Source organism: Brevundimonas sp. DC300-4 (genome assembly GCF_049897365.1).
Taxonomy (GTDB): domain Bacteria; phylum Pseudomonadota; class Alphaproteobacteria; order Caulobacterales; family Caulobacteraceae; genus Brevundimonas.
The window spans coordinates 1-54,957 of sequence record NZ_JAFCWC010000009.1; the positions used below are offsets into that span (position 1 = coordinate 1).

Annotated in this window: 59 protein-coding genes and 2 tRNA genes (1 of these 61 only partly in view); 49 read left to right on the forward strand and 12 right to left on the reverse strand. The window is 66.2% G+C overall.

The window, feature by feature from the left end:
* A partial coding sequence (locus ACP7AZ_RS13320) for a penicillin-binding transpeptidase domain-containing protein (protein WP_426039124.1) occupies positions 1-1,305 on the forward strand: 1,305 nt, incomplete at its 5' end.
* Positions 1,306-1,479: 174 nt separating this feature from the next.
* Positions 1,480-3,639 carry an ergothioneine biosynthesis protein EgtB gene (gene egtB / locus ACP7AZ_RS13325; protein ID WP_426039125.1) on the forward strand — a complete coding sequence of 720 codons (2,160 nt, stop codon included), beginning with the start codon at positions 1,480-1,482 and terminating at the stop codon, positions 3,637-3,639.
* A 356-nt stretch (positions 3,640-3,995) separates the two neighbouring features.
* On the opposite strand, the gene ACP7AZ_RS13330 is transcribed toward egtB, so the two are convergent.
* A complete protein-coding gene (locus tag ACP7AZ_RS13330; RefSeq protein ID WP_426039126.1) occupies positions 3,996-4,232 on the reverse strand; it encodes a general stress protein in 237 nt (78 codons plus the stop codon).
* A 97-nt stretch (positions 4,233-4,329) separates the two neighbouring features.
* The gene (locus ACP7AZ_RS13335) at positions 4,330-4,476 is read right to left on the reverse strand and encodes a hypothetical protein (protein WP_426039127.1); all 147 of its coding nucleotides are present in this window, start codon (positions 4,474-4,476) and stop codon (positions 4,330-4,332) included.
* Between the two features lie 98 nt (positions 4,477-4,574).
* Here ACP7AZ_RS13335 and ACP7AZ_RS13340 point away from each other — a divergent pair, with 98 nt between their 5' ends.
* On the forward strand, positions 4,575-4,868 hold the full coding sequence (locus ACP7AZ_RS13340; RefSeq protein WP_426039128.1) for a hypothetical protein: 294 nt from the start codon (positions 4,575-4,577) through the stop codon (positions 4,866-4,868).
* 4 nt (positions 4,869-4,872) lie between these two features.
* Here ACP7AZ_RS13340 and ACP7AZ_RS13345 read toward each other — a convergent pair whose 3' ends face one another.
* Positions 4,873-5,586: an MBL fold metallo-hydrolase gene (locus ACP7AZ_RS13345; protein ID WP_426039248.1), complete on the reverse strand. Its 714-nt coding sequence runs from the start codon at positions 5,584-5,586 to the stop codon at positions 4,873-4,875.
* Positions 5,587-5,765: 179 nt separating this feature from the next.
* Between ACP7AZ_RS13345 and tig the strand changes: the two genes are divergently transcribed.
* From tig to ACP7AZ_RS13365, 4 genes are all read left to right on the forward strand, one after another.
* Complete coding sequence (gene tig / locus ACP7AZ_RS13350) at positions 5,766-7,109, forward strand: trigger factor (RefSeq protein ID WP_426039129.1); 1,344 nt, start codon at positions 5,766-5,768, stop codon at positions 7,107-7,109.
* Positions 7,110-7,201: 92 nt separating this feature from the next.
* A complete protein-coding gene (locus ACP7AZ_RS13355; protein ID WP_426039130.1) occupies positions 7,202-8,098 on the forward strand; it encodes a hypothetical protein in 897 nt (298 codons plus the stop codon).
* 148 nt (positions 8,099-8,246) lie between these two features.
* A complete protein-coding gene (locus ACP7AZ_RS13360) occupies positions 8,247-8,888 on the forward strand; it encodes an ATP-dependent Clp protease proteolytic subunit (protein ID WP_303694957.1) in 642 nt (213 codons plus the stop codon).
* 74 nt (positions 8,889-8,962) lie between these two features.
* Positions 8,963-9,283: a hypothetical protein gene (locus ACP7AZ_RS13365; protein WP_426039131.1), complete on the forward strand. Its 321-nt coding sequence runs from the start codon at positions 8,963-8,965 to the stop codon at positions 9,281-9,283.
* On the opposite strand, the gene ACP7AZ_RS13370 is transcribed toward ACP7AZ_RS13365, so the two are convergent.
* The gene (locus ACP7AZ_RS13370) at positions 9,280-9,936 is read right to left on the reverse strand and encodes an HAD-IB family hydrolase (RefSeq protein WP_426039132.1); all 657 of its coding nucleotides are present in this window, start codon (positions 9,934-9,936) and stop codon (positions 9,280-9,282) included. The genes ACP7AZ_RS13365 and ACP7AZ_RS13370 overlap by 4 nt on opposite strands.
* Positions 9,937-10,122: 186 nt before the next feature.
* On the opposite strand from ACP7AZ_RS13370, the gene clpX reads away from it, so the two are divergent.
* The gene (clpX, locus tag ACP7AZ_RS13375; protein ID WP_425989739.1) at positions 10,123-11,388 is read left to right on the forward strand and encodes an ATP-dependent Clp protease ATP-binding subunit ClpX; all 1,266 of its coding nucleotides are present in this window, start codon (positions 10,123-10,125) and stop codon (positions 11,386-11,388) included.
* A 68-nt stretch (positions 11,389-11,456) separates the two neighbouring features.
* Here the strand turns inward: clpX and ACP7AZ_RS13380 are convergent, their stop codons facing one another.
* Positions 11,457-11,795 carry a hypothetical protein gene (locus tag ACP7AZ_RS13380; RefSeq protein ID WP_426039133.1) on the reverse strand — a complete coding sequence of 113 codons (339 nt, stop codon included), beginning with the start codon at positions 11,793-11,795 and terminating at the stop codon, positions 11,457-11,459.
* 361 nt (positions 11,796-12,156) lie between these two features.
* On the opposite strand from ACP7AZ_RS13380, the gene lon reads away from it, so the two are divergent.
* Both lon and ACP7AZ_RS13390 read left to right on the forward strand, forming a co-directional pair.
* Positions 12,157-14,559 (forward strand): endopeptidase La, encoded by a 2,403-nt coding sequence (gene lon, locus ACP7AZ_RS13385; RefSeq protein WP_426039134.1) that lies wholly within the window; start codon positions 12,157-12,159, stop codon positions 14,557-14,559.
* Between the two features lie 94 nt (positions 14,560-14,653).
* Positions 14,654-14,730, forward strand: a tRNA-Val gene (locus ACP7AZ_RS13390).
* A 63-nt stretch (positions 14,731-14,793) separates the two neighbouring features.
* Here ACP7AZ_RS13390 and ACP7AZ_RS13395 read toward each other — a convergent pair.
* Entirely contained in the window at positions 14,794-17,997 is a 3,204-nt protein-coding gene (locus ACP7AZ_RS13395; RefSeq protein ID WP_426039135.1) for an autotransporter outer membrane beta-barrel domain-containing protein, read from the reverse strand.
* A 196-nt stretch (positions 17,998-18,193) separates the two neighbouring features.
* On the opposite strand from ACP7AZ_RS13395, the gene ACP7AZ_RS13400 reads away from it, so the two are divergent.
* The 4 genes from ACP7AZ_RS13400 (at position 18,194) to ACP7AZ_RS13415 (ending at position 21,679) form a co-directional block, all read left to right on the forward strand.
* Complete coding sequence (locus ACP7AZ_RS13400) at positions 18,194-19,090, forward strand: SPFH domain-containing protein (RefSeq protein WP_426039136.1); 897 nt, start codon at positions 18,194-18,196, stop codon at positions 19,088-19,090.
* Positions 19,091-19,120: 30 nt separating this feature from the next.
* Positions 19,121-19,276, forward strand: a complete 156-nt coding sequence (locus ACP7AZ_RS13405) for a hypothetical protein (protein ID WP_426039137.1) — start codon at positions 19,121-19,123, stop codon at positions 19,274-19,276.
* A gap of 112 nt (positions 19,277-19,388) precedes the next feature.
* The gene (locus tag ACP7AZ_RS13410; RefSeq protein ID WP_426039138.1) at positions 19,389-20,639 is read left to right on the forward strand and encodes a glycosyltransferase; all 1,251 of its coding nucleotides are present in this window, start codon (positions 19,389-19,391) and stop codon (positions 20,637-20,639) included.
* Between the two features lie 77 nt (positions 20,640-20,716).
* Positions 20,717-21,679: a hypothetical protein gene (locus tag ACP7AZ_RS13415; protein WP_426039139.1), complete on the forward strand. Its 963-nt coding sequence runs from the start codon at positions 20,717-20,719 to the stop codon at positions 21,677-21,679.
* A gap of 169 nt (positions 21,680-21,848) precedes the next feature.
* Here the strand turns inward: ACP7AZ_RS13415 and ACP7AZ_RS13420 are convergent.
* Positions 21,849-21,925, reverse strand: a tRNA-Asp gene (locus tag ACP7AZ_RS13420).
* 257 nt (positions 21,926-22,182) lie between these two features.
* On the opposite strand from ACP7AZ_RS13420, the gene ACP7AZ_RS13425 reads away from it, so the two are divergent.
* From ACP7AZ_RS13425 to ACP7AZ_RS13595, 35 genes are all read left to right on the forward strand, one after another.
* Positions 22,183-22,560, forward strand: coding sequence for an NADH-quinone oxidoreductase subunit A (locus ACP7AZ_RS13425; RefSeq protein WP_426039140.1), 378 nt, complete (start codon positions 22,183-22,185; stop codon positions 22,558-22,560).
* On the forward strand, positions 22,530-23,165 hold the full coding sequence (locus ACP7AZ_RS13430) for a NuoB/complex I 20 kDa subunit family protein (protein ID WP_426039141.1): 636 nt from the start codon (positions 22,530-22,532) through the stop codon (positions 23,163-23,165). The genes ACP7AZ_RS13425 and ACP7AZ_RS13430 overlap by 31 nt, the downstream gene beginning before the upstream one ends.
* 11 nt (positions 23,166-23,176) lie before the next feature.
* Complete coding sequence (locus ACP7AZ_RS13435) at positions 23,177-23,845, forward strand: NADH-quinone oxidoreductase subunit C (protein WP_426039249.1); 669 nt, start codon at positions 23,177-23,179, stop codon at positions 23,843-23,845.
* Positions 23,846-23,961: 116 nt separating this feature from the next.
* A complete protein-coding gene (locus ACP7AZ_RS13440) occupies positions 23,962-25,140 on the forward strand; it encodes an NADH-quinone oxidoreductase subunit D (protein ID WP_303694485.1) in 1,179 nt (392 codons plus the stop codon).
* The gene (locus tag ACP7AZ_RS13445) at positions 25,137-25,481 is read left to right on the forward strand and encodes a hypothetical protein (RefSeq protein WP_426039142.1); all 345 of its coding nucleotides are present in this window, start codon (positions 25,137-25,139) and stop codon (positions 25,479-25,481) included. The genes ACP7AZ_RS13440 and ACP7AZ_RS13445 overlap by 4 nt, the downstream gene beginning before the upstream one ends.
* Positions 25,478-25,876: a hypothetical protein gene (locus ACP7AZ_RS13450; RefSeq protein WP_426039143.1), complete on the forward strand. Its 399-nt coding sequence runs from the start codon at positions 25,478-25,480 to the stop codon at positions 25,874-25,876. The genes ACP7AZ_RS13445 and ACP7AZ_RS13450 overlap by 4 nt, the downstream gene beginning before the upstream one ends.
* Positions 25,873-26,541, forward strand: a complete 669-nt coding sequence (gene nuoE, locus ACP7AZ_RS13455; RefSeq protein WP_426039144.1) for an NADH-quinone oxidoreductase subunit NuoE — start codon at positions 25,873-25,875, stop codon at positions 26,539-26,541. Before ACP7AZ_RS13450 ends, nuoE begins: the two co-directional genes overlap by 4 nt.
* A complete protein-coding gene (locus tag ACP7AZ_RS13460) occupies positions 26,538-26,816 on the forward strand; it encodes a hypothetical protein (RefSeq protein WP_426039145.1) in 279 nt (92 codons plus the stop codon). Before nuoE ends, ACP7AZ_RS13460 begins: the two co-directional genes overlap by 4 nt.
* A gap of 387 nt (positions 26,817-27,203) precedes the next feature.
* On the forward strand, positions 27,204-28,517 hold the full coding sequence (gene nuoF, locus ACP7AZ_RS13465; protein ID WP_426039250.1) for an NADH-quinone oxidoreductase subunit NuoF: 1,314 nt from the start codon (positions 27,204-27,206) through the stop codon (positions 28,515-28,517).
* 3 nt (positions 28,518-28,520) lie between these two features.
* Entirely contained in the window at positions 28,521-29,018 is a 498-nt protein-coding gene (locus ACP7AZ_RS13470; RefSeq protein ID WP_426039146.1) for a hypothetical protein, read from the forward strand.
* The gene (nuoG, locus tag ACP7AZ_RS13475) at positions 29,018-31,063 is read left to right on the forward strand and encodes an NADH-quinone oxidoreductase subunit NuoG (protein ID WP_426039147.1); all 2,046 of its coding nucleotides are present in this window, start codon (positions 29,018-29,020) and stop codon (positions 31,061-31,063) included. The genes ACP7AZ_RS13470 and nuoG overlap by 1 nt, the downstream gene beginning before the upstream one ends.
* Before the next feature lie 4 nt (positions 31,064-31,067).
* Entirely contained in the window at positions 31,068-32,141 is a 1,074-nt protein-coding gene (gene nuoH, locus ACP7AZ_RS13480) for an NADH-quinone oxidoreductase subunit NuoH (RefSeq protein ID WP_426039148.1), read from the forward strand.
* Positions 32,138-32,356 carry a hypothetical protein gene (locus ACP7AZ_RS13485; RefSeq protein WP_426039149.1) on the forward strand — a complete coding sequence of 73 codons (219 nt, stop codon included), beginning with the start codon at positions 32,138-32,140 and terminating at the stop codon, positions 32,354-32,356. The genes nuoH and ACP7AZ_RS13485 overlap by 4 nt, the downstream gene beginning before the upstream one ends.
* Entirely contained in the window at positions 32,353-32,844 is a 492-nt protein-coding gene (gene nuoI / locus ACP7AZ_RS13490; protein ID WP_426039150.1) for an NADH-quinone oxidoreductase subunit NuoI, read from the forward strand. The genes ACP7AZ_RS13485 and nuoI overlap by 4 nt, the downstream gene beginning before the upstream one ends.
* A 63-nt stretch (positions 32,845-32,907) precedes the next feature.
* A complete protein-coding gene (locus ACP7AZ_RS13495; RefSeq protein WP_426039151.1) occupies positions 32,908-33,534 on the forward strand; it encodes an NADH-quinone oxidoreductase subunit J in 627 nt (208 codons plus the stop codon).
* Positions 33,534-33,842, forward strand: coding sequence for an NADH-quinone oxidoreductase subunit NuoK (nuoK, locus tag ACP7AZ_RS13500; RefSeq protein WP_303694284.1), 309 nt, complete (start codon positions 33,534-33,536; stop codon positions 33,840-33,842). The genes ACP7AZ_RS13495 and nuoK overlap by 1 nt, the downstream gene beginning before the upstream one ends.
* A gap of 4 nt (positions 33,843-33,846) precedes the next feature.
* Positions 33,847-35,955 (forward strand): NADH-quinone oxidoreductase subunit L, encoded by a 2,109-nt coding sequence (gene nuoL / locus ACP7AZ_RS13505; protein WP_426039152.1) that lies wholly within the window; start codon positions 33,847-33,849, stop codon positions 35,953-35,955.
* Between the two features lies 1 nt (position 35,956).
* Complete coding sequence (locus tag ACP7AZ_RS13510; RefSeq protein WP_426039153.1) at positions 35,957-37,444, forward strand: NADH-quinone oxidoreductase subunit M; 1,488 nt, start codon at positions 35,957-35,959, stop codon at positions 37,442-37,444.
* A 7-nt stretch (positions 37,445-37,451) separates the two neighbouring features.
* The gene (nuoN, locus tag ACP7AZ_RS13515; protein ID WP_426039154.1) at positions 37,452-38,897 is read left to right on the forward strand and encodes an NADH-quinone oxidoreductase subunit NuoN; all 1,446 of its coding nucleotides are present in this window, start codon (positions 37,452-37,454) and stop codon (positions 38,895-38,897) included.
* Positions 38,898-38,901: 4 nt separating this feature from the next.
* Positions 38,902-39,663 carry a biotin--[acetyl-CoA-carboxylase] ligase gene (locus tag ACP7AZ_RS13520; RefSeq protein WP_426039155.1) on the forward strand — a complete coding sequence of 254 codons (762 nt, stop codon included), beginning with the start codon at positions 38,902-38,904 and terminating at the stop codon, positions 39,661-39,663.
* Positions 39,660-40,442, forward strand: coding sequence for a type III pantothenate kinase (locus ACP7AZ_RS13525; protein ID WP_426039251.1), 783 nt, complete (start codon positions 39,660-39,662; stop codon positions 40,440-40,442). The genes ACP7AZ_RS13520 and ACP7AZ_RS13525 overlap by 4 nt, the downstream gene beginning before the upstream one ends.
* A complete protein-coding gene (locus ACP7AZ_RS13530; RefSeq protein WP_426039156.1) occupies positions 40,439-42,124 on the forward strand; it encodes a ribonuclease J in 1,686 nt (561 codons plus the stop codon). The genes ACP7AZ_RS13525 and ACP7AZ_RS13530 overlap by 4 nt, the downstream gene beginning before the upstream one ends.
* Positions 42,124-42,546, forward strand: a complete 423-nt coding sequence (gene mce, locus ACP7AZ_RS13535; RefSeq protein WP_426039157.1) for a methylmalonyl-CoA epimerase — start codon at positions 42,124-42,126, stop codon at positions 42,544-42,546. The genes ACP7AZ_RS13530 and mce overlap by 1 nt, the downstream gene beginning before the upstream one ends.
* Before the next feature lies 1 nt (position 42,547).
* Positions 42,548-42,811: a DUF1467 family protein gene (locus ACP7AZ_RS13540; protein ID WP_426039158.1), complete on the forward strand. Its 264-nt coding sequence runs from the start codon at positions 42,548-42,550 to the stop codon at positions 42,809-42,811.
* A 227-nt stretch (positions 42,812-43,038) separates the two neighbouring features.
* On the forward strand, positions 43,039-44,352 hold the full coding sequence (gene proS / locus ACP7AZ_RS13545) for a proline--tRNA ligase (RefSeq protein WP_426039159.1): 1,314 nt from the start codon (positions 43,039-43,041) through the stop codon (positions 44,350-44,352).
* Positions 44,349-45,650: a lipoprotein-releasing ABC transporter permease subunit gene (locus ACP7AZ_RS13550; protein ID WP_426039160.1), complete on the forward strand. Its 1,302-nt coding sequence runs from the start codon at positions 44,349-44,351 to the stop codon at positions 45,648-45,650. The genes proS and ACP7AZ_RS13550 overlap by 4 nt, the downstream gene beginning before the upstream one ends.
* Positions 45,643-46,344 (forward strand): ABC transporter ATP-binding protein, encoded by a 702-nt coding sequence (locus tag ACP7AZ_RS13555; protein ID WP_426039161.1) that lies wholly within the window; start codon positions 45,643-45,645, stop codon positions 46,342-46,344. Before ACP7AZ_RS13550 ends, ACP7AZ_RS13555 begins: the two co-directional genes overlap by 8 nt.
* A 20-nt stretch (positions 46,345-46,364) precedes the next feature.
* Entirely contained in the window at positions 46,365-46,655 is a 291-nt protein-coding gene (locus ACP7AZ_RS13560; RefSeq protein ID WP_426039162.1) for a hypothetical protein, read from the forward strand.
* Between the two features lie 38 nt (positions 46,656-46,693).
* The gene (gene pyrE / locus ACP7AZ_RS13565; RefSeq protein WP_426039163.1) at positions 46,694-47,278 is read left to right on the forward strand and encodes an orotate phosphoribosyltransferase; all 585 of its coding nucleotides are present in this window, start codon (positions 46,694-46,696) and stop codon (positions 47,276-47,278) included.
* Positions 47,278-48,030 carry a pyridoxine 5'-phosphate synthase gene (locus tag ACP7AZ_RS13570; protein ID WP_426039164.1) on the forward strand — a complete coding sequence of 251 codons (753 nt, stop codon included), beginning with the start codon at positions 47,278-47,280 and terminating at the stop codon, positions 48,028-48,030. Before pyrE ends, ACP7AZ_RS13570 begins: the two co-directional genes overlap by 1 nt.
* Positions 48,027-48,428: a holo-ACP synthase gene (gene acpS, locus ACP7AZ_RS13575; RefSeq protein ID WP_426039165.1), complete on the forward strand. Its 402-nt coding sequence runs from the start codon at positions 48,027-48,029 to the stop codon at positions 48,426-48,428. Before ACP7AZ_RS13570 ends, acpS begins: the two co-directional genes overlap by 4 nt.
* A 402-nt stretch (positions 48,429-48,830) precedes the next feature.
* Positions 48,831-49,553 carry a signal peptidase I gene (gene lepB / locus ACP7AZ_RS13580; protein ID WP_426039252.1) on the forward strand — a complete coding sequence of 241 codons (723 nt, stop codon included), beginning with the start codon at positions 48,831-48,833 and terminating at the stop codon, positions 49,551-49,553.
* Positions 49,553-50,266: a ribonuclease III gene (gene rnc, locus ACP7AZ_RS13585; protein WP_426039166.1), complete on the forward strand. Its 714-nt coding sequence runs from the start codon at positions 49,553-49,555 to the stop codon at positions 50,264-50,266. Before lepB ends, rnc begins: the two co-directional genes overlap by 1 nt.
* Positions 50,263-51,213 carry a GTPase Era gene (gene era / locus ACP7AZ_RS13590; RefSeq protein WP_303694299.1) on the forward strand — a complete coding sequence of 317 codons (951 nt, stop codon included), beginning with the start codon at positions 50,263-50,265 and terminating at the stop codon, positions 51,211-51,213. Before rnc ends, era begins: the two co-directional genes overlap by 4 nt.
* Before the next feature lie 230 nt (positions 51,214-51,443).
* On the forward strand, positions 51,444-52,682 hold the full coding sequence (locus ACP7AZ_RS13595) for a serine hydrolase (protein WP_426039168.1): 1,239 nt from the start codon (positions 51,444-51,446) through the stop codon (positions 52,680-52,682).
* Here ACP7AZ_RS13595 and ACP7AZ_RS13600 read toward each other — a convergent pair.
* The 5 genes in view from ACP7AZ_RS13600 to ACP7AZ_RS13620 are tightly spaced (at most 11 nt apart) and all read right to left on the reverse strand, a layout consistent with a single transcriptional unit that may run on beyond the window.
* The gene (locus ACP7AZ_RS13600) at positions 52,679-53,338 is read right to left on the reverse strand and encodes a dihydrofolate reductase family protein (RefSeq protein ID WP_426039169.1); all 660 of its coding nucleotides are present in this window, start codon (positions 53,336-53,338) and stop codon (positions 52,679-52,681) included. The genes ACP7AZ_RS13595 and ACP7AZ_RS13600 overlap by 4 nt on opposite strands.
* 4 nt (positions 53,339-53,342) lie before the next feature.
* Positions 53,343-53,732, reverse strand: coding sequence for a DoxX family protein (locus tag ACP7AZ_RS13605; RefSeq protein WP_426039170.1), 390 nt, complete (start codon positions 53,730-53,732; stop codon positions 53,343-53,345).
* Positions 53,729-54,157 carry a VOC family protein gene (locus ACP7AZ_RS13610; RefSeq protein ID WP_426039171.1) on the reverse strand — a complete coding sequence of 143 codons (429 nt, stop codon included), beginning with the start codon at positions 54,155-54,157 and terminating at the stop codon, positions 53,729-53,731. The genes ACP7AZ_RS13605 and ACP7AZ_RS13610 overlap by 4 nt, the downstream gene beginning before the upstream one ends.
* Before the next feature lie 11 nt (positions 54,158-54,168).
* Positions 54,169-54,648 (reverse strand): SRPBCC family protein, encoded by a 480-nt coding sequence (locus ACP7AZ_RS13615; RefSeq protein WP_426039172.1) that lies wholly within the window; start codon positions 54,646-54,648, stop codon positions 54,169-54,171.
* Positions 54,649-54,652: 4 nt separating this feature from the next.
* A protein-coding gene (locus ACP7AZ_RS13620) for an SRPBCC family protein (protein ID WP_426039173.1) crosses the window boundary here: on the reverse strand, positions 54,653-54,957 show its 3' portion. Its footprint extends 199 nt past the window's final position; only the last 305 of its 504 coding nucleotides appear in the window; the start codon falls outside the window, past its right edge; its stop codon occupies positions 54,653-54,655.

Here is a 54,957-nt window from a genome sequence, read left to right on the forward strand (position 1 = left end):
GTCGGCGGCTCTCGACCTGCCGTGCCAGGCAAGGACGTGGTCCTGACGCTGGACGCCGACGTGCAGAACCGGGCGCTCGAGGTGTTCGGCGACGAGTCCGGGGCCTGCGTGGTCATGGAGGTCCGCAATGGCTATATCCTGTGCATGATGTCGGCGCCGTCGTTCGACCCGAACCTGTTCGTCACCGGCGTCCCCAGCCGCACCTATCGGGCCCTGTCCGACTACGAACGCAAGCCGCTGTTGGACAAGGCCATCGGGGGCGTCTTCCACCCCGGTTCGACTTTCAAGCTGACGACCTCGCTCGCGCTTTTGACCGCCGGTGTGGATCCGACCGAACGCGTCAACTGCGGCGGAGGCTACCGCTTTGGCAATCGGACCTTCCGGTGTTGGAGCCGAAGCGGTCACGGCCCGCAGACCATGCACGACGCGATCAAGAATTCCTGCGACGTCTATTTCTACCACATGTGCAACAGGGCCGGGGTCGACGGCATCCACGAGGCCGCCAAGAACATCGGCTTTCTTCAGACGTTCGACATCGGTGTCGACAACCAGAAGAGGGGCTCCGTGCCTAGCCAGGCCTGGAAGGCGGAGTACAACAAGAACAATCCCAATTCGGATTCCCGCGTCTGGTATCCAGGCGAGACCCTGTCGGTCGCGATCGGCCAGGGCGACGTGAACGTCACCGCCCTGCAGCTTGCCGTGATGACCTCGCGCATCGCGAACGGGGTGAAGGCGCTTCAACCACGGTTGATCAAATCGGTCGGCGGCGTGGACCGGCCGTCGGGGGCGGAAGTGCCTGATCTGGCCTTTGCCCGTGAGCATCTGGACGTCGTGCGCCAAGGCATGGTGGCGGTGGCTAACGATCGCTCCGGCGGGGCTTATCGCCAGAGTCAGCTGGGCCTCGGCGACATCCAGATGGCAGGCAAGACCGGCACGGCCCAGGTGCGCAGCTATGACAATGTCGGCTCGCGATCCAGCAGCAGCGTTGGCTGGGCTCTGAAGGACCACAACCTCTTCGTCGCCTTCGCGCCGGTCGATCAGCCTCGGTACGCCATCGCGGTGATCGTCGAACACGGCGGTATGGCCGGATCGACGGCGGCCGCGCCGCGAGCCCGCGAGATAATGCGCACCGTGCTGCTGAAGGACCCCGAGATGCGCGAGCGGATCACCCGCCCGCCGCCGCCCGAGGCCACCGGCCCGCAACTGGACGAAGGCGCCATCGGCGCCGCGCCCGAGCCGGTCGGCGTGCCTGTGTCGCCTGGCCCGACTGCGGGTCCGCGCCCGTATCTGTCGGAGCCTCGCTGACGCGTACCTCAACGGCGGGGTGAACGGTCTGGCGTGCGACCTGCTGCCACAATGTGTCAGCAGCGCCCGGCCTTTTGTCGCGCCGCCCCCTTGACGGCAACGAAACCGGAACAGATGTGTTAGGCCGACGCGGGCGACCAGGAGGGCCGGTCTCGCAATGCTGGAGCACGTCCGATGAAAGCATCTGCGAGAGTCGCCTCCCCCGGGGCGGATGATCTGCGTCGCTACGGCACCATCCGCGCCGCTATGCCTGCACTGGCCGCAGATCTGTCGGCCGAGGATCTCGCCGCGCAGTCCATGCCCGACGCCAGTCCGGGCAAATGGCATCTGGCGCACACCAGCTGGTTCTTCGAGGCGATGATTCTGGCGGCCGAGCCGGGATACAAGCCCGTCGATCCGCGTCTGCAGCAACTGTTCAACTCCTACTATGAAAGCCTGGGCCGGCGGGTCGAACGCCACGAGCGCGGCCTGATGACCCGGCCGTCGCGGGACGAAGTCCTGGCCTATCGCGCCGAGATCGACCGGCGCATGGCCGACCGGATCGGGCGGGGCTTTGGCGATCCGCTGGAAGCGTATCTGTTCGTTCTGGGCCTGCATCACGATCAGCAGCATCAGGAGCTGTTCCTGATGGACCTGCTGAACCTGATGTCGCGTTCGCCGCTCGATCCGGCAGCCTACGACGTCGAACCACGGCCTGGCGGGCCGCTGCAGCCGGGGCGGGGCGGTCAGACCCGATTCGAGGGCGGGCTCGTCGACATAGGGCATGATGGGTCGGGCTTCGCGTTCGACAACGAAGGACCGCGTCACCGGGCGTGGCTGGAGCCCTTCCTGCTGGATCATGACCTGGTCACCAATGGCCTGTGGCTGGCATTCATGGCCGATGGCGGCTACCGGCGGCCCGAACTGTGGCTAGCCGACGGCTGGGCGGTGGTGAAGACCGAGGGCTGGGACGCGCCGCTCTACTGGCGTCAGGATGATGGCGAATGGACCGTCCTGGGTCTCGCCGGGCGCGCGCAGGTCGATCCTGAGGTTCCGGTGCGGCACATCAGCGCCTATGAGGCCGACGCCTTCGCCCACTGGACCGGCAAACGTCTGCCGACCGAGGCGGAGTGGGAAAGCGCGGTGGCGACCGCGCCGGACGTCTTCTCCAACCTGTTCGGCGAGGTGTGGCAGCACACCTCCAGCGCCTATTCACCCTATCCCGGCTTCAGGCCCACCGAGGGCACGGCGTCGGAGTACAACGGCAAGTTCATGGCCAACCAGCGGGTCCTGCGCGGCGGCGCGTTAGCCACGCCGCCGGGGCACACGCGGGCCACATACCGCAACTTCTTCTATCCGCATCAAAGGTGGGCCTTCATGGGTTTGAGACTGGCGTCCGACGCCCCGGCGGGCGAACGCGCGCGCATCGAGGACCTGGAGACCGCACGCTTCCGGGCCGAACTGGTCGCCGGCCTCTCGCGGCCGGAAAAATCGGTGTCGCCCAAGTGGTTCTACGATGCCGCCGGGTCGGAACTGTTCGAGGACATCACCCGGCTGCCGGAATACTATCCGACGCGTCAGGAGGCTGCCCTGCTGCGCGAGATGGCGCCCGGCCTGACCAGGCATTTCGGCGACAACGCCGTCCTGGTCGAGTTCGGCTCCGGGGCCAGCGAGAAGACCCGCATCCTGCTGGATTCCGCGCCGACGTTGCAGGCCTATGTCCCTATCGACATCAGCCCAGACGCCCTGAACGCCGCCGCCGCCGGCATCGCCGAGGCCTATCCGCACATGGAGGTGGCGCCGATGGTCGGCGATTTCCTCAACCTCGCGCCCCTGCCGGAACTGGGGCGCGGCCGTCGGGTCGGCTTCTTCCCCGGCTCGACGATCGGCAATCTGGAGGAGGACCAGGCTGTGGCCTTCCTGGCCAATGCGCGCGATCGCCTCGGCCCGTCGTCGCTGTTCATCCTCGGCGTCGATCTGGTCAAGGATCCGGCTGTGCTGATCGCCGCCTATGACGACGCCCAGGGCGTGACGGCGGCCTTCAACAGGAACCTGCTGGTCCGCGCCAATCGCGAATTGGGCGCCGATTTCGATCTGGACGGGTTTGCGCACGTCGCGGTCTGGAACCTCGAACGGTCCCGGATGGAGATGCACCTTCGCGCTGCACGGGATATGGAGGTCCATATCGGCGGCGCCGTGATCCCGTTCGTCGCCGGCGAGATCATCCACACCGAGAGTTCGCGCAAGTTCACCGAGGCCTCCGTGACGGGGATGGCCGAGGCTGCGGGCTGGCGGGTTGTGTCCTTCCAGAAGAGCCCTGATCCGTCCGTGGCCCTGGTTCTGCTCGCGGCCTGATACGCCGCCAGGGGCGGTGCGCTGACGATACGCCCGGACGACGTCGAACAAACTTTTCTGTTCGACGTCGAAATTCCGATCTGGCCAGTCGTGGCGCGCCTGCACCAGCCGCGAGCGCGCCCTGGTCCGACGTGGGTGTAGTGTTCGTGATCACGGTTCGCGGAGAGGGTGAGCGCGGATTTCGTCCGTTTCGTCCGTATCGTCAGGGTGTTTTTGTCGTCCGGTCGGACGGGTGAGTTGCGGCGCCCTTGGAGCGCGGACCTCCAGGTCCGCTCTTCGGCGGCGCAAAGAGCGGACCAACAAAAAGGGCGGCCGGTTCGCACCGGCCGCCCTGTCTGTTTCACCTTCGGCTCGACCTATTCAGCCTGGCCTTCAACGTCGTTGAGATCGCCGGGACGACGCGAGCCGTGGGAGGCCTCGCCCCCCTTTCGGCCGGCCTGTGCGGCCAAACTGCGGTCCTGGGAGAAGCTGCGCTTCTCGCTGGGCACGCTGGCTCCGCCCTTGCGGGCGATCTCGCGCTGTCGCTCGGGGTCCATCGAGGCGAAGCCTCGTTTGGAGACACCGGAGGGACGGGTGGGCTGTCCTTGGGCCATGTGAGGCTCCCTTTCGACTGTCATGCTCGCGCTCGCAGATGAGAACCCCGAAGCCCGGCGCGGGTTCCGAAGGCTCGATATTTCAACAGTCTGCGAATCAGTCTGCGCCTGGCCTTTCGACCTCCCCGTCGTTTTCGCCGGGCTGTGGCGGCACCTCGTATGGCGTACCCGCCGGATCGATTTCCGGTTGCGGCGACGGCGTCATCGGCGGGGTGATCTCGGGCTGGGGGGTGGGGTCGGTCATGGTGTGATCTCGCGGCCCGGATTGGGCTTCACAAGAAGGAACCGCCGACCGCCGCCCGGGTTCAATCGGCCTGATCACAAGCCCGGCAGGAGTTCGCCATGACCGACATCAATCCGACCAACCTCAGCGCCGAAGACATCCTCGACGACGCCGATGATCAACGCGTCCGTCTGGATCGTGCAGGCGATCGCTGGATGGCCAATGCCGAGGCGCGCACCTTCGCCCGTGAGCAGGGGCTGCGCGAGGCGGTCCGCTCGGATATCGAGACCGGCCGCAACTGGGCCCGCGAACGGACCTTCGTCGCTCGCGCCAGGATCGAGGAAAAGCCGTTGAAGGCGACGGTCTATGCCCTCGGCGTCGGCGTGCTGATCGGCCTGTTGCTGCGCCGCTGAGGCGTCAGGCCGGACCGGTCGCCGGCCGGACCAGCGGCGTCCGGGCGACCGCCGCATCGGACACGAACGGATTGGTCCGGCGCTCCTCGCCGAAGGTCGAGATCGCGCCGTGGCCAGGCACAAAGGTGACGTCGTCGCCGAGCGGCCACAGCTTCGTCACCACTGACCGGATCAGGGCCTCCGGATCGCTGCGCGGGAAGTCGGTGCGGCCGACCGAGCCCTTGAACAGCACGTCGCCGACCTGGGCGAACCGCGCCGCCCGATTGAAGAAGATCACATGCCCCGGCGTGTGGCCCGGGCAGTGGGCGACCTCCCAGGTCGTCTCACCCAGCGTCACAGTGTCGCCGTCGCCAAGCCAGCGGGTCGGGGTGAAGGTCCGCGCATCGGGAATACCCCAGCGCTGGCCATGCTCGGGCAGGTCGGCGATCCAGAACTGATCCTCGGGATGCGGCCCGATAATCGGGGCCCCGGACTTCTCGGCCATCTCTGCCGCGCCCGCGGCATGGTCGAGGTGGCCGTGGGTGATCCAGATCTGCTCCAGCGCCAGGCCGCGTCGGGCCACCTCGGCCTTCACCGCATCGACCGAGCCGCCCGGATCGATCACCGCGGCCTTCATCGTCGCCGTGCACCAGACGGTGGTGCAGTTCTGTTGCAGCGGCGTGACCGGGGTCACGAATACGCCGACGGGTGAGGGAGCCAGAGAAGCGGAGTGGGTCATTCCATCGACATAGCGAGCCGGGGTGTCTGGTGAAACCGCCTCCGCGTTGACCTTTTGGGTCCATCTCGACATAAGGGCGGGCTTCGAGGCGCCGCTCCGGATGGGGCGGCCCTTTCTGCTTTTCCCCATCTTTGCGCGCGCCGATGCTCGGCGCCGCTCCAGAGCGTCAGATTCGTCCCATGCAAGTCGTCCAGAACACCACCGAAGGCCTGAGCCGCATCATCACCGTGACGGTGCCGGTCGCGGAACTGAACGCCAAGCTGGACGCCAAACTGGCCGAGATGGCCCCGAAGATGAAGCTGAAGGGCTTCCGTCCCGGCAAGGTGCCTGCGTCACACGTCAAGAAGACCTTCGGTCGCGACATGATGGGCGAGATCGTCAATGACGCCATCAACGAGTCGAGCCAGGCCGCCCTTGAAGAGATCAAGGTTCGCCCGGCCGCTCCCGCCGACATGAAACTGACCTCGGACATGGACAAGGTCCTCGCCGGTTCCGACGATCTGGCCTTCGAAATGGCCCTGGAAGTCATGCCCGACTTCACTCCGGTCGATCCCAAGACCCTGAAGCTGGACCGTCCTGTCTACGAGGCCTCCGACGAGGATCTGGACGAGGCGCTGAAGGAACTGGCCGGCCAGGCCAAGTCCTACGAGGACAAGAAGGGCAAGACCGTGAAGGCCGCCGACGGCGACCAGGTCACTATTGATTACCTCGGCAAGCTGGACGGGGTGGCTTTCGACGGCGGGACCGCCGAGGACGTCGACTTGGTGATCGGTTCGAACCGCTTCATCCCCGGCTTCGAAGAGCAACTGAAGGGCGCCAAGGTCGGCGACGAGAAAACGATCGAAGTCACCTTCCCGGCCGACTATCAGGCGGCCAATCTGGCCGGAAAACTGGCCACTTTCGACATCAAGGTGAAGGCCATCAAGGCCGAGATCGAAGCCACGGTCGATGAAGAGTTCGCCAAGCGCATCGGCCTTGAGTCGCTGGACAAGCTGAAGGATCTGCTGCGCCAGAACCTGAACCAGCAATACGCCGGCGCCGCCCGCTACAAGCTCAAGCGCGCACTGCTGGACCAGCTGGACACTGCCCACTCCTTCGAGCTCCCGCCCAAGATGGTCGAGGCCGAGTTCGACGGCATCTGGCAGCAGGTCGAGGCCGACAAGGCCGCCGGCAACCTGCCGGAGGAGGACGCCAAGAAGTCCGACAAGAAGCTCAGGGAAGAGTACCACAAGATCGCCGAACGCCGCGTGCGTCTGGGTCTGGTGCTTGCCGAGATCGGCCGGGCCAACAATGTCGGCGTCACCGATCAGGAACTGAACAACGCCATCATGGCCGAGGCCCGCAACTACCGTGGCCAGGAGCGCCAGGTCCTGGACTTCTATCGCCAGAACCCGAACGCTGCCGCCCAGATGCGCGCCCCGATCTATGAGGAAAAGGTCGTCGACCTGATCTTCGACCAGGCCAAGGTGACAGACACTCCGATCACCAAGGAAGAGCTGCTCAAGGACGAAGACGAAGGCTAAGGCTTGCCACTCGCCTGACGGGTGGATAGCTTCGACGTTTCGCGTTTGAGTAGTGGGTTGTGATGTTGGTTTCGGTTCTTTCGATCGCGCTTATGCTCGCTGGGGCGCCGGCTGCTTCCCCGGCCGCGGGCGTCCAGGCTGCGCCTCAGGACGAATCGACCACTCTGTCCACCATTGAGGTCGAGGGCCAACGCCGCACCGCCTACGACGCGGCCCGCACCTTCACCAACGAGATTCTGGTCACGCCGCCCCGGCGCGGCATCGCCCGCTGGCGCACGACGGACCCGATCTGCACCGGCGTCGTGAACATGCAGCGGGATGTGGCGCAGGCCCTGGCCGACCGGATCGCCGACCGGGTGGTCGGATTGGGACTTCAAGCGGGGGAGCCGGGCTGCAAGGCCAATATGATCATCGTCGGGGCCGACGACGGCGCCGCCATGGCCAGCAGCCTCATCGAGGCCCGCCCGAGGGCCTACATCACCGGCATCGCCGGAACCTCGCTGACCTATCGCGCCCTGAACTTCTTCCGCACCTCCGACGCCCCGGTTCGCTGGTGGATGCTGACCGTGCCGCTCGACGCACGGACCGGAGAAGTCACCGTTCGAACGCCAGATTCGGAAGACGCGCCGATCCGCCGCATCGACGGCGCGGGTCGCCTGCGCAGTCAGGACATCAACGCCATCTTCCAGGTCATGGTCGTCGTCGATGTGAACCGCATCGGCACGGTCGATGTCGGACAGCTCGGCGACTACATCGCCATGGTCACCCTGGCCCAGGTCGACGCCCAGGCCGATGTGGCCGGGTTCGAGACCGGGCTGAACCTGTTCCAGGATCCTGCCGGCGTCTCGGGTCTGACGGACTGGGACCTGACCTATCTGCGCCAGCTCTACGCCGCCGATCTCAGCGTCCTGAGCGCCTCCGCACAGGTCGGCAGGATTGCGGGCGCCATGGCGCGGGCCGAGCAAGCGGACGATGGGAACGCCGACTGACGGGGCGGCGATGACCCGTCCAGCCTGTTCGTCGCGTCTGGTTGACCGTTTCGGATCCCCCCGGCTTGTATCGCTTGCACCGGACCGCAATATGAGGACGGAACCGCGACCGACGTGAGTCGCGGGCCCCAGCATTCAGCGAGACCTCATGCGCGACCCGATCGACTACATCTCCTCGAACCTCGTCCCCATGGTGGTGGAGCAGTCCAGCCGCGGCGAGCGGGCCTTCGACATCTTCTCCCGCCTGCTGCGCGAACGGATCATCTTCCTGACCGGCCCGTTCGAGGACAGCATGGCCAGCCTGATCTGCGCCCAGCTGCTGTTCCTGGAATCGGAGAACCCGAAGAAGGAAATCAGCATGTACATCAACAGTCCCGGTGGTCAGGTGACCTCGGCGCTCGCGATCTACGACACCATGCAATACATCAAGTCGCCGGTCTCGACGGTGGTCATGGGCATGGCGGCGTCGGCCGGCTCCCTGATCCTGACGGCCGGCGAGGCGGGCCAGCGTATCGCTCTGCCGAACGCCCGCGTCATGGTCCACCAGCCCTCGGGCGGCTTCCGCGGCACGGCCTCGGACATCGAGCGCCACGCCGAAGACATCATCGCCACCAAGCGCCGCCTGAATGAAATCTACGTCCACCACACGGGCCGAACCTACGAGGAAGTCGAGCGCACCCTGGACCGCGACCACTTCATGACGGCCGAGGAGTCGAAGGCCTGGGGCATTGTCGACCACGTCTACGACAAGCGCAGCGAGGCCGAGGCAGACGGCATCAAGACCGTCTGACCCATTCGGACGAATGAACGGAGAAGGGCGCGCCGGGATCGGCGCGCCCTTTTCGTTTGTGCTATCAGCGCCCGATGCAGCACACGCGCGATCTCAAAGGCGTCGTCCAGGTCGACGGCGAAGACTACGGATGGGAGGTCCGGCGCCAGCCCCAGCGGACCACCGGCAACAACTGGGACGGCATCGGCATCGCTCTGAAGCTCGTTGACGCCCAGCGCGAGGCCATCGTGATGTTTCCGATGGTGATGCGCGCCAACGGCACCCCGAACTTCGAGCGCCAGCGCATCAATCTGGAGAGCGTCAAGAACGCCATCGCCTCGGCGATCGCCGCCGGCTGGGACCCCACCTCGCGCGGCAAGGTCGTCGTCTTCGACGTCGACGCAGACGGCAACTAACGCCGCGCCGGTTGTCCGGTAAACACGCGGAAGCCCGGCTGTTCTGCGATCGCCAGCATCTCGGTGTCGCCCGAGGTATCGCCATAGGCGGCCGTCAGCTTCAGATCCGGCCCGAACGCCTCCTGCAGACGACGCACCTTTTCCTCGCCTCGGCAGTTGGGGCTCGAGAAGGCGCCGGTGACCCGGTCCTGGTCATCGAAGGTCAGGTGCGTGCCCAGCAGGCCCTCCGCCCCCAGTCGCCGGGCGAACGGAGCCACGGTGATCTCCGGCGAGGCAGTCACGATCACGCGATGGGCGCCCTGCCGACCCCAGTCTTCCCAGACCCTCAGCGCGTCCGGTCGCAAGAATTTGTCCCAGGCGTGATCGGCGAACCGGGCGGCATCTGCTTCCAGCTCGGCGCGGGTGACGCCCTTGAGAAAGATCTTCACGGAGGCGGCCTTGATGGCGCCCCGGTCGCGATCCCGCGCATAGGCCGCCGTGGCCCGGGCCATCTTGACCAGTCCCAGGGCCCAGCCGCCCGACCCGGCCCGCCAGCGCAGGAACTGGGTGAAGCTGTCGCGAACCGTCAGCGTACCGTCGAAATCGAACGCGACGATGGGTCGCGAGCGATCCTCGGACTGGCGAAAGCCGCCCGTGGCGCCCATGTCACCCATTCGCCGTGATCTCCATCCAGCCTGAACAGTCCCCGTCACACGCGCTTCGCCGGTCTTCGGCGGGGTTGTGGCGAGCGTGCGGATGGTTGATTGTCATTTTTTGAATATCTTCGCGTCCATAGTGGTGGAATCAACGCGAGGAAAGCGTGTCCGTCTCCCAGAGCGGCGCGAGAGTGAGAAGGGTCTATGACCAAAGCAGCCGGCACCGACGCCAAAAGTACGCTCTACTGCTCGTTCTGCGGCAAGAGCCAGCATGAGGTGCGCAAGCTCATCGCCGGACCCACCGTGTTCATCTGCGATGAATGCGTCGAGCTGTGCATGGATATCATCCGTGAAGAGCACAAAATTGGTTTCGTCAAATCCAAGGATGGCGTGCCCACGCCCAAGGAAATCCGCGAAGTCCTCGACGACTATGTGATCGGCCAGAGCCACGCCAAGAAGGTCCTCTCGGTCGCTGTCCACAACCACTACAAGCGCCTGAACCACGCGACGAAGAACAACGACGTCGAGCTGGCCAAGTCGAACATCATGCTGATCGGCCCGACGGGCTCCGGCAAGACGCTGCTGGCCCAGACCCTGGCCCGCATCATCGACGTGCCCTTCACCATGGCCGACGCCACCACCCTGACCGAGGCCGGTTATGTGGGTGAAGACGTCGAAAACATCATCCTGAAGCTGCTGCAGGCGTCGGACTACAACGTCGAGCGGGCTCAGCGCGGCATCGTCTACATCGACGAAATCGACAAGATTTCGCGCAAGTCCGACAACCCCTCGATCACCCGCGACGTCTCGGGCGAGGGCGTGCAGCAGGCCCTGCTGAAGATCATGGAAGGCACCGTCGCCTCCGTGCCTCCGCAAGGCGGCCGCAAACATCCGCAGCAGGAGTTCCTGCAGGTCGACACCGCCAACATCCTGTTCATCGTCGGCGGCGCCTTCGCCGGCCTGGAAAAGGTGATCTCTGCCCGCGGGGCAGGGGCCTCGATCGGCTTCGGCGCCAAGGTGTCGAACGTCGATGAACGCCGCACGGGCGACATCCTCAAGGGTGTCGAGCCGGACGATCTGATGCGTTTCGGCCTGATCCCGGAGTTCATTGGCCGTCTGCCCGTTCTGGCGACGCTGGAGGACCTCGACGAGGAAGCCCTCGTCACCATCCTGACCGAGCCGAAGAACGCCCTGGTGAAGCAGTACAAGCGCCTGTTCGAGATGGAGAACGTGGCTCTGACCTTCACCGACGACGCGCTGAATGCGATCGCCAAGAAGGCCATCACCCGCAAGACCGGCGCCCGCGGCCTGCGGTCCATCCTGGAAGGCATCCTGCTGGAGACGATGTTCGAACTGCCGACCTTCGAAGGCGTCGAGGAAGTCGTCGTCAACGCCGAGGTCATCGAGGGCAAGGCCCAGCCTCTGCTCATCTACGCCGAGAAGAAAAAGGCCGCCGACGGCGCCGCATAAGGCGGGTTGCCGGCAAGAGAACAGGGGCGGGGCCTTGGCGGCTCCGCCCCTTTTTCATGTCCGGTCAGTCAGTTCGTCGGTGGCTTGGGATGGAGATTCGTCTCCTCCGCCGCCGTCTGGGCATTGGCGCGGGTCTCATCGGTAACCTGACCGACATCGGCTCCGGTCGGGCTGGCCATGCTGGAATCTGCGGGCGCCATTGTTTCCGATCCGGCATTGATGCTGGTCGCCGTGCTGGATGAACCGACGGGCGAGCCTGTCGATGCATCCGAACCTGCGCTGTCGGCGGACATTGCATCCGCGCTCGCGCCCGCGTCATCGGCGGCCGGCCCTGTCTCGGTGTCGCGGTTGCAAGCGGACAGCGTCAGCAGGGATGCGGCCGCAGCCAGAGTGATGATCCTGTACAAGAAGGTCTCCCAATCTCGGTTAATGTTGCGTCCGCAACGGCTCCGGTTGGGTTCGGTTGCTGATCGTGAATCAGGCTGCGGCGCACAGGCCACAGGGGTCTGTGTGGTCTCATTGCCGCCGAACACGCCTGCGGAGGTAGTCCGACCCCGGGCGGCTCGGAGTCTGCACGGTTCGTGCAGCTTGACCGTAGCTGCGCGCATCTGTGCATCGTCCCGTGGCGAAGCTTGAACCCCGGGGCCAAGGGACCACATACTCACATGAACGCCGTCGGAATCGACGGGCCTCTCCAGGGTGTCGCTGCATATCGCGGGGCGTCAGGGGCGGGCGGACCGGAGATGATCGAAGGTCCAGGAGCGCATTATGTCCGAGAGTAAAATTCTGCCCGTCCTGCCTCTGCGGGACATCGTCGTCTTCCCACATATGGTCGTGCCGCTCTTCGTAGGGCGCGAGAAATCCGTGCGGGCGCTCGACGAGATCATGAAGGGTGAAAAGCAGATCCTGCTGGCCACCCAGAAGAACAGCATCGATGACGATCCGTCGCCAGACGCCATCTATCCGGTCGGCGTGCTCGCCACCGTGCTGCAACTGCTGAAGCTGCCGGACGGCACCGTGAAGGTCCTCGTCGAGGGCAAGGGCCGGGCCCGCCTGACCCGTTTCACCGACCGCGAGGAGTATTTCGAGGCCGAGGCCGTCGAGATCGAGGACGACCTGGGTGAACCCGCTCAGGCCGAGGCCCTCTTGCGCGCCGTGGTCGAACAGTTCGAATCCTATGTGAAGCTGAACAAGAAGGTGCCGCCCGAGGCCCTCAGTTCCATCCCCCAGATCACCGATGCGTCCAAGCTGGCCGACAGCGTCGCCGCGCATCTGTCGGTCAAGATCGCCGACAAGCAGAGCCTGCTTGAAACCATCGCCGTGCCCGCCCGTCTGGAGAAGGTCTATGGCCTGATGGAGGGCGAGATATCCGTCCTGCAGGTCGAGAAGAAGATCCGCTCGCGTGTGAAGCGCCAGATGGAGAAGACCCAGCGCGAATATTATCTGAACGAGCAGATGAAGGCGATCCAGCGCGAGCTGGGTGAGACCGACGATGCGCGCGACGAGATCATGGAGCTGGAGAAGCGCATCCGTAAGACGCGCCTGTCCAAGGAAGCCCGCACCAAGGCCGAGGCCGAGGTCAAGAAGCTGCGCAACATGAGCCCTATGTCGGCCGAGTCGACCGTGGTCCGGAACTACCTCGACTGGCTGCTCGCGATTCCGTGGGGCAAGACCAAGCAGAAGGCCATCGACCTGAACAAGGCCGAAGCCATTCTCGAGGAGGACCACTACGGCCTGGAGAAGGTGAAGGAACGGATCATCGAGTATCTGGCGGTGCAGGCGCGCACCAACAGCCTCAAGGGCCCGATCCTGTGCCTTGTCGGCCCTCCGGGCGTCGGCAAGACCTCGCTGGCCAAGTCGATCGCCAAGGCGACCGGTCGTGAATACGTCCGCATGTCCCTGGGGGGGATGCGCGACGAGGCCGAAATTCGCGGTCACCGCCGGACCTACATCGGGTCGATGCCGGGCAAGATCATCCAGTCGATGAAGAAGGTGAAGACGACGAACGCCTTCATCCTGCTGGACGAGATCGACAAGCTGGGCGCCGACTGGCGCGGGGACCCGTCCTCGGCCCTGCTGGAGGTGCTGGATCCGGCGCAGAACAATGCGTTCGGCGACCACTATCTGGAGGTTGACTACGACCTGTCGAACATCATGTTCGTGACCACGGCCAACAGCCTGAACATGCCTCAGCCCCTGATCGACCGGATGGAGATCATCCGTGTCAGCGGCTACACCGAGGATGAGAAGGTCGAGATCGCCAAGCGTCACGTCCTGCCCAAGGTCACGTCCGACAACGGCCTGACGCCGGCAGAGTTCGTGGTGCCCGACGAACAGATCCGCGACCTGATCCGCTATTACACCCGGGAAGCCGGCGTGCGGTCGCTGGAGCGCGCTCTGGGCGGCCTGGCCCGCAAGGCCGTGCGCGAGATGTCCAAGGAAGGCACGACCACGATCACGGTCGATGCCGAGAAGCTGGCCAAATACGCGGGTGTTCAGAAGTTCCGCTATGGCGAGACGGACGAGGAGGATCAGGTCGGCATCGTCACCGGCCTGGCCTGGACGGAGTTCGGCGGCGAAATCCTCACCATCGAGGCGATCAAGATGCCGGGCCGCGGTCGCATGACCGTCACCGGCAACCTGAAGGAGGTGATGAAGGAATCGATCTCCGCCGCCGCCTCCTACGTCCGGGCGCGCTCGCTCAGCTTCGGCGTCAAGCCGCCGGTGTTCGAGAAGACCGACATCCACGTCCACGTGCCGGACGGCGCCACGCCCAAGGACGGCCCGTCCGCCGGCGTCGCCATGACCGTGGCCATGGTCTCGGTCCTGACCGGCGTGCCGATCCGCAAGGACATCGCCATGACGGGCGAGATCACCCTGCGGGGTCGCGTCACTGCCATCGGCGGCCTGAAGGAGAAGCTGCTCGCGGCCCTGCGCTCCGGCGTCAAGACCGTGCTGATCCCACAGGAGAACGAGAAGGACCTCGCCGACGTGCCTGACAACGTGAAGGGCGCGCTGGAGATCATCCCGATCTCGACGGCCGACGAGGCGCTGAAATGGGCCCTGACCGGCTCCCTGACCGCCGTCGACTGGGACGAGGTGGCCGAGCCGCTGAACCCCGGTCCGACCCCGCCCCCGGCGGTCGATGGATCGACCGTCGTCAGCCACTGACCTGAACAGCCTCCCCGCCAACCGGCGGGGAGGTTTTTCTTTGTTCGGCGCGGGTTGAACCGACGGCGTTGACCGGGCACTTAGACCGCGTGGAGGGCGGCTAGCTCAGCTGGTCAGAGCATCTCGTTTACACCGAGAGGGTCGGCGGTTCGAACCCGTCGCCGCCTACCACCGGACACAGAAAAGGCCGCCGGAGCGATCCGGCGGACTTTGTCATTTTGAGCCCGATTGGGATCAGAACCGGAAGCTGGCCCGCAGCAGCAGGGTGTAGCGGACGTAGTCCTCGATCATTTCGGCATCGGCGCTGATGGAAATCTTGCCGAGGTCGTTGCCGACGCTGAGGTGGAAGCCGGCGATCGGGCCGCCGCCTTCGATCGACTGCGGCGTCAGGGTAAACGGCGAGCCGCCAGAGGCGAAGCGGGCGATGGTCTCGCCCGGATCGACCGAGAAGTTCTGGCGCCAGCCGAGGCGAACCTCGGGGCGGATCCAGCCGTCCTCGCCGAAGCCGTAGCCGATGTTCACGGCAGCGACGCCGGTGAACATGTGGCCGGTGCGGTCTTCGATGTTCAGGTTGAAGCCAGGCTCGCGACCTTCTTCGGTGTGGGCGTCTTCGTTGAGCGAGAAATACTCGGCATAGGCTTCAGGCCGGATGCTGAGGCGGCCGAAATTCTTCTCGTAGGAAGCGCCGCCGCCCAGCGACAGCGTGAAGCCGTTCCAGCTGGAGGTGTTGATGAGGTTGATGTTCTCGGTGACCAGCTGGCGCGTGGAATCGAAGGTGGCGTAGCCGCCCGCCGCCCGCGCCCAGGTGCTCCAGGCCTGACCCTGGGCCCGCCAGTAGAGACCGAGCTCGACCAGGTTGGCGGACAGGATTTCCTCGGCCTCGGCCTCGGGATCCTGGATGTCCGACGAGGTAAAGGCCACCGACACGCCGATGGCGCCCAGGCCCGTACCGCGCTCGATCCCGCCCGCGACGCCGAAGCCCTCGGAGCGGAAGCCGTAGGTGTCGGTCTTGTCCTTGTCGGCGTAGAAATTGATTTCCTGCAGCCAGGCGCTGGTGTCGCCGGGCTCGACCGTGGCGTTGCGGCCGCTCAGGGCGCGGGTGACGGCGTCCACGCCGGATGCCAGCGAAAGCAGCGGGCCGCCAGAATGGTCGGGCAGCAGCTGCTCGTACAGATTGATGAAGCCTTCGCGGCCGGTCTGGGAGATGAAGGCGTCGCGCAGCGCGGTGCTGGAGCTCAACGCCCCGTAGAAGGAGTCGAAGATCTGGGCCTCGACCGGGATCAGATTAGCTTCGGCCGCAGTGCGGCGACGGGCATCGATGTAAACGTCGCCGGCGGCCACATCGGCACCGGCGTTGACCACGTAAAGATAAGGCGAGTTCGCCTGCACTGCCGTCTGGTCGATCGTGCCCAGGATCAGGGTGTTGGCGTCGATGACGGTGAACCGCTGGGGCCCTGTGAGCAGCGAGTTGAACCGCACCCCCAGGCCGGCGCCGGTCGCCAGATTGGCGGTGCCGTTGACGCGGAAGCCGGCGTTGGTCGAGGTGGCGGGATCGACCGTGACGATCAGATCGCCCGCCGCGCCTACGTTCAGGCTGGTGACACTGGTGCGGGTCAACTGGCGCGCATCCAGCGTGCCGTTGGTCACATTGATGTCCAGACGGCCGTCGGTGTCGGTGATGGCGCCAGTCAGGATGCCGCCGCCCGTGATGTTCAGCCGGTCCGCGCCGGCGCCGAACGAGACGTCGCCGGTCATGAAGCCGTTTTCGAGGTTCAGGGTGTCGGCGCCCGAGCCGAAGCGAACGGCGCCGATCAACACGGGCTCGTTCGAATCCGTCACTCCGTCGCCGTCAGTGTCGGGATCGGTTGTCGAGGGCGTGCTGGTCTCGCCGAACTGGCGATAGGTGACGCCCGTGGTGTTGGCCGAGACGTCGATCGCCGTCACCGTGCCGGTGAGCGCGGCGCCGGCCGTATTGGGAGCCAGCGCCGCCGTGATGGAGCCGGCGTTCTGAATCGAGGTCAGGGTGCCCGACAGGTCGCGGATCGCGTTGACGTTGGAAATGCCGCCGCCCGCCGTGGCCAGGATCGCGCCATTGTTGAACAGGACGGGAAGGTTGGCGCCGGCCGCGATGTTGACGCCCGTCGTCGGTGAGTTGGCCAGTTCGCTGGAAACGCCCGCCGTGATCGTTCCGATATTGTCGAAGCGCGGGGTGGTGACGCCGGCGCCGATCGACACGGCGGTCGCGCCGCCGCCGCGGCCCAGGGCCGTGATGGAGCCTTCGTTGCGAACACCGCCGGCGATGGCGACGGTCTGCCCGCCCGCGACGCCCAGCTGCATGGCCAGGCCAGTGATGTTGTTATAGACGCCGTCGCCGGTGATCACGCCCCGATTGATCAGGCCGTAGTTGGTGGTCGCAGTCGTTCCGGCGGCGCCCAGGGTGATGCCCCGCGTGGAGGATCCGACGGTCAGGGCCGCGCCGCCGCCGTAGCTGTTGATGACCGAGCTGTTCTCCGACAGGTCGGCGACGCCGTCGCCGTCCTCGTCGGTCGTGGTCGAGTCCGTGGCGACATCCGTGATCAGGTCCGCCGGGCGGACATCCAGCACAACGCCGCGAGCGACGTTGCCGCCGATGACGACGGCCGAGCCGCCCTGCAGCAGGTCGTCGGCGTCTAGCAGGGCCAGGGCGGTGTCGCCGGGGCGGGTGGTGTAGCGATAGCCGGTCGCGGCCATGTCACCCTGGAGTGTCAGGCGCCCGCCGATGTCGCCCTGGATGTTGACCGCGTTAACGCCCAAACCCTGAGCCGTGACAGGACCGCCAAGATTCACAGCCCCGGAGACGTTGCCCGTCTGGGAATAGCCGATGGCGTTGTCGCCCACGGCGCGCAGCGAGCCATAGGTGGTGACCGTGCCGGTCAGGGCGCGTTCGATCGAGATGGCGCGCGAATTGGCGCCTTCGGCCAGGATCGCGCCGCTGCTCTCGACCAGGATGTTGCCGGTCAGGGCCGTGCCGCCGACCAGACGCAGGCCGTAGCGGTTGGAACCGGCCGCGATCGGGCCGTCCAGATCGCCGTCGCTGTCCGTGTCGGTATAGGTGTCGATGTTGTCGGTGACCGTGATGGTCCCGCCGATGGTGATGTTCGCTGCGGTCGCGCCGGGCCCGACCAGGATCGCGGTCGATCCGTCGGCCGAGTTGGCCATCGTGATATTGGTGCCGCTGTCCAGATCGATGTTGTTGTTCGAATCGACCGTGATCGCCGCCCCGGTGTTCACGGCGATGGAGCCGCCGGTGCCGAGGCGGATGTCGTCGCGCGCCGTACCGGTGGCCAGAGAGGTGACGATGGGCGTCGTGCGGGCGGTCGAAATCACGACCTCGGCATGCGCTCCTGCGGCCGTCATCAGAGGGGCAAGCGCCACCGCGGTCGCAAGCAGTCTACGCATTCGAGAAATCACCCCAAGTGGACACGCGCACGGGCGTCGGGCGCCTTCTAACAGGGGCGTCGCGACCTGTCTCAAGTTTCGCGAATTTGAGGCGAATGCAAGGCCGAAAGCGATGTGTCGGGTGACCGGAGGTCACTGAAAGCGTTGCCTTGCGGCCTGAAAAGTGATATCACTTCTATATCAAACGGAGGGCGCAATGACCGATCAACGTACAATCTCGCAGGAGCGGCCCGCACAGACCGCCAACGGCATACTGATGCTGCTGGTCGGGCTGGGCCTGATCATTCTGGGGCCGGTCGCCGTGGCGCAAGGGCCTGAGACCCCCATCTACGTCGTCGGCGGCATCGTCCTGGCGGTCATTGGACTGTTTCTGGTGTGCGGTCTTTATGCGCTGCAGCCGAACGAGGGCGCGGCCATCATGCTGTTCGGATCCTATCGCGGCACGGATCGGACGACGGGTCTGCGGTGGATTCTGCCCTGGTACACACGCAAGAAAATTTCGCTCCGCGCCCGGAACGTCACCTCGGACAAGCTGAAGGTGAACGACAAGCGCGGCAGCCCGGTCGAAATCGCGGCCAATGTCGTGTGGCGCGTCGAGGATTCGGCCCAGGCCCTGTTCGATGTCGACGACTATCAGGCCTTCGTGAACATCCAGATCGACACGGGCCTGCGCGATATCGCCTCCCACTACGCCTACGACCACGGCGAGGAGCAGGACGGCGTCGAGCAGGAACTGACCCTGCGCGCCGACGCCGAGGACGTGGCCGGGCGGCTGCGCGACGAACTGGCCAACCGTGTCCGGGTCGCGGGCGTCGCCATCGACGAGGCCCGTCTGGCCCACCTGGCCTATGCGCCGGAGATCGCCGGAGCCATGCTGCGTCGCCAGCAGGCCGAGGCCATCCTGTCGGCGCGTCGCCTTATCGTCCGCGGCGCCGTCGGCATGGTCGAAAGCGCGCTCAAGGATCTGGGCGAGCGCGGGGTCGTGCATCTGGACGAGGACCGCAAGGCCGCCATGGTCTCCAACCTGCTGGTCGTCCTGTGCGCGGACCGCGAGGCCCAGCCCGTGGTCAACACCGGCACCCTCTACGGCTAGGACGTGGCCAGGGTCCGGAAGCCCTTCCTGATGCGCGCCTCCGCGGGCGTGATGACGGCGGTCGAACGGCTGGCGGCGGCGGAACTGCGCTCCGTCAACGCCCAGATGGAGATTCTCCTGCGCGAGGCCCTGGCCCGCAGGGGTATCTCCACCCCGCCGCCGGGCGATCCCGACGATCAGGCTTGAGCTTGACCGGCGGCGGGTCTACGGCCGCTTTATGGCTCGGCCCAAATCGTCCGCACGCATCCCAAAGTCCCGGACGCGCGTTCAGCCGCGGCAGTCCCCGGAGCACGACCCCATGAGCCTGACCGATCTCGACGTCCACGAAGGCGAGCTGCGGCTCATTCCCGGCTGGGACGAAGAGGTGGCCGAAACGCTCAGGGTTCTGAAGGCGTCCACCCAGGATCCGCGTCCGCGCATGGTCGACACGACCATGCTCTATGCGCCGCGCTCCGGCGGGGTGAAACGCTATCTGCTGTCCAAGAAGGCCTGGCTGGAGGCGAACCGTCCGGGCGTCGCCCACTCCCTGGTCGTGCCGGGCGCCCAGCACAAGGCCGGACGCGACGGCATTATCCAGCTGCACGCGACCAAGCTGCCGTTCGGCGACGGCTATCGCTGGCCGAGTTCGGTCAAGCGCTGGGGCGCCTGGGTCGCCTCGATGAAGCCGTCTCTGATCGAGGCCGGCGATCCCTATACGCCGGGGCAGGGCGCGCTGGAGGCGGGCCAGAGGGCCGGCTGTCCGGTCGTCGGCTTCTGCCACTCCGATCCTGCGGGCCTCGCCGCGCTTCACTTCGGCGAATGGGCCAAGAAGCCGGTCGAGAAACGCTGGGCCCGGCTGTTCGGCCAGTTCGACCGCGTCATCTCGCCCAGCCGCTTCATCGCCCGCCGCCTTGAAGAAGCCGGCATCCGCGACATCGTCATCCGCCCCCTGGGCGTGGAGATCGACACATTCCGGCCCGATCGGCGCGACCGCGACTGGCTGCTGAAGCGGCTGGGCCTGCCCGCCAGCGCCCGCCTGCTGTGCTTCGCTGGTCGCCCGGCGCGTGAGAAGAACATCGATGTCCTGATCGAGGCGGTGCAGAAGCTGGGCGCCCCCTATCACCTGGTCCTGGTCGGGGCGGGGCAGGGGATGCCCGCAGAGGACCGCGTCATCGCCCTGCCGTACGAGCGCGACCCCAGGGCCGTGGCCCGGATCGTCGCCAGCTGCGACGCCTTCGTGCACGCCAACGACAAGGAGCCCTTCGGCCTGATCGTGCTGGAGGCCATGGCCTGCGGCCGCCCGGTCGTGGGCGTCAACGCCGGCGGCGTGGCCGAGACGGTCACCAATGACGTGGGCCAGCTGGCCCGCAGCGCCGATCCCGACGACTACGCCCAGGCCATCGAGGCCCTGTTCGCCCGCGACGTCGAAGCCATCGGCGCGGCGGCGCGGGTGCATACGGTCGAGACCTTCGCCTGGAACCGCGTCTTCGAAGGTCTGTGCATGACCTACGCAGAGGTCAGCGGACGGCCGGAGTTCGTGCAACCGGGCGAGGAACTGGCGGTTCACTAGACGGCGCGCCGCACAACCGGGGCTTGACTTGGTCTCCAACTGCCCGCGTCGTGTGGGCTGGACATTTGGGGGCTTTCATGGGTTTCGGAATCGCGGCGCTCGCTGTCGCCGCTGCATTCAGCGGCTCGACCGTCACTGCTCAGGCCAGCGAGCCGCTCACCGGCAGCCAGGACGAGTCCCAGCTCGACGACATCGTCGTCCTGGGCCGCCCGCTGCGGGAGGCGACGGTGGCCTTCATTGAAGAGGTTGCAGCGCCCGTGGAGGGCAGCGGCGCCGCAGCTTGGCGGCAGACCCTCTGTATCGGCGTCGGCAATCTCCAGCGCGACGCCGCCGAACAGATCATCGAGCGGATTTCGGCGACGGCTGAGGGCCTCGGCGTCCGCCTGGGTCGGCCCGGTTGCGAACCGCGTGTCTTCATCACTTTCACGATCGATGCCAACGAAACGACCAGGGCGATGGTCGCCTCACGCCGCCGCGAGTTCAGGTTGAACATGTCTGGCGCCAACCGGGGTGGGCGGGCCCTGGCGCGGTTCCAGAACACGGACGCGGCGGTGCGCTGGTGGCATGTCAGCATTCCGGTAGATATCGACACCGGAATCGCGGCCAACCGAAGCCCCGGGGACGAGCCGTTCCAGGCGCCGCCTGACATCACGAGCCCGAACGATCTCGGCGACAACCGCCGGATCATAACGGGCTCCATGCTGCGTAACGATCTCCGGGACGACCTCGCCCAGGTGATCATCGTCGTCGACGTGGACAAGATCGGGGCGGTCACGACCGACCAACTGGCCGCCTATCTGACGATGGTCGCCCTGGTTCAGATCGATTCCGAAGCGCAGCCTCGCGGCTATGACACGATCCTCAACCTGTTCGATCAGCCGGACCGAGCGCCCGCCAGCCTCACTTCCTGGGATCTGGCCTTCCTGAGCGGCGTCTATGGTGCGGAACAGAGCCAGATCTCTGATGAGGGGAGGCTGGGCGCGGTCGCTGCCGCCATGGCCCACTCCGTGCGCGTCCAGCAGGCGACGCCCCGCGACTGATTGCGGTTTCGGCCGACCTGGCCGGAGGTGTTTGCGGTATCGGCGGTTCGACACGCGAAACTTTTGCGGTCGCACGACGACGAACGCACGCGCTCATCGACACTGCGATGACCGCTATTCAGTTCAAGGAAGAAGGGGGGGGCGCGCCACTTTCTGCAATCACAGAAAGTGGCGCGAGTGACGGGACTCGAACCCGCGACCTCCGGCGTGACAGGCCGGCACTCTAACCAACTGAGCTACACCCGCGTTTCCCGCCGCGTCGTTTCCGTCGCGGCGAGGGGCGTCGTTTAGGCGGGGGGTCGCCCCGGTGTCAAGCGACCTTTCGGGCCTTTGCGACAGTTTTCCGCGCACACGTCCGGTCGCAGAACGAGGGCGTCCCGGAGTCGGATTTGTGCGAACTATTCGCAAGAAAAATCCTTTCGCCGCTTGGGTTTGAACCGTCGCCGGGTTGGGTCTAGAAAGCGCCGAATCCGCCGCCCTCCCTCGCGGCGTGGACCTATCCAATGAACGCATTTCTTCTTCAGTATCTGCCGATCGTGATCTTCGTGGGCATCGCCACGATCATCGGCGTCGGCTTCATGGCCGCCTCCTGGGCGATGGCGCCGTCGAACCCCGACTCGGAGAAGCTCTCGGCCTACGAGTGCGGCTTCAATGCCTTCGATGACGCGCGGATGAAGTTCGACGTGCGGTTCTACCTGGTGTCCATCCTGTTCATCATCTTCGACCTTGAAGTGGCCTTCCTGTTCCCCTGGGCCGTGTCGATCTTCGACCTGACCAAGGGCGGCATGATCTTCGCCTTCTGGTCGATGATGTCCTTCCTGGGCGTCCTGACCGTCGGCTTCATCTACGAATGGAAGAAGGGCGCGCTGGAATGGCAGTGATTTCCCCCACCGGCCTGATCGCCCCCCCCGCTTCAGGTTTGGCGTCGCCGCTGCCCACAGCCTTTGGCCAGGGCGCGCGTTCGACGGTCCAGGGCTATGACCCCAAGCTGCACGACAAATTCTTCGAGGCGGTCAATACCGAGGTCGCCGAGCAGGGCTTCCTGACCGCTTCGCTCGACGACGTCATCAACTGGGCCCGGACGGGGTCGCTGATGTGGATGACCTTTGGTCTCGCGTGCTGCGCCGTGGAGATGATCCAGGCGTCGATGCCGCGCTATGATCTCGAGCGGTTCGGCATGGCCCCGCGCGCCAGCCCGCGTCAGTCGGACCTGATGATCGTCGCCGGCACCCTGACCAACAAGATGGCTCCGGCCCTGCGCAAGGTCTACGACCAGATGCCGGATCCGCGTTACGTGTTGTCGATGGGTTCGTGCGCCAATGGCGGCGGATATTATCACTATAGTTACAGTGTAGTGCGCGGTTGCGACCGCATTGTACCTGTCGATGCCTATGTTCCGGGCTGTCCGCCGACGGCGGAAGCTCTGATCTACGGCCTGCTGCAGCTGCAGAAGAAGATCCGTCGCACCGGGACGATCGAGCGATGAGCGTTCCTTCTATGAACGGCCACCTCGCGACCGTCGCGCGCAATACCGAGAGCCTGACCCCGCTGGGTCAGGAGATGGTCGCCGAGCTTAAGGTCGATGCCAGCCTGGCCTGGGGCGAGCTGACCATCGCCTGCCACCGCGACCTGATCGTCGAGGTCCTGACCTCACTGCGCGACCGGTTCGGCTTCCAGCAGCTGCTGGACGTCTGCGGCGTGGACTATCCGGACCGGGCCGAGCGGTTCGACGTCGTCTATCACCTGATCTCCCTGACGCGGAACGCCCGCATCCGGGTCAAGTGCACGACCGACGAGGTCCAGCCGGTCCCCAGCGTGATCGAGGTCTATCCGTCGGCCGGCTGGTTCGAGCGCGAGGCGTTCGACATGTACGGCATCCTGTTCTCGAACCACCCGGACCTGCGCCGGCTCCTGACCGACTACGGATTCCAGGGGCACCCGCTGCGCAAGGACTTCCCGATGACGGGCTATGTCGAGGTCCGCTACGACGAGGAGCAGAAGCGGGTGGTCTATGAACCCGTCAAGCTGACGCAGGAATATCGCAACTTCGACTTCCTCTCCCCCTGGGAAGGCGCGGAGTATCCGGCCCCGGTCCTGCCGGGCGACGAGAAGGCGGCGCAGGCCGCTGCTGTCGCAGGCGCCGCGCCTTCGGGAGGCAAGGCCTGATGGCTGACGGACACCCCATCGCCAACGCGACCCCCGACCGCGCCACGCTCGACCAGGTCGCCGACGACCTGGGTCACATCGCTTTCGACGACGGCCGGACCGCGCATGCGCGCGAGATGGACGACCGCAAGTTCACCATCAACTTCGGCCCGCAACACCCGGCCGCGCACGGCGTGCTGCGTCTGGTGCTGGAACTGGACGGCGAGGTCGTCGAGCGCGTCGATCCGCACATCGGCCTGCTGCACCGCGGCACCGAGAAGCTGATGGAGGCCCGCACCTACCTCCAGAACGTGCCCTACCTTGACCGGCTCGACTACGTCGCGCCGATGAATCAGGAGCACGCCTTCTGCCTGGCCATCGAGCGTCTGCTCGAGATCGAGGTCCCGTACCGTGCCCAGCTGATCCGGGTCCTGTATTCGGAAATCGGCCGCATCCTGTCGCACCTGCTGAATGTGACGACCCAGGCCCTGGATGTCGGCGCCCTGACGCCCCCTCTGTGGGGCTTCGAGGAGCGCGAAAAGCTCATGGTCTTCTATGAGCGGGCCTGCGGCGCGAGGCTTCACGCCAACTACTTCCGGCCCGGCGGCGTCCACCAGGACCTGCCGATGGCCCTGATCGACGACATCGGCCGCTGGTGCGCCGAGTTCCCGACGGCGCTGAAGGACATCGAGAGCCTGGTCACCGAGAACCGCATCTACAAGCAGCGCAACGTCGACATCGGCATCGTGTCGAAGGAACAGGCCCTGCAGTGGGGCTTCACCGGCGTCATGCTGCGCGGCTCGGACATCGCCTGGGACCTGCGCAAGTCGCAGCCCTACGAATGCTATGCCGAGCTGGAATTCGACATCGTCGTCGGCAAGAACGGCGACTGCTGGGACCGCTACCTCGTGCGCATCGAGGAGATGAAGCAGTCGGTTCACATCATGGAGCAGTGCATCCACAAGCTTCGGAACTGCCCGGGCGAGCCGGTCATGGTCGAGAACAACAAGATCGTGCCCCCGTCGCGCGGCGAGATGAAGCGGTCGATGGAAGCCCTGATCCATCACTTCAAGCTCTACACCGAAGGCTTCCACACGCCGGCCGGCGAGGTCTACGCCGCCGTCGAGGCGCCCAAGGGCGAGTTCGGCATCTATCTGGTCTCCGACGGCACCAACAAGCCTTACCGCGTGAAGATCTCGGCCCCCGGCTTCCGTCACCTTCAGGCGATGGACTGGATGAACCGCGGCCACATGCTGGCTGACGTCTCCGCCATCCTGGGCTCGCTCGACATCGTCTTCGGCGAGGTCGATCGGTGAGCGACCAGACCTTCACCGCCATCCTCGTCGGGCTGTGCGCCATGGGCGGCGGCCTGATGCTGCTGACCCTGCTGGTCGTCGGCTTCTCGACGGACAGCAAGGCCATTCGCCACCCTCAGGGCCGCGTCGGTCTGGTGAAAGACAATCTGCTGCTGATCGGTCCCACCGTCGCCCCCCTGACCATGCTCGCGCTCGCCGAACTGACCACGCTGGATGACAGCGCCGTTTGGCTTTGGCTGTGGGCCGCGGTCCTGGTCGGGATCGTCGGATGGGCATTCATGCCGGCGCAACGTCGGGCCCGCGAGCGGCTGTACGTCGTTCATCGGTATCCGCCGCAATGACCGCCTTTGTCGTCGAGCCCGTCTTCACCCAACTGCAGGTCATCGCCTTCGTCGGCTTCCTGCTGTTCGGCGTGGCCGTTCAGTTCTTCTTTTCGCCGCGCCGTCGCGAAGTCATGGGTAGTGCGAAGTTCGCGCTCGCGTCCGCCGTCATCGCCACCCCGGGCATCGCCGGAGTCACCCTCGTGCGCGGAGCGTACCGTGCCGGCTATCTGGCGGAGGGCAGGGGCTTTCTGGAGGCCAACCTGCGCTCGATGATCTGGATGAGCGGCTTCATTTTTCTCAGCCAGCTGGCCGTGCGGTTCCTGCCGCCGATGTCCTGGCTTTCCCGCGACCTCGCGAACGCCGGCAGGGCGGTCTGGGGCGCGCGTCTGAACCGTTGGATGGGTAGAGCATGAGCGTCCGTCGTCTCGCCAAGGAACAGCCCGCCTCGTTCGCCTTCTCGAACGACACGATGAGGAAGGCCGAGTGGTGGATCGCCAAATATCCGGCCGACCGTCGTCAGTCGGCGGTGATCCCGATCCTGTGGCTGGTTCAGAAACAGGAAGGCTGGGTTTCGGAACCGAGCCTGCGCGCCATCGCCGACCTGCTGGGCATGGCCTACATCCGGGTGCTGGAGGTTGCGACCTTCTACACCATGTTCATGCTGGAGCCGGTCGGCTCGGCCGCCCTGATCCAGGTCTGCGGCACGACCCCCTGCATGCTGCGCGGCTCGGGCGACCTGATGAAGGTCTGCAAGGACCGGATCGGCCCGAAACAGACCCTGTCGGCCGACGGCAAATTCTACTGGGAAGAGGTCGAGTGCCTGGGCGCCTGCGTCAACGCGCCGATGGCCATGATCAACGACTACTATTTCGAGGACCTGACGGCCTCGGACATGAACCAGATCATCGACGACTTCGCGGCCGGCAAGACGCCGAAGCCGGGTCCGCGCGTCGATCGCGTCAACTCGGCGCCCGAGGGCGGGGCTTTGACCCTGACCGACCCCAAACTCTATGACGGCTCGGCCGCCCAGCCGATCAAGAAGCTGCCGAACTCAGATCCGGCGCCGGTGCCTGCATGACCGCTCCCGATCCGCAAGCCGAGGCCCAGGTCGCAGCCTATCGCGCCGAACTGCGCACCGTGGGTCGCACGCCGCGCCTGGCTGGTTTCGGCCTGGTGCTGCTGGGCGCCATCCTGGTCTGGTTGGCCGGGCGTGCGGGCGACTTCGGCCCGACGGTACGGGTGTCCGGCTATGTCGCCCTCGGCGGCGGCTGGGCCCTGATGCTCGCTGCCATCTTCCTTCGCACCCGGTATCATCGCCGCCGTCTGGCCGAGCTCGATGGACGCGGACAATGAGCGCGCTGCTTCGCGCCCACGGGGAACCGTCGCGTGATTGTCTGACCGCGCGTGCACACTTCGTGATCCCAAGACGTTCGGGGGACCGTCGTGACATCGAAACATCCGAAGCGCGGCGTCGCCGGCCTGTTCATGGCCAATCTGATGGGCGCCGGCGCTCTGCCCCTGGGCGGAGCCTCCGCACAGCCCGTTCCGCCGGCGCCCGCTGCGCCGTCCCCTCCGTCTTCTCCCGCCGGTTCCCCGAATGCGCCTGATCAGACACCCACGAATTCGGGCGGCCAGCGTCCGCCTCCGCCAACCGAGCGCCAGACCGGCGACCGGCGCAGCGAACTCTCGCGCCCGCGCGGCAAGGGCGTCGGCGGCTCCGGCCGTGGAGGGACCCCGCTGATGGCCGGGCTGTTGCAGGACAAGGATCGCATCTTCACCAACCTGTATGGGGTCCAGGACTGGGGCCTTGAGGGCGCGAAGACCCGCGGCTGCTGGAACGCGACCAAGGACATGCTGGACATGGGCCGCGACTGGCTCATCACCAACGTCAAGAACTCCGGCCTGCGCGGACGCGGCGGCGCCGGCTTCTCGACGGGTCTGAAGTGGTCCTTCATGCCCAAGGAACTCAAGGATCGTCCGCATTATCTCGTCGTTAACGCCGACGAGAGCGAGCCCGGCACCTGCAAGGACCGGGAGATCATGCGCCATGACCCCCACCTGCTGATCGAAGGCTGCCTGATCGCCTCCTTCGCGATGCAGGCCCACGCCTGCTACATCTATCTGCGCGGCGAATATGTGCTCGAGCGCGAGCGCATGGAGGCGGCGGTCAAGCAGGCCTATGAAGCCAGGCTGATCGGCAAGAACAACGTCCACGGCTGGGACTTCGACGTCTACATCCACCACGGAGCCGGGGCCTATATCTGCGGCGAAGAGACCGCCCTGCTGGAATCGCTGGAGGGCAAGAAGGGCCAGCCACGCCTGAAGCCGCCGTTCCCGGCGGGCGCGGGCCTCTACGGCTGCCCGACCACGGTGAACAACGTCGAGTCGATCGCCGTCGTCGGCACGATTCTGCGTCGGGGGGCCGAGTGGTTCGCCGGCTTCGGTCGTCCGAACAACACGGGCACCAAGCTGATGTCGATCAGCGGCCACGTGAACAGGCCGTGCAATGTCGAAGAAGCGATGTCGATCCCGCTGCGCCAGCTGCTGGAAGAGCATTGCGGCGGCGTGCGCGGCGGCTGGGGCAACCTGAAGGCCGTGATACCGGGCGGAGTCTCCGTGCCGCTGATCACGCGCGAGATGTCCGAGACGGCGTTGATGGACTTCGATTCCTTGCGCGACATGAAGTCGGGCCTGGGTACTGCGGCCGTCATCGTCATGGACAACGACACCGACCTGGTGAAGGCGATCGCTCGCATCAGCTATTTCTACAAGCATGAGAGCTGCGGCCAGTGCACGCCGTGCCGCGAAGGCACCGGCTGGATGTGGCGCGTGCTGGAACGCATGGCCGTGGGCGAGGCCGATCCGTCGGAGATCGACCTGCTGCTCGACGTCGCCGGTCAGGTCGAGGGTCACACGATCTGCGCCCTCGGCGACGCGGCCGCCTGGCCGGTCCAGGGCCTGATCCGTCACTTCCGTCACGAGATCGAGGATCGCATCTCGGCCTACCGCACCCGCCGCGCGAACTTCGCCGGCCACGCCATCGCGGCGGAGTAGGGGATGCGGGCTGTGCTCATCCTGACCGTGGCCATCGCCGCTCTCGTCGCCTGCAACCAGGCGCCGGAGAAGGCCGAGCCGACGCCGACCGAGATCGTCGCCGCCGAGGCGCCGGTGTCCGACGCCGTGGCGCAGACGCCCGCCGTCCTGACGGCCGTCGACCTGCGCCGCGTGTGCAAGGCCGGCCTCGCCGCCATTCACGGCCAGGACGTAGCAGCTATCGAACTGACCGGCATCGAGGGCGATGCGGTCAACGCCCAGTGGCGCGCGCCGGTCGACGGCGGCCTGATGAAAGCCCAGTGCCGGGCCTCCGACGGCCTGGTCGTGTGGAAGCCGCTCGATCTGCCCGACCCCGCCTCCGTGCGGTGGATGAATGAATCCGGCGATCCGGTCGTGCGCTACGCCATGCGCGGCGACGAGATCGAGATCACCCAAACGCTGCCTGACGGCACGACGCAGACGGCCGCCGAGGTTGTTCGCGCTGAAGAAGAGGTCCGCTGATGCCCGTCGCCAAGGTCAACGGCGTCGATGTCGAGTTCGAGCCCGGCATGACCGTGCTTCAGGTCGCCGAGCGCGCCGGGCACGAGATCCCGCGCTTCTGCTACCACGAGCGACTGTCGATCGCCGGCAACTGCCGCATGTGCCTGGTCGAGGTGAAGCCCGGACCGCCCAAGCCGCAAGCGTCTTGCGCGCTTCCGGCCGCCGAGGGCCAGATGATCTTCACCGACACGCCGATGGTGAAGAAGGCCCGCGAAGGGGTGATGGAGTTCCTGCTCATCAACCACCCGCTCGACTGCCCGATCTGTGACCAGGGCGGCGAGTGCGACCTGCAGGACCAGGCCATGGGCTACGGCCGCGACGGTTCCCGCTATGCGGAGAACAAGCGCGCAGTCGAAGAAAAGCACATGGGTCCGACCATCAAGACCTTCATGACGCGGTGCATCCAGTGCACCCGTTGCGTGCGCTTCATCAGTGAAGTGGCGGGCGTGCCCGACATCGGCATGATCTCGCGCGGCGAAGACGCCGAGATCACCACCTATCTCGAACAGGCGGTGAACTCCGAGCTGTCGGGCAACGTCAATGACCTGTGCCCGGTCGGCGCCCTGACCCACCGTCCTTGGCAGTTCCACTATCGTCCGTGGGAACTGAAGAAGACCGAGACCATCGACGTCATGGACGCCCTGGGCTCCAACATCTCGGCCCAGTCCAAGGGCGCCGAGGTGATGCGCATCCTGCCGCGCGTCCACGAGGGCATCAACGAGGAGTGGCTGTCGGACAAGAGCCGCTACGTCGTCGACGGCCTGCAGGCGCGTCGCCTGGATCGGCCTTACATCCGTGAGAACGGCAAGCTGCGCGCCGCCTCGTGGGACGAGGCGCTGAACGCCGTGGCGTCGAAGTTGAAGGCCGCCCCTGCAGACAGGATCGGCGTTATCGCCGGCGACCTGCAGGACGCGGAATCGATGAAGGCGGCGCTGGACCTGTTCCGGGCGCTGGGCTCGCCGAACACCGACTGCCGTCAGGACGGCGCAGCCATGGGCTATGGCCCGCGCGAAGGCTGGCTGTTCAACACCGGCCTGCAAGGGCTGGAAGAGGCGGACTCCATCCTGCTGGTGGGCGTCAACCCGCGCACCGAGGCGCCGCTGCTGAACCAGCGGATCCGCAAGAGCTGGCTGGCCGGCAAGACCCGCGTCGGCGTCATCGGCGACGCCGCCGACCTGACCTATGATTTCGACGTCGTAGGCCGCGGAACAAAGACCCTGGCCAAGCTGCCCAAGGTCGCCTCAGACGCCCTGTCGAATGCCGAACGCCCCGCCATCGTGGTCGGCGCCGGCGCCCTGTCGGGTCCGGATGGCGCCAAGGTGCTGCAACAGCTCGGCAAGCTGGCCGCCAAGGTCGGCGTCGTGAAGGACGGCTGGAACGGCTTCAACGTCCTGCATCACGCTGCTGCCCGCGTCGGCGGCCTGGACATGGGCTTGGTGCCTGCAGCCGGCGGCCTGTCGGCTCACGAGATGGTTCAACCGGGCGCTCTCGATGTCCTGTTCCTGCTGGGCGCCGACGAGATCGAGACCGGCCCGTCCGGGGCCTTCAAGGTCTATCTGGGCAGCCACGGCGACCGGGGCGCGCACACCGCCGACGTCATCCTGCCGGGCGCCGCCTGGACCGAGAAGTCGGGCCTCTATGTCAACACCGAGGGCCGGGTGCAGATGGCCGAACGCGCCGTCTTCCCGAAGGGCGATGCCAAGGAAGACTGGGCCATCCTCCGCGCCCTGTCGGAACGCGTCGGCCAGACCCTGCCGTACGACACCCTTGATCAACTGCGCACCAAGCTGATGGGCGATCATCCGACCTTCGGCCGCATCGACTATCTGGCTCCGGCCGGTTCGTTCGACGTGGCGGCTCTGGGCCAGAAGGGCGACGCCGGCGATGTCGGCTTCACCTCGGCCGTGGTCGATCCCTATCTGAACAACCCGATCGCGCGCGCCAGCGCGACGATGGCCGAGCTCAGCGCCCAGCGCATGGCTCCGGCCCTGCTGGCGGCGGAGTAGGGCGATGGAATCCACTTCCTTCTGGACCACGCCCGTCGGCTGGACCCTCGCCACGACCGGCGCCGTTCTGCTCGTCACCGTCGGTGTCCTGATCTCCGTCGCCTTCCTGCTGCTGGCGGATCGCAAGATCTGGGCGGCCGTCATGATGCGAAAGGGCCCCAATGTCGTGGGTCCGTTCGGCCTGCTTCAGTCCTTCGCCGACATGATCAAGTTCGTTCTGAAGGAGATCGTCGTCCCGGCCGGCGCGGACAAGGTCGTCTTCCTGATGGCGCCGGTCATCACCGTGATCATGGCCTTCACCGTCTGGGCGGTCATTCCGTTTGCGCCGGGCTGGGTCATCTCCGACCTCAACGTCGGCATCCTCTACGTCTTCGCGATCAGTTCGATGGGCGTCTACGGCATCATCATGGGCGGCTGGGCCTCGAACTCGAAATACCCGTTCCTGGGTTCGCTGCGCTCCGCTGCGCAGATGGTGTCCTATGAGGTCTCCATCGGCCTCATCATCATCAACGTCATCCTGCTGGCCGGGACGATGAACCTGTCCTCGATCGTGACGTCGCAGGAAGGCTGGATCTGGAACTGGTACGTCTTCGGCGGCGGCGCCGACACCTGGCCGCTGGTGCTCGTCATGTTCCCGATGATGATCATGTTCTTCATTTCCGCCCTGGCCGAAACCAACCGCCCGCCGTTCGACCTGCCCGAGGCTGAGTCCGAACTCGTGGCCGGCTATCAGGTCGAGTATTCGTCGACGCCCTATCTGCTGTTCATGATGGGCGAGTATGTGAACATCATCTTCATGTGCGCGATGATCTCGATCCTGTTCTTCGGCGGCTGGAACCCGGGCTTCCCAATCGACTTCACCGCCGACTGGAACCCGTTCCTGGTCAACCTGCTGCTGTTCGGTGTGCTGTTCATCAAGATCCTGTTCTGGTTCTTCATGTTCGCGATGGTGAAGACCTTCGTGCCCCGCTACCGCTACGACCAGCTGATGCGTCTGGGCTGGAAGATCTTCCTGCCGACCTCACTGGTCGCCGTGGTCGCTGTTTCGGCCTGGCGCGTCTTCGCGGTGGGGGCATGATCCGCATGGCTCTGCTCGCCCTGACGGCCGTGACCCTGGCCGGCTGTCTGCCGCCCGCCTATGAGGCCGAGCCCGCGTCCGTCTATCAATGGCAGCGGCGCCAGGATGACATCCAGCGCCGAGAGACCGAACGGGTTCGCCTGTGCGCCATCATGAACAAGGACACGGATCGCTACGAGCGCGACTGCACGCGTCCGGGAGACCCCGTCCGATGATCACCCGTATCGCCCAGGCCGCAAAGGGCGCGCTGCTGCTCGATCTGGTCGGCGCATTCGGCCTGACCATGCGCGAGTTCTTCCGTCCCAAGAAGACGGTGAACTTTCCGTTCGAGCGCGGCCCGCAATCGCCGCGTTTCCGGGGCGAGCACGCTCTGCGTCGTTACGCCAACGGCGAGGAACGCTGCATCGCCTGCAAGCTGTGCGAGGCCATCTGCCCGGCCCAGGCGATCACGATCGAGTCCGAGCCGCGGTCTGACGGCAGTCGCCGCACGACCCGCTACGACATCGACATGGTCAAATGCATCTACTGCGGCCTGTGCCAGGAGGCCTGCCCGGTGGACGCCATCGTAGAGGGACCGAACTCGACGTTCGCGACCGAGACGCGCGAAGAACTCTACTACGACAAGGCCCGACTGCTGGATAACGGCGACCGCTGGGAACGGCAGATCGCGAAGAATCTGGAACTCGACGCCCCCTATCGCTAAACGAAGCGCGCGATTCCCTTACGGGTCGCCGCCCAACCGACTGAAAGGGGCATCGTCCCTCCCATGCTGCAAGGCATAGCCTTCTATCTGCTGGCGGCGACCGCCGTTCTGTCCGGCCTCCTGGTCGTGACGGCGCGCAACCCCGTGCACTCGGTCCTATGGCTGATCCTGGCCTTCTTCTCGTCAGCGGGACTGTTCGTCCTTCTGGGCGCGGAGTTCCTCGCGATGTTGCTGGTGGTCGTCTACGTCGGCGCCGTCGCGGTGCTGTTCCTGTTCGTGGTCATGATGCTGGACGTCGACTTCGTCCGCCTGCGCGAGGGATATGCGACCTATCTGCCCCTGGCCGCGCTCGTGGCGGGCATCCTGCTGGCTGAGATGATCATGATCTCGATCGTGGTGGTGCAGGGCGGTGCGGCCGCTGACGCCGTGGGCCCCGCCGTGGCGACCGCAGACGCCTCGAACGTCGAGGTCATCGGGCGGGTGCTCTATACGGACTATATCTACTTCTTCCAGGCGGCCGGGATCGTGCTGCTGATCGCCATGATCGGCGCCATCGTCCTGACCCTGCGCAAGCGGACCACCGTCCGCCGCCAGGATCCGGGCTCCCAGACCAACCGCGACCGTAAGACCTCGGTCGAGATCAAGGGCGTCGTCACCGGCGTCGGCGTCACCGGCGAGGAACTGCGCTGATGGAAGTCACCCTGCAGCACTATCTGGCGGTGGCGGCGATGCTGTTCACCATCGGGGTCTTCGGCATCTTTGTGAACCGCAAGAACGTCATCATCATCCTGATGTCGGTCGAGCTGATCCTGCTGGCCGTGAACATCAATTTCGTCGCCTTCTCGGCCTATCTGAACGACGTGTCGGGGCAGATCATGGCCATGTTCGTCCTGACCGTGGCCGCCGCCGAGGCCGCCGTCGGCCTCGCCATCCTGGTGACCTTCTTCCGCAACCGCGGCGATATCGCGGTTGACGACGCCAGCGTCATGAAGGGCTGACCGCGTGAGCCTCGAACTATTGGTCACCCTGGGCGTCTTCGCCCCCCTGCTCGGCGCGGCGATCGCCGGCTTCTTCGGGCGCCGCATCGGCGACATCCCGTCTCAAGCCGTCACGACCGGCCTGCTGTTCTTCTCGTGCGCCGTGGCCTGGACCGTGTTCAGCCAGTGGACCTGGGGTCATCTCGAGCCGTTCACGGTCGTCGTCTCGCCCTTCATCAACGTCGGCGATTTCCAGTCGAACTGGTCGATCCGCATCGACGCCCTGTCGGCGACCATGCTGGTCGTGGTCACGACGGTGTCCTCGCTCGTGCACCTGTATTCCTGGGGCTACATGGCCGAGGACGACTCGAAGCCGCGCTTCTTCGCCTATCTGTCCCTGTTCACCTTCGCCATGCTGGCCCTGGTCACCGCCGCCGACTTCATGCAGCTGTTCTTCGGCTGGGAAGGGGTGGGCCTCGCCTCCTATCTGCTGATCGGCTTCTGGTTCAAGAAATCGACCGCCTCGGCCGCCGCCATCAAGGCCTTCGTCGTCAACCGCGTCGGCGACTTCGGCTTCGCGCTCGGCATCATCACGGTCTTCTGGATGTTCGGCACGATCCAGTTCGCCGAACTGTTCCCGATGATCGCCTCAAAGGCCGGCACGGGCTGGGAGTTCCTCGGCTACACCTGGTCGGCGCTCGATCTGGCGGGCGTGCTGCTGTTCATCGGCGCCATGGGCAAGTCGGCGCAGTTCTTCCTGCACACCTGGCTGCCCGATGCCATGGAAGGCCCGACACCCGTGTCGGCCCTGATCCACGCAGCGACCATGGTCACCGCCGGCGTCTATATGGTCTGCCTGCTCAGCCCGATCTACGAATACGCCCCGACGGCGTCGCTGATCATCGCTGTCACCGGCGCGGTCACCGCCCTGTTCGCCGCGACGGTCGGTCTGATGCAGAACGATATCAAGCGGGTGATCGCCTATTCGACCTGTTCGCAGCTGGGTTACATGTTCTTCGCGGCCGGGGTCGGCGCCTATGAGGCGTCGATGTTCCACCTGTTCACCCACGCCTTCTTCAAGGCCTTGCTGTTCCTTGGCGCCGGCTCGGTGATCCACGGCATGCATCACGAGCAGGACATGCGGAAGATGGGCGGGCTGTGGAAGCTGCTGCCCGTGACCTATGCGGTCATGATGATCGGCACGATCGCCATCACCGGCCTGGGCATCCCGGGGATCGGCGGCTTCGCCGGCTTCTATTCCAAGGACTCGATCATCGAGAGCGCCTTCGCGGCGGCGACCAGCGGGCATTCGCCGGCCGGCTATTTCGCCTTTGTCGTCGGCATCTTCGCGGCGGGCCTGACCAGTTATTACTCGTGGCGGCTGATATTCATGACCTTCCACAACAAGCCGCAGTGGACGGAAGAGGCGATGGCGGCGCACTCGCACGACCATGGTCACGACGACCATGCCTCTCACGCCCAGCTCGAGACCCATTCCGAGCCGCTGCCCGATGATCATGCGCGCGACGATCACGCCCACGACGACCACGGCCACCACGGTCCGCTGAAGCCGCACGAGAGCCCGTGGATCATGCTGGTTCCGCTGATCGCCCTGTCGATCGGGGCCATTGCGGCCGGCTTCGTCTTCGCCCCGAACTTCATCGGTCACCACGAGACCGAGTTCTGGCGCGGCGCGATCTTCAACGGCCCGACCAACCACGTCCTGCACGAGAGCCATGATGTTCCGCTGTGGGTGAAGTGGTCGCCCTTGATCGTCACCCTGACCGGCGCCTTCATCGCCTTCTGGTTCTACGTCCTGAAGGAAGGTCTGCCGAAACGCATGGCCGCCAACGAGGGGCCGTTGTGGAGCTTCCTCTACAACAAGTGGTATTTCGACGAGATCTACGACGTCATCTTCGTCAAGGGCGCCAAGACGCTGGGCGACTTCTTCTGGAAGGTCGGCGACGTCAAGATCATCGACGGGCTGGGGCCGAACGGCGCCGCCTGGGCCTCGCTGAAGTCCGCCGCGCGACTGGCGAAGATCCAGTCCGGCTATGTCTATCACTATGCGTTCGTGATGCTGCTCGGCGTGGCCGGTCTGCTCGCCTTCGCCATCTACGCCTGGGGCGCATAGGATGAGTGCGATCCCCAATATCCTGAGCGTCGTCACCTTCCTGCCGCTGGTCGGCGCGGGACTGATCCTGCTGGCCAAGCTGATGGCCGGGTCCAACGAGGATACCATCGCTCGCTGGGTCGCCATGATCACCACCCTGGTGGTGCTGGCCGTCTCGACCGTGCTGGTGCTTCAGTTCGACAGTACGAATGCGGCCTATCAGTTCGTCGAGAACTACGTCTGGTTTGCGGGCGCGGGCTATCATCTGGGCGTCGACGGGGTTTCGATCCTGTTCGTCCTGCTGACGGCCTTCCTGATGCCGATCTGCATCCTGGCCAGCTGGAAGTCGGTCGAGACCCGCGTCGGTGACTACATGATCGCCTTCCTCGTGCTGGAAACCCTGGTCATCGGCGTGTTCACCTCGCTGGACCTGTTCCTGTTCTACATCTTCTTCGAGGGCACCCTCGTTCCGATGTTCATCATCATCGGCGTGTGGGGCGGGGCGAACCGGATCTACGCTGCCTACAAGTTCTTCCTCTACACCCTGCTCGGGTCCGTCCTGATGCTGCTGGCCATGCTGTGGATGGCCAACGAGGCCGGCACGACCTCGATCCCGGCGCTGAAGGAATATGCCTTCGGGCCGCAGGCCCAGTCGATCCTGTGGCTGGCCTTCTTCGCCTCCTTCGCGGTGAAGATGCCGATGTGGCCGGTGCACACCTGGCTGCCCGACGCCCACGTCCAGGCGCCCACGGCGGGCTCGGTCATCCTGGCGGGCATTCTGCTGAAGCTGGGTGGCTACGGCTTCATCCTGTTCAACGTGCCGATGTTCCCCGATGCCTCGGTCGCGTACCGGCCGCTGGTCTTCACCCTGTCAGTGATCGCCATCGCCTACACCTCCCTGGTCGCCTTCCGTCAGACCGACATCAAGAAGCTGATCGCCTATTCGTCGATCGCCCACATGGGTTTCGTGACCATGGGCATCTTCGCCGGCAACGCCCAGGGCCTGCAGGGCGCCGTCTTCCAGATGCTGAGCCACGGGCTGATCTCGGGCGCGCTCTTCCTCTGCGTCGGCGTCGTCTATGACCGGATGCACACGCGTGAGATCGCCTTCTACGGCGGCCTGACGAACCGGATGCCCTGGTACGCCGCCATCTTCCTGATGTTCACCATGGCCAACGTCGGCCTGCCGGGGACCTCGGGCTTCATCGGCGAGATCCTGACCCTGACCGGGGTCTACCAGGCCTCGACCTGGGCCGCCTTCGTGGCGGCGACCGGCGTCATCCTGTCGGCGGTCTATGCCCTGACCCTGTACCGCAACGTCATGTTCGGCGAGATCACCAACCCGGCCCTGGCCACGATCAAGGACATCGACCTGCGCGAGCTGGTCATCTTCGTCCCCCTGATCGTCGGCACCATCTGGCTGGGCGTGCAGCCGGACCTGGTCCTGAACTACACCGCCGCCTCCGTCGACGCCGTCGTCAACGGCTGGCAGCTCGCGACCGGCGGGTGAGAGAATAATGCCTGACCTGTCATACGCCCTGAACCTAGCCGCCTCTGAGCTGACGCTCGCGATAGGCGCTCTCGTCCTGCTCCTGCTCGGCGCCTTCATCGGCGAGAAGTCGGCACGGCTGATCTCCATCCTGTCTGTCGCCCTGCTGGTCGCAGCGGCCGCCGTCGCCGCCACCGGCCCGCTGGGTCAGGCCTTCAACGGCGCCTATGTCGCCGACCCGCTGGCCATCTACGCCAAGGTCGCGATCTACATCGCCTCGGCCTTCGCCGTGGTTCTGGGCGGCGGCTGGATGCAGCGGATGAACATCGCCCGCTTCGAGTTCCCGATCCTGATCGTCCTCGCCGCGGTCGGCATGGGGATGATGGTGTCGTCCGGCGACCTCATCTCGCTCTACGTCGGGGTCGAGCTGCACTCCCTCGCCCTCTACATCCTCGCCGCCTACCATCGCGACGATCTCAAGGCGTCCGAAGCCGGCCTGAAGTATTTCGTCCTCGGCGCCCTGTCGTCGGGCCTGCTGCTGTACGGCGCCAGCCTGATCTACGGCTTCGCCGGCTCAATGCGGTTCGAGGACATCGCCGCCTATGCGGCCGCCAACCCGGGCCCGGGCCTGATCTTCGGCCTGGTCTTCCTGATCTGTGGTCTGGCCTTCAAGGTCTCGGCCGCGCCGTTCCACATGTGGACGCCTGACGTCTACGAAGGCGCGCCGACCCCGGTCGTAGCCCTGTTCGCCACGGCGCCCAAGATGGCCGCCATGGTGCTGTTCGCCCGCGCCCTGTCGGAAGGCTTCCTCGGCGCCCACGACCAGTGGGCCCAGGTCCTGATCCTGATCGCCTTGGCCAGCTTCGTGGTCGGCGCCTGGGGCGGTCTGGCCCAGAAGGACGTCCAGCGCCTGCTGGCCTATTCATCGATCGCCAACATCGGCTACGCCGTCCTCGGCATCGCCGCCGGCACCGAACAGGGGCTGCAGGCCATGGTCATGTTCATGACCCTGTACATGATCGACACCATGGGCTTCTTCGCCATCCTGCTGTCACTCAGCCGGAACGGCCGTCCGATCCGCAAGATCGCCGACCTCGCGGGGCTCAAGAACGATCGTCCGTTGACGGCCCTGGCCATTACCATTCTGTCGCTGTCGGTGCTGGGCATGCCGCCGTTCGCCGGCTTCTGGGGCAAGTACTACGTCTTCGGCGCCGCCGCCTCGGCCGGCTACTGGATGGTCGCTGCCGCGGGTCTTGTGGCCTCGGTCGTGGCCGCCTTCTACTACCTGCGCATCATCAAGCTGATGTGGTTTGACGCGGCGCCCGAGGGCACGGCGCCGACCGACAAGGCGCCGGTTGAAGCCCAGTGGATCGGCTGGGCCTGCGCGGCCTTCAGCTTCCCGCTCGTGATCGTCGGCCTGACCTGGCTGGAGCCCCTGACACGTATCGCAGCCACCGGTTTCGGAGCGGGGTAGGGCGGTGACGCCCGCCATCCACCTCCTCGACGAGAGCGATTCCACCAACGCCGAGGCCCGCCGCCGCGCCGAGGCCGGGGAAATCGCGAGCCAGTGGATCGTTGCGCGCCGCCAGTCCGCAGGACGCGGCCGGCGGGGCCGCGCGTGGAACAGCGACACGGGCAACCTGTTCGCCACCCTGCTGACCCTGACGCGAAAGCCGCCCGCCGAGGCCGCACAGGTCACCTTCGTGGCCGCGCTCGCGGTCGCCGACCTGCTGGACGCCTTCGCCGTTCCGGGCGTGGTCTCGATCAAATGGCCCAACGACGTGCTGATTGCCGGCGGCAAGGCTTCGGGCATCCTGATCGAGTCCGGCGTCCATGCGTCCGGCGCCCTGTGGCTGGCCGTCGGCATAGGGGTGAACCTGGCCCATGCGCCGGAGGGGACCGAGCGCCCCGCGACCAGCCTCGCCGCCCATCTGCGCGCGGACATCGCCTATCCGCCCTCGATCGAAGCCGCAGCTACCGTCCTCGCCGAGGCCTTCGCCGTCTGGCAGGCGCGCTGGGACAGCCTGGGCTTCCAGCCGATCCTCGACGCCTGGACGGCGCGCACCGAAGGCCTGGACGGCCCCTGCGTCGCCCGGCTGGGACATGAGACGCTCGAGGGCCATGCCGAGGGCGTGGCCGCGGACGGCGCCCTTCGCCTGCGCACCGGGGACGGGGCCCTGCGCCTCATTTCGGCGGGCGACGTCTTCTTCGGTTCGGACGCGCACGGAAGGGCCGCCTGATGCTTCTCGCCATCGAACAGGGCAACACCAACACGCTGTTCGCGGTCCATGACGGCGAGACCTGGATCGCCCAGTGGCGCACGGCGACCGAGGCCAGCCGTACGGCCGATGAATACGCTGTCTGGCTGACCCAGCTTCTGGCGATGCGCAAGATCGACCTGGCGTCGCTGAACGGCTGCATCATCTCCAGCGTCGTGCCTCAGTCGATCTTCAATCTGCGAAATCTCGCGCGCCGCTATCTGGCGGTCGAGCCCCTGGTTATCGGCGACAATGTCGAACTGGGCATCCCGGTGCGGATCAGGAAGCCTAGCGAGGCCGGCGCCGACCGGCTGGTCAACGCCATCGGCGCGCACCTGGTCTATCCTGGCGACCTGATCGTCATTGACAGCGGCACGGCGACCACCTTCGACGTCATAGCCGCCGATGGGGCGTTCGAGGGCGGGGCCATTGCGCCCGGCATCAATCTTTCCCTGCAGGCCCTGCACGAGGCGGCCGCCATGCTGCCGCGCATCGCCATCCAGAAGCCGGACACGGTCATCGGCAAGGACACGGTGTCCAACATGCAGTCCGGCGTCTTCTGGGGCTATGTCGGCCTCATCGAGGGCATGGTCTCACGCATCAAGGCGGAGTGGGGCAAACCCATGACCGTCATCGGAACCGGAGGCGTCGCCTCCCTGTTCGAGGGGGCGACCCCATCCATCGACCGGTTCGATCCGGACCTGACCATCCGCGGCATGCTCGAAATCTGGCGCCGCAATACCCATCTGACGGACACATGACAAAACAAACCAAGGCTTCGGCCAACGACGAACTCGTCTTCCTGCCGCTCGGCGGCTCTGGCGAGGTCGGTATGAACCTGAACTGCTACGGCTACGGGCCGGAAGACAATCGCCAGTGGATGATCGTCGACGTCGGCGTGACCTTCGGCGACCTGTCGACGCCCGGCGTGGACATCATCGTCCCGGATCCGTCCTTCCTCGAGGGCGAGAACATCCGCGGCATCGTCCTGACCCACGCGCACGAGGATCATATCGGCGCCCTGCCCTGGCTGTGGAGCCGCATGAAGGCGCCACTGTACGCCACCCCCTTCACCGCCTTCCTGATCCGCGAGAAGCTGCGCGACAACGGCGTCAGGGACGTCAAGATCATCGAGATCCCGATCGGTGGCCACGTCGACCTCGGCCCGTTCCAGGTCGATTTCGTCACCATGACCCACTCGATCGCCGAGCCGAACGGTCTGAAGATCACGACGCCCCTGGGCACGGTCTTCCACACCGGCGACTGGAAGCTGGATCCCGCCCCGGTCATCGGTCAGCCGACCGACATCGCCACGATCACGAAGATGGGCGATGACGGCCTGCTGGCCATGGTCTGCGACAGCACCAACGTCTTCGTCGAGGGTGAGGCCGGTTCGGAGACGGAGGCCCAGGACGGCCTCATCGAACTGATCGGCAGTCTCAAGAAGGGCCGCATCGCTGTCGGCTGTTTCGCCTCCAACGTCGCCCGCATGGTCAGCGTCATCAAGGCGGCGGACAAGGCCGGGCGCCGCGTCGCCCTGGCCGGCCGGTCGATGCACCGCATCACCGCCGCCGCCCGCCACGTCGGCCTGTTCAATGACTCGCAGCGCATCCTGACCGAGGATGAAGCCCGTCACTGGCCGGCGGACGAGATCCTGTATCTGTGCACCGGCAGCCAGGGCGAGGATCGCGCCGCCCTGTCGCGCGTCGCCGACGGTTCGCACCCCTTCATCAAGCTGGGGCTGGGCGACCACTGCATCTTCTCGTCGCGGGTCATTCCCGGCAACGAGCTGCCGATCGCCAACCTGCAGGACCGGATGGCCGACCGGGGCGTGCGCCTCTACACCGAGAAGGATCACCCCGGCATCCACGTCTCCGGCCACCCGTGCCGCGACGAGATCAAACAGATGTACGCCTGGGCCCGTCCGCGCATCTCGGTGCCGACCCACGGCATGCGCCGCCACCTGATGGAACACGCCGCCTTCGCCCGCGACCTCGGCGTCGAGGAGACGGTGACGCCGCGCAACGGCGACCTCGTTCGTCTGGCGCCCGGCAAGGCCGTGATCATCGACGAGGTGCCGAACGGCCGTCTTTATGTCGACGGCGGCATGGTCGTCACCGAGAAGGGAGAGGCCCTGCGCGAGCGTCGTCACGCCTCGACCAACGGGGTTCTGGTGGTCAGCTTCGCCATGGACAAGCGCGGCAGGATCGTCTCGGACATCGATGTCCGCGCCATCGGTCTGCCGGGCGACGAGGTCACCCCGTTGGGCGATGCCCTGGACGACCTGGCCGAGCGCGTCGAGCAGGTTGTGGGCTCCCTGAAGAACGATGCTCGCGATGACGACACGGTGGTCGAACAGGCCGTGGCGCGAGTGCTGAAGAAGGCCTCGCAACAGATCTGGGACCGCCGCCCGATCGTCGAGACGGTGATCCTGAGGCTGTAATGATCGGCAAACTGAACCACATCGGCGTCGCCACGCCCTCCATCGAGGCCAGCGTCGCCCTGTATCGCGACATGCTGGGGGCAACCCAGGCCGGGAAGCCGTTCGACCTGCCGGCCCAGGGCGTGCGCGTCTGTTTCATCGACCTGCCCAACAGCCAGATTGAGCTGATCGAGCCGCTGGGCGACGACAGCCCGATCCATGGCTTCCTGGCCAAAAACCCGAGAGGCGGCCAGCATCACGTCTGCTTCGAGGTGCAGGACATCCTGATCGCCCGCGATGCCATGCGGGCCAGGGGCGCGACCCTCCTCGGCACTGGCGAACCCCGTATCGGCGCCCACGGCACCCCCATCCTGTTCCTGCACCCGAAGGACATGGGCGGCGTTCTGGTCGAGCTGATGGAAACTCCGAAGGAAGCTCACTGACATGCCCATCGGCCCGATCACCATGTTCGCCATCTACATTGTCGTCTGGTGGGTGGTTCTGTTCACCGTCCTGCCGCTGGGCACGTCCAGCGAGACGCACGAGCCGCCGACCGACGGCAGCCAGTGGGGCGCGCCGAAGACGCCGAACCTCAAGCGGAAATTCATCACCACGACCTGGGTGTCGTTCCTGCTGTGGATGTTCGTGATGTGGCTGGTCTTCATCGGCTGGATGCCTCTGCCGGACCTCGCCCCGCCGGTTCCCTGAATCCTCCCCCATCTGGGGGTGGAGGAAGGATCGCATGCGATCCGACGACGGGCCCGCGAAGCGGTTGAGGGCGCCGGCCCCAGACACGGAGTGCGCGGCGAGCCCCCTCCGTCTGCTCGCGAAGCGCTCGCTTCCACCTCCCCGACGGGGGAGGATTGGCCTAGCTTTCGCCCTGTCCTCGCGTTTAAAGCTGACCACCCCTGACGCCTTCCGAATTCGAGACGCCCATGCGCCTGTCGCGCTATTTCCTGCCCACGCTGAAAGAGGCGCCGTCCGACGCCCAGATCGTCTCGCACCAGCTGATGCTGCGCGCCGGAATGATCAAACAGGAGGCCGCCGGCATCTACGCCTGGCTGCCGCTGGGTCTGCGCGTCCTGAACCGCATCGAGCAGATCGTGCGCGAAGAGCAGGAGCGGGCAGGGGCCGTCGAGCTGTTGATGCCGACGCTGCAACTGGCAGACCTGTGGCGCGAGTCGGGCCGCTACGACGCCTACGGGCCGGAGATGCTGCGCATCACGGACCGGCACGAGCGCGAGCTGCTTTACGGCCCCACCAACGAGGAGATGATCACCGACATTTTCCGGAGTTTCGTTAAATCTTACAAGGCCTTGCCGCTGAACCTGTTTCACATCCAGTGGAAGTTCCGCGACGAGCGTCGGCCGCGCTTCGGCGTCATGCGGGGCCGTGAGTTCCTGATGAAGGACGCCTACAGCTTCGACATCGACGAGGCCTCCGCCCGCCGGGCCTACAACCGCATGTTCGTGGCCTATCTGAACACCTTCGCCCGTCTGGGTCTGAAGGCCGTGCCGATGCGCGCCGACACGGGTCCGATCGGCGGCGACCTGAGCCACGAGTTCATCGTCCTGGCTGACACGGGCGAGAGCCAGGTCTTCTGCGACAAGGCCCTCGTAGAGATGCCGGCGCCGGGTCCCGACGTCGACTGGAACGACCTGCAGTCCATCGTCGACGGCCGCACCTCGCTCTATGCGGCGACCGAGGAGATGCACGACGCTGCCCAGTTCGAAAGCCAGACGGAGGAAGGCGACCGCCTGACCGCGCGCGGCATCGAGGTTGGCCACATCTTCTACTTCGGCACGAAGTACTCGGCCCCTATGAAGGCGAAGGTCGCGGGGCCGGACGGCGTCGATACCGATGTCCACATGGGCTCCTACGGCGTCGGGGTGTCGCGTCTGCTGGGCGCCATCATCGAGGCCAGCCATGACGATGCTGGGATAATCTGGCCCGACGCCGTGGCTCCGTTCGACGTTGTTGTCATCAACCTGCGCGCCAACGACCCGTCGGTCTGCGAGGCCTGCGAGGCAGCCGTGGATGCCCTGGAGAAGGCTGGAAAGTCGGTCCTCTATGACGACACCGACGAGCGCCCGGGCGGCAAGTTCGCCACCGCCGACCTGATCGGCATCCCGTGGCAGCTGGTCATCGGTCCCAAGGGCGTGGCCGAGGGCGTGGTCGAGCTTAAGCGCCGGGCGACCGGTGAGAAGTCGACCGTGCCGCTCGCCGTTGCGCTGGAGGCCATCGGTTGACGGCCACATCGGTCACGCCGGCGCCCAGGCCCGCCGGCGCCTTCTCTTCCTGGGAGATCGGCCTCGCGCTGCGTTACCTGCGCGCCAGGCGCAAGGAGGGAGGGGTCGCGACCATCGCCATCATCTCCTTCATCGGCATCATGCTGGCCGTCGCCGTGCTGATCAGCGTGATGAGCATCATGGCCGGGTTCAGGAATGAACTGCTGGGCCGGATGCTCAGCTTCAACGGCCATATGTATGTCCAGGGCGAGGTCCTGAACGCACCAAACCGCGACGCCATCGTCGACCGCCTGCGCGGAGTCGAGGGCGTCGTCGGCGTCACCCCCCTGACCGAGTCCCAGGCCATCATTCGCGCGGGTGGCCAGACGACTGGCGCCTTCGTACGCGGCATCGCCCCCTCCGACCTCGACACCATGCAATACGTCAACGCCAGCCTGTCGGACCAGGCGCGCGCCAGCTTCGGCCAGGGCGCCTATGGCGGCGACAATGTCCTGATCGGCCAGGCCCTGGCGGATTCGCTGGGCCTGCGGGTCGGCGATCCGATCGAGATCTATTCGCCGACCGGCGCCGACTCGGCCTTCGGCAACCTCGGTGGACTGAACAAGACCTACACCGTCGGCGGCACCTATTCGTCGGGCACCGCCGACTACGACCGCGCCTTCATCTTCATGCCGCTCGAACAGGCCCAGTTGTTCTTCGGCAAGGAGGGTCTGTGGGACGTCATCGAGATGAAGGTCGCTGATCCCGACCGCGTCGGCGAATATCTCGCGCCTGTCCGCGAGGCGGCCGGTCCTGGCGGCTTCGTCGTCGACTGGCGTGACAAGCTGGCGGCCTTCTGGGGCGCGCTGAAGGTCGAGCGGGTGGCGATGTCCATCATCCTCGGCCTCGTCGTCGCCATCGCCGCCATGAACATCATTTCCGGCATCGTCATGCTGGTGAAGAACAAGGGCCGCGACATCGCCATTCTGCGCACCATCGGGGCCAGCCCCTCGTCGATCCTGCGCGTCTTCTTCATGGCCGGCGCCACCATCGGCGTGGCCGGAACACTGGCGGGGCTGACCCTGGGCCTGTTGTTCTGCCTGAACATCGGCGCGATCCAGCATTTCCTGGAGGCGATTACCGGCGTCCAGCTGTTCAACGCCGACGTCTATATGCTCGATGCCATCCCGGCCGAGGTCGATCCCGTCGACGTTATGTGGGTCGCCTTCTGGTCCCTGCTGATGAGTTGTCTCGCCAGCCTGCCGCCGTCATGGAACGCGTCGCGGATCGATCCGGTGGAGGCCCTGCGCTATGAGTAGCCCGGTTCTCTCCCTGCGCGGGGTGACGCGCACCTATACGACCGGCCAGGGCGACCTGACGGTGCTGAAGGGCGTCGATCTGGATATCTTCCCCGGTGAACTGGTCGGGCTGATCGGCCCGTCGGGATCCGGTAAGTCGTCCCTGCTGCACGCCGCGGGTCTGCTGGAGCGTCCCACCTCGGGAGAGGTGCGGATCGACGGCGAGGATGTCGGTCAGCTCGATGAGCGCGCCCGCACCCGCCTGCGCCTCAGCCGCGTCGGCTTCGTCTACCAGTTCCACCACCTGCTGCCGGAGTTCGACGCGCGCGACAATGTCGCCCTGCCGATGCGGATCGCCGGCCATTCTCTGGATCAGGCCCGCGCGCGCGCCGAGGAAGCCTTGGGCGCTCTCGGCCTTTCCGAACGCACCCTGCACCAGCCCGCCCAGATGTCGGGCGGGGAACAGCAACGCGTCGCCCTGGCTCGCGCCCTGGCCAACAGGCCGCGCCTGTTGCTAGCCGATGAGCCGACGGGCAACCTCGATCCCGCCACCAGCCAGACGGTCTTCGAGTCGCTCCAGAAACTGGTCAAGGAGACCGGCGTCGCCGCCCTGATCGCCACCCACAACATGGAACTGGCCGGCCATATGGACCGCGTCTTCGCCTTGAAGGACGGCCATCTGGAAGAGCGCCAGGCCGAGAGTCGGGAATACTGATCGGATCAGCGGAGGCTGGCATGGATGATCTGGAACGGGCCTACGAGCTTCGTCACAGCTCTGACCTTGCGCGTCTGGAGGCCCGGGCTGCAGCCGCTCTGGCCGAGGCGACCGAGGCGGCCGATATCTATTTCGGTTTGCCGGATCGGGGGCTTGATCTCGCCAATTCGCTCCGGCTCAAGGCCTTGGCGCTGGACGCCCTGGGACGGTCCGGGGAAGCGGTCGTTGACTGGACCGAGGCGCGGCGACTCTATGTCGACCTCGGGGTCGCGGAGGGTGTGGCGGAATGCGACACCCGCTTGTCACGCTGACGCTTCACCTCGCGGCTGCTTGGTCCTAAGACCACCGCATGAACACCGAAGACGTCCTGAACGAGTTCCGCGCCGCGGGCGCCCTGCGCGAGGGACATTTTGTCCTCTCGTCGGGGCTACACAGCCCGGTCTTCCTGCAGAAGAATCTGGTCTTCATGGACGGCGCCCGTTGCGAGCGGCTGTGTAAGGCTCTGGCGGACAAGGTCGTGGCCACGGTCGGTCCGGTCGATGTGGCCATCTCTCCGGCCGTCGGCGGCATCATCCCGGGCTATGAGACGGCGAAACACCTGAACGTGCGGTCGATGTACGTCGAGCGCGAGGGCGGGGCGTTCAACCTGCGGCGCGGCTTCCATGTCGAGCCGGGCGAGAGGGTCGTCATGGTCGAGGACATCGTCACCACGGGCCTGTCGAGCCGCGAATGCATCGCCGCCATCCAGGCCGCCGGCGGCACCGTCGTGGCCGCCGCCTGCATCGTCGACCGCTCCGGCGGCCGGGCCGATGTCGGCGTGCCGCTGGTGGCCCTCGCGACGCTGGACGTGCCGGCCTGGCCCGCCGACGCCCTGCCGCCTGAACTGGCGGCGATCCCGGTCGAGGATCCGGGCAGCCGGCGGCTGTCCAAGTGATGCGCCCGCCCGTCCGCCTCGGCGTCAATATCGACCATGTCGCGACGGTCCGGAACGCGCGGGGCGGCGTCCATCCCGATCCCGTGCGCGCGGCCGAAGAGGCCATCGGCGCCGGCGCCGACGGCATTACCGCCCACCTGCGTGAGGATCGCCGCCACATCGGCGACGCCGACATCGATCGCCTGACCGCCCTGTGCTCGGCGGCCGGCAAGCCGCTGAACTTCGAGATGGCCGTGACCGACGAGATGCTGGCCATCGCCCTGCGTCACCGGCCCCACGCCGCCTGTCTCGTGCCCGAACGGCGCGAGGAGGTCACCACCGAAGGCGGTCTGGCCGTGGCCGGACACGAGGCGAGCATCGCGCCCGTGGTCCGGGCTTTGAGCGACGCCGGTATCCGCGTCAGCCTGTTCATCGATCCCTCGGCCGACCAGGTCGAGGCCGCCGCCGCCGTCGGCGCCCAGGTCGTGGAGTTCCACACCGGCCGCTATTGCCACCTGCCGGCTGGACAGCGCGGCGTGGAGTTCGATCGCCTCGCCGCCGCCTGCGCCCAGGCCGAGATCCTTGGATTGGAGGTCCACGCCGGCCACGGTCTGGACTACGACACCGCCGCCGAGGTCCTGGCCATCCCCGAGATCCGCGAGCTCAACATCGGCCATTTCCTGATCGGGGAGGCGGTGTTCGTGGGGCTCGCCGCCGCCATCCGACGGATGCGCGGGGCTATGGAGGCCGCCCTGACCGGACCTGGGACGTGATCATCGGCGTCGGAGCCGATCTGACCGACATCCGGCGCATCCAGGGATCGATTGACCGCTACGGCGACCGTTTCAAGACCCGCTGCTTTACTGCGGTCGAACGCGCCCGCTCCGAACGCAAGCCGGACGTCGCCTGGAGTTACGCCAAACGGTTTGCGGCCAAGGAGGCCTGCGCCAAGGCCCTGGGCACCGGCATGCGCCGCGACGTCTACTGGAAGGACGTGGGTGTGGTGAACCTGAGCTCGGGCCAGCCGACATTGGCCCTGACCGGCCCGGCGGCGGAGCACCTGAAGCGGCTGACGCCTGCGGGCCACACCCCGCACATTCATCTGACGCTTTCCGACGAACACCCCTATGCACTCGCCTTCGTGGTGATCGAAGCCTTGCCCACGGCGTAATCGGGCTATACCCGTGCGCGGATACGAGCCGCGTTCGGCGGCCAGGGATCGAGCTTTCACACGATGAGCGACAACAAGCCCGAAGACGGCGAAAAGCCCGTGGTCGACACGACGGACGCTGAATCGTCCTCCGTGGTCAGCCAGGACGTGTCGCCCGACGATCTCGACCTGACCCCGACCGAGCCGGATGCCGTGACGCCCGAGGCGGAGTTCGCCGCCTCCGAGAGCGATCACACGGTCACCCCTGATCCCGTCGTGATCTCGGCCACGCATCGTCCCATCTGGAGCGACGCCGGCGACGCCCCCTTCGACGACAAGACGGAAAAGATCCCCGGCCCCGCCCAGGTCCGCGTCAAGGACGACGAGAACGACGACGACGGCGGTTCTGTCGGCTCGGAGACGCTGGAGATCGTCAAGACCGTCGTCGTGGCCCTCGCCATCGCCTTCGTCCTGCGCGTCCTGCTGTTCCAGCCCTTCACCATCCCGTCGGCCTCGATGGAGCCCAACCTCTACGAGGGCGACTACATCGTCGTGTCCAAATGGGCCTACGGCTATTCCAAATTCTCGTCGGGGCTGCCGATCAACCTGCCGCTGGGCGACGATCGGGTGTTCGGTCGCGCGCCGGCGCGCGGCGACATCGTCGTGTTCAAACTGCCGCGCGACGACAAGACCGACTATATCAAGCGGGTCATCGGCCTGCCGGGCGACCAGATCCAGATGATCGCCAACAAGCTCTATATCAACGGCCAGCCGGTTCAGGACGTCGTCGTCAGCACGGGCGAGGTCAACGACATCTTCGGCCCGCGTCCGGTGACCCAGGTGCGCGAGACCCTGCCGGGCGGCAAGACCATCACCATCCAGGACTTCGGCCCCGGGGGCGATCTTGACGACACCCCGGTCTATGAAGTCCCGGCGGGCCACTATTTCATGATGGGCGACAACCGCGACAACTCGATCGACAGCCGCGTTCAGGAATCGGCCGGCGTCGGCCTGGTCCCGGACGAGAACCTCGTCGGCAAGGCCGAGATCATCATGTTCTCGTGGGAGCCGGGGGCTTCGCTGTTCAATCCGGTCAGCTGGTTCGCCAATGTCCGGCCCAGCCGCTTCTTCCGCGTCCTCGACTGATGGCCAATGTCCGCGCCGAGGCGGTGACCGCGCTGGTCGACCGCATCGGCCATGTGTTCCGCGACCCCGCCCTTCTGGAGCGGGCGCTGACCCATTCCAGCGTGGGGGAGGGGGCCGACAAGGCCGCCGGAAAGCCCGCGCGCCACAACGAACGGCTCGAGTTCCTCGGCGACCGCGTCCTCGGCCTGCTGGTCGCCCAGCGGCTGCACAACGATTATCCCGCGGCCGACGAGGGCGAACTGTCCTCGCGTCTGCATGCGCTGGTCGATAAGCACGCCTGCGGCCGCGTCGGCGATCGTCTCGGCATCGGCGAGGCCCTGCGTCTCTCGCCCGGCGAGACCAAATCCGGCGGTCGTCGCAAGGAGGGGGTCGTCGCCGACGCCATCGAGGCCCTGCTGGCCGCCGTCTTCCTCGACGGAGGCCTGGACGCCGCCCGCGCCATGTTTGACCGCGTCTGGGCCGAAGAACTGGCCACGCCGGCGCCGCGCGCCCTGAACAATCCCAAGTCCGCCCTGCAGGAATGGTCGCAAGGCCAGGGTCGCCCCCTGCCGACCTATCGCGTCGTGGGCCAGACCGGCTCCGACCACGCCCCGACCTTCACGGTCGAGGTTTCCATCGAAGGGGTCGAACCCTTGACCGCTCCTGGACGTTCGCGTCAGGACGCGGAAAAAGCGGCCGCCATGGCCATGCTCCAACGTGAAGGCGTGATTTGACCGATACCAACCCCCAGCACCGCGCGGGCTTTGCAGCCATCATCGGCGCGCCGAACGCCGGCAAGTCGACGCTGGTGAACCGGCTGACGGGATCCAAGGTCTCCATCGTCACCCAGAAGGTCCAGACGACGCGGTTTCCCGTGCGAGGCATCGCCATCGAGGGCGACGCCCAGATCGTGCTGGTCGACACCCCCGGCATCTTCACCCCGCGGCGCCGCCTGGAGCGGGCCATGGTGGCCTCCGCCTGGGGCGGGGCCCAGGACGCCGACGTCGTCGTCCACCTGATTGACGCCGCCTCTCATATCGCCTCCGAGGGCAAGGACGGCACGGGCGCGGACCGCAAGTCGGCGGAGGACACCGAGACCATCATAGCCAACCTGAAATCCACGGGGACCAAGGTCATCCTGGTGCTCAACAAGATCGACGGCATGCGCCGCGACACCCTGCTGGCCCTGTCGCACAGCCTGTTCGAGACCGGCGTCTATTCGGAGGTCTATATGATCTCGGCTCTTTCGGGCGACGGCGTCGACGACCTTAAACAGCGTCTGGCACGCGATATGCCGCTGGGCCACTGGCTCTATCCCGAAGACCAGTCCGCCGACGTGCCGATCCGCGTCCTCGCCGCCGAGATCACGCGCGAGAAGGTCTATCTGCGCGTTCACGAGGAGTTGCCCTATTCCGCCGCCGTGGAGACGACTGCCTTCGACGAGAAAGCCGACGGCTCGGCCCGCATCGAACAGACCATCTATGTCGAGCGCGAGAGCCAGCGCCCCATCATCCTCGGCAAGGGCGGCCAGACCCTGAAATGGATCGGCCAGAAGTCGCGCGAGGAACTGACGGAGTTGCTGGACCGTCCGGTTCACCTGTTCATCACCGTCAAGGTCGATCCGAAGTGGCAGGACAGCCGCGCGCTCTACGCCCAGTTCGGCCTGGATTTCAACGCGTAGTCGAACACCCCATCCGTCGCTCACCCATACGCTTCCGTCGTCCTCGGGCTTGTCCCGAGGACCCAGCCCCCGGGTCTCGACGCACCGTTATCGTTCTGCAGCGACAGGTCGGTGAAGCTGGGTCCTCGGGTTCGCTGCGCCCCCCAAGGATGACGGAAAAGAGTGGGGGATGACTTAAATGGGATCGGTTCGTGGGATGACGAATCCCAAAAACTGGCTAACCAAGCCCGATGTTTCACGTTCCGCGTACCGCCGGGAACCATCCTCGGCTCTTCCTCGGCCTGATCGCCGCCGTCGTCCTGATAGGGGGCGCCGGTCTCGCCGCGGTCCTGACCTCGCAGCCGTCGCCGACGGCTTCGTCGCGTCTCGCGCCCCTGCCGGCGCGCCCACCGGTCGAGGTCGTCGAGGCCCTGCCGCAACTGACCGCCCGCCTGCAACGCGAGGCCGACGCCGGCCGGTTCATGGGCGCCGTCCTGGTCGCACGCGGCGACGAGATCCTGTTCCGCCAGGCCTACGGAACCGCCGACGTCGCCACCGCGGCCCCGCTGCGGGTCGGTTCGCGCTTCCGCCTCGCCTCCATCTCGAAACAGTTCACCGCCGCCGCCATTCTGAAGCTGCAGGACGACGGCAAGCTGACCATCGGCGATCCGGTCTGCCAATGGATCCAGCCGTGCCCCGCCGCCTGGGCGCCGCTGAAGATCCATCACCTGATCTCGCACACCTCCGGCATTCCCGACCTGATGGCCCGCCCCGGCTGGGGCAATCGCCGCACCACCCCCGCGACGCTTGACGAACTGACCGAGGACTCCAGACTGTTCCGGCTGTCGTTCGAGCCGGGAACCAAGGTCCGGTATAACAACGCCGGCTTCAACCTGGCCGCCGCCATCGTCGAGAAGGCCAGCGGCCAGCGCTTCCCCGACTATCTACGCACGGCTTTCTTCGAGCCGCTCGGCATGACCGACACCGGCTTCGACGATGATACGGACCTCGGCATCGTCACCGGCCACGCGACCTTCCCCGAGGGGCTGACGGCCCAGCGCAATCCGAACGTCTCGATCGTGGCCGGCGCCGGCGCCCTCTATTCGACCCTGGACGATCAGCTGGTGTGGAAACAGGCCCTGCACGGCGGTAATGTCCTGAGCCCATACAGCTACGCCCAGATGATCATGGACCATTCTCCCGCCGACCAGCCGAACGAGCGCGGCGGGCGGCCGCATCGCGCCTGGGGCTACGGCCTTATGGCCAACCGGCTGGGCACGCGGGTCAACCCCGCCTTCCAGGACTGGGAAATCTACCATACCGGCAGTTGGTCGGGCTTCCGCAACATCGAGGTCTGGCAGCCGGACAAGCGGATCGCCGTGATCGTGCTGTCGAACAACTATCATCAGCAACAGCAGGTGCTGCTGATCTCGCAACAGGCGATGGCCGAGGCCCTCGGCCACGCTTTCCCGACGGCCTTGGCGGACTAGCCTTCCCGGCGCATCCGGGCCTGACGCGCGGCTTCTTCCTTGTTCGGATCGGACATCTGGAAGGACCCGGTCGTGACCATTCCCGCGCGCTGGTAGCGGCTGGCGACGACGCCGGACGGCGAATGCCGCGTTTCGACCAGCGTCCAGACCCGGGCGTGGCCGCTCGGCTCGAACAGCCGCTTGCCCTGGCCCAGCACGAGCGGGAAGGTCAGAGTCGAGATCTCATCGATCAGGTCGGCTTTCAGCAGGGTCTGGATAAGGGTGCTGCTTCCCTGGATCAGCAGGCTCCTGTCGCCACCCGCCTTAAGCTTCGCGACGGCTTGCGCGACGTCGCCTTCCAGCCGGTGGCTGTTGTTCCAGTTCATGGGCGTGTCCGCGCCGGCCGCTACGTACTTGGCGATGGTCGTAAACAGGGCCCCCATCTCGTCGCCGGAGTGGCCCCAGTGGGCGGCGAAGATCTCATAGGTTTTGCGGCCCAGCAGCAGGTCGTAGTCTTGACCCATGGCCTCGCCGACAAACTGGCCCACCACGTCGTCGAAGAAGGGCGGTAGCCATCCCCCAAAGGGGAAGCCGCCGCTGGGGTCCTCCGTCGGTCCACCCGGCGCCTGCATGACGCCGTCCAGCGAGACGAAGGTGGAGGCGGTGATCCTGCGCATCGACCTACGCTCTGCGGAAGGGGAACAGGGCCCGCAGCTGCGAATCCCGCAGCCACAGCCCGCCCCACATGATCAGGCCGAGGTAGAGGCCGAACAGCTGATGGCTAAACAGGGGATTGCCGATCCGCACCTGGGTCGCCATCGCACCGCCGAGCAGGCCGGTCATCATGACGGCTCCCAGGACACTGGTGCGCGGATAGAGGTAGAGGGCCAGGAAGCCGAACTCCATCATCCCGATCGGCAACACCCACTCCGCCGACCAGCCCAGATCGACCAGGGTCTGGGCCGCGATCGGCATGCCCATGAATTTCGGAGCGATCGAGGCGCCCAGCATGAACAGGGCGAACAGGCCGGTCAGGACGCGGCCGGACCAGACCATGGGCGAGGCCTTCACGATTGCACCGCCGGCATGGTGTTGATCATCCACGGTACGCCGAACCTGTCGGTGAAGCCGCCGAAGCCGGGCGACCAGGGGCTCTCGGCGAAGGGCATGCGGACCTCGCCGCCCTGCGACAGATCCTTGAAGATACGGCGAGCATCCTCGACCTTGTCGAAATGCAGGGTGACGTCGAAGCCGTCCTTGGGCTTGTGAATGTCCGGCGCAAAGTCCGGGTGCATGTCGGAGCCCATGATCGCCTGGTCGCCGACCTGCAGCCAGCAGTGCATCAGCCAGTCGCGGATTTGCGGCGGCGTCGGCATGCCGGGGAAACCCTCGCCATAGGGGATGGCGGCCGTGATCTCGCCGCCGAGAGCGCCGGCGTAAAAATCGAAGGCTTCGCGGCAGGTGCCGGGGAAGCTCAGACTGGTCACGATCTTCATGGTCTGCTCCTTCAGTCGGGGTTGGCGGCCAGCCAGGCTTCCAGCCTGTCGGTGGTGGAGGTCCAGCCGTGCCTGTGGCCGGTCAGGCTCTGTTCGGACTTCAGACCCTCGTGGGTGAAGTCCATGTGTGTCCGGCCGTCCGCCGTGTCGGCGAAGCGGACGGTCACAAGGGTGTCGACGGGCGGACCGTCCTCGTGACTCTCGTCCCACCTGAAGGTGAAGACGATCCGTTCGGGGGCGACGATTTCGCGATAGACCGCGCCCTGCCAAAGGTCCTCGCCGGTCGTCGGTGAGCGCAGGCAGATGCGCCACTCGCCGCCGACCCGGAAGTCGACTGTGGCGCTGACGGCCGGCCATTCGACCGGCCCCATCCAAAGGACCAGGATCTCCGGGTTGGACCAGGCGCGCCAGACCAGGTCGCGCGGCGCGTCGAAGACGCGCTGCAGGTTCAGGGTCGGGCGGGACGGAGCCTCGGCGACGACGGGGCTCATCGGATCAGAACGTCTTCACGATTTCGGCAAGCTGGTCGGCGACCGTGCCCCAGCCCTCGTGGAAGCCCATCTGCTCGTGCTGCTTCATCGCGTCTTCGTTCCAGTGGCTGGCGACGGCCGTGTATTTCGTCTTGCCGTCGGCGGTCGGCTCCATGTCGACACGGGCGACCATGAAGGGCTGGCCCGCGGGCTTCCACCCGGAGGTGAAGGCGTCGGTGGTGATGATGCGGCGGTTCGGTACGACCTCCAGGAAGACGCCGCTGTTCGGGAACACCTCGCCGTCCGGGCCGTGCATGGTGAAGTTGAAGC

Coding starts and splice junctions, on each gene's coding strand:
- ACP7AZ_RS13430 (WP_426039141.1), top strand. CDS start 22,530: ATGGAAGAAGGGCGCGCTGGAATGGCAGTGATTTCCCCCACCGGCCTG.
- ACP7AZ_RS13365 (WP_426039131.1), top strand. CDS start 8,963: ATGCAGCACACGCGCGATCTCAAAGGCGTCGTCCAGGTCGACGGCGAA.
- ACP7AZ_RS13410 (WP_426039138.1), top strand. CDS start 19,389: ATGAGCCTGACCGATCTCGACGTCCACGAAGGCGAGCTGCGGCTCATT.
- lon (WP_426039134.1), top strand. CDS start 12,157: ATGTCCGAGAGTAAAATTCTGCCCGTCCTGCCTCTGCGGGACATCGTC.
- ACP7AZ_RS13460 (WP_426039145.1), top strand. CDS start 26,538: ATGACCGCTCCCGATCCGCAAGCCGAGGCCCAGGTCGCAGCCTATCGC.
- ACP7AZ_RS13510 (WP_426039153.1), top strand. CDS start 35,957: ATGAGTGCGATCCCCAATATCCTGAGCGTCGTCACCTTCCTGCCGCTG.
- ACP7AZ_RS13395 (WP_426039135.1), bottom strand. CDS start 17,997: ATGCGTAGACTGCTTGCGACCGCGGTGGCGCTTGCCCCTCTGATGACG.
- ACP7AZ_RS13360 (WP_303694957.1), top strand. CDS start 8,247: ATGCGCGACCCGATCGACTACATCTCCTCGAACCTCGTCCCCATGGTG.
- ACP7AZ_RS13570 (WP_426039164.1), top strand. CDS start 47,278: ATGCGCCCGCCCGTCCGCCTCGGCGTCAATATCGACCATGTCGCGACG.
- ACP7AZ_RS13560 (WP_426039162.1), top strand. CDS start 46,365: ATGGATGATCTGGAACGGGCCTACGAGCTTCGTCACAGCTCTGACCTT.
- ACP7AZ_RS13415 (WP_426039139.1), top strand. CDS start 20,717: ATGGGTTTCGGAATCGCGGCGCTCGCTGTCGCCGCTGCATTCAGCGGC.
- ACP7AZ_RS13540 (WP_426039158.1), top strand. CDS start 42,548: ATGCCCATCGGCCCGATCACCATGTTCGCCATCTACATTGTCGTCTGG.
- ACP7AZ_RS13610 (WP_426039171.1), bottom strand. CDS start 54,157: ATGAAGATCGTGACCAGTCTGAGCTTCCCCGGCACCTGCCGCGAAGCC.
- clpX (WP_425989739.1), top strand. CDS start 10,123: ATGACCAAAGCAGCCGGCACCGACGCCAAAAGTACGCTCTACTGCTCG.
- ACP7AZ_RS13340 (WP_426039128.1), top strand. CDS start 4,575: ATGACCGACATCAATCCGACCAACCTCAGCGCCGAAGACATCCTCGAC.
- ACP7AZ_RS13435 (WP_426039249.1), top strand. CDS start 23,177: ATGAACGGCCACCTCGCGACCGTCGCGCGCAATACCGAGAGCCTGACC.
- rnc (WP_426039166.1), top strand. CDS start 49,553: ATGGCCAATGTCCGCGCCGAGGCGGTGACCGCGCTGGTCGACCGCATC.
- mce (WP_426039157.1), top strand. CDS start 42,124: ATGATCGGCAAACTGAACCACATCGGCGTCGCCACGCCCTCCATCGAG.
- ACP7AZ_RS13440 (WP_303694485.1), top strand. CDS start 23,962: ATGGACGACCGCAAGTTCACCATCAACTTCGGCCCGCAACACCCGGCC.
- ACP7AZ_RS13485 (WP_426039149.1), top strand. CDS start 32,138: ATGATCCGCATGGCTCTGCTCGCCCTGACGGCCGTGACCCTGGCCGGC.
- ACP7AZ_RS13530 (WP_426039156.1), top strand. CDS start 40,439: ATGACAAAACAAACCAAGGCTTCGGCCAACGACGAACTCGTCTTCCTG.
- ACP7AZ_RS13405 (WP_426039137.1), top strand. CDS start 19,121: ATGCGCGCCTCCGCGGGCGTGATGACGGCGGTCGAACGGCTGGCGGCG.
- ACP7AZ_RS13335 (WP_426039127.1), bottom strand. CDS start 4,476: ATGACCGACCCCACCCCCCAGCCCGAGATCACCCCGCCGATGACGCCG.
- nuoI (WP_426039150.1), top strand. CDS start 32,353: ATGATCACCCGTATCGCCCAGGCCGCAAAGGGCGCGCTGCTGCTCGAT.
- nuoF (WP_426039250.1), top strand. CDS start 27,204: ATGGCCGGGCTGTTGCAGGACAAGGATCGCATCTTCACCAACCTGTAT.
- nuoE (WP_426039144.1), top strand. CDS start 25,873: ATGAGCGTCCGTCGTCTCGCCAAGGAACAGCCCGCCTCGTTCGCCTTC.
- ACP7AZ_RS13450 (WP_426039143.1), top strand. CDS start 25,478: ATGACCGCCTTTGTCGTCGAGCCCGTCTTCACCCAACTGCAGGTCATC.
- ACP7AZ_RS13555 (WP_426039161.1), top strand. CDS start 45,643: ATGAGTAGCCCGGTTCTCTCCCTGCGCGGGGTGACGCGCACCTATACG.
- proS (WP_426039159.1), top strand. CDS start 43,039: ATGCGCCTGTCGCGCTATTTCCTGCCCACGCTGAAAGAGGCGCCGTCC.
- ACP7AZ_RS13600 (WP_426039169.1), bottom strand. CDS start 53,338: ATGCGCAGGATCACCGCCTCCACCTTCGTCTCGCTGGACGGCGTCATG.
- egtB (WP_426039125.1), top strand. CDS start 1,480: ATGAAAGCATCTGCGAGAGTCGCCTCCCCCGGGGCGGATGATCTGCGT.
- nuoN (WP_426039154.1), top strand. CDS start 37,452: ATGCCTGACCTGTCATACGCCCTGAACCTAGCCGCCTCTGAGCTGACG.
- ACP7AZ_RS13330 (WP_426039126.1), bottom strand. CDS start 4,232: ATGGCCCAAGGACAGCCCACCCGTCCCTCCGGTGTCTCCAAACGAGGC.
- ACP7AZ_RS13370 (WP_426039132.1), bottom strand. CDS start 9,936: ATGGGTGACATGGGCGCCACGGGCGGCTTTCGCCAGTCCGAGGATCGC.
- nuoG (WP_426039147.1), top strand. CDS start 29,018: ATGCCCGTCGCCAAGGTCAACGGCGTCGATGTCGAGTTCGAGCCCGGC.
- nuoK (WP_303694284.1), top strand. CDS start 33,534: ATGGAAGTCACCCTGCAGCACTATCTGGCGGTGGCGGCGATGCTGTTC.
- nuoH (WP_426039148.1), top strand. CDS start 31,068: ATGGAATCCACTTCCTTCTGGACCACGCCCGTCGGCTGGACCCTCGCC.
- ACP7AZ_RS13355 (WP_426039130.1), top strand. CDS start 7,202: ATGCTCGCTGGGGCGCCGGCTGCTTCCCCGGCCGCGGGCGTCCAGGCT.
- ACP7AZ_RS13400 (WP_426039136.1), top strand. CDS start 18,194: ATGACCGATCAACGTACAATCTCGCAGGAGCGGCCCGCACAGACCGCC.
- ACP7AZ_RS13615 (WP_426039172.1), bottom strand. CDS start 54,648: ATGAGCCCCGTCGTCGCCGAGGCTCCGTCCCGCCCGACCCTGAACCTG.
- ACP7AZ_RS13470 (WP_426039146.1), top strand. CDS start 28,521: ATGCGGGCTGTGCTCATCCTGACCGTGGCCATCGCCGCTCTCGTCGCC.
- tig (WP_426039129.1), top strand. CDS start 5,766: ATGCAAGTCGTCCAGAACACCACCGAAGGCCTGAGCCGCATCATCACC.
- ACP7AZ_RS13595 (WP_426039168.1), top strand. CDS start 51,444: ATGTTTCACGTTCCGCGTACCGCCGGGAACCATCCTCGGCTCTTCCTC.
- ACP7AZ_RS13495 (WP_426039151.1), top strand. CDS start 32,908: ATGCTGCAAGGCATAGCCTTCTATCTGCTGGCGGCGACCGCCGTTCTG.
- ACP7AZ_RS13425 (WP_426039140.1), top strand. CDS start 22,183: ATGAACGCATTTCTTCTTCAGTATCTGCCGATCGTGATCTTCGTGGGC.
- pyrE (WP_426039163.1), top strand. CDS start 46,694: ATGAACACCGAAGACGTCCTGAACGAGTTCCGCGCCGCGGGCGCCCTG.
- ACP7AZ_RS13345 (WP_426039248.1), bottom strand. CDS start 5,586: ATGACCCACTCCGCTTCTCTGGCTCCCTCACCCGTCGGCGTATTCGTG.